This window comes from Eximiradius proteiniborus (genome assembly GCF_058546985.1).
Map to the genome: position 1 here is coordinate 2,371,713 of NZ_CM178592.1, position 57,671 is coordinate 2,429,383.

General features: G+C 35.8%; 46 protein-coding genes and 1 tRNA gene (2 of these 47 cut by a window edge). 28 read left to right on the top strand and 19 right to left on the bottom strand.

The window, feature by feature from the left end:
* On the top strand, nt 1-2,936 hold the 3' portion of the coding sequence (locus ACY2LT_RS09690) for a GNAT family N-acetyltransferase (RefSeq protein WP_491815417.1). It extends 1,690 nt beyond the left edge of the window; 2,936 of the gene's 4,626 nt are visible here — the last part of the coding sequence; its start codon lies off the left edge, out of view; it ends in the stop codon at nt 2,934-2,936.
* A gap of 2 nt (nt 2,937-2,938) precedes the next feature.
* On the opposite strand, the gene ACY2LT_RS09695 is transcribed toward ACY2LT_RS09690, so the two are convergent.
* On the bottom strand, nt 2,939-5,062 hold the full coding sequence (locus ACY2LT_RS09695; protein ID WP_491815419.1) for a cation:proton antiporter: 2,124 nt from the start codon (nt 5,060-5,062) through the stop codon (nt 2,939-2,941).
* Nucleotides 5,063-5,145: 83 nt separating this feature from the next.
* A complete protein-coding gene (locus ACY2LT_RS09700; RefSeq protein WP_491815420.1) occupies nt 5,146-7,443 on the bottom strand; it encodes a hypothetical protein in 2,298 nt (765 codons plus the stop codon).
* A 123-nt stretch (nt 7,444-7,566) separates the two neighbouring features.
* On the opposite strand from ACY2LT_RS09700, the gene ACY2LT_RS09705 reads away from it, so the two are divergent.
* The gene (locus tag ACY2LT_RS09705; protein WP_491815421.1) at nt 7,567-7,788 is read left to right on the top strand and encodes an FmdB family zinc ribbon protein; all 222 of its coding nucleotides are present in this window, start codon (nt 7,567-7,569) and stop codon (nt 7,786-7,788) included.
* On the opposite strand, the gene ACY2LT_RS09710 is transcribed toward ACY2LT_RS09705, so the two are convergent.
* Entirely contained in the window at nt 7,780-9,189 is a 1,410-nt protein-coding gene (locus ACY2LT_RS09710) for a pyridoxal phosphate-dependent decarboxylase family protein (protein WP_491815422.1), read from the bottom strand. The two genes, ACY2LT_RS09705 and ACY2LT_RS09710, sit on opposite strands and share 9 nt — an antisense overlap.
* 99 nt (nt 9,190-9,288) lie before the next feature.
* Here ACY2LT_RS09710 and ACY2LT_RS09715 point away from each other — a divergent pair, with 99 nt between their 5' ends.
* From ACY2LT_RS09715 to ACY2LT_RS09725, 3 genes are read left to right on the top strand one after another with little or no spacing between them, the layout of a single operon-like run.
* A complete protein-coding gene (locus ACY2LT_RS09715; RefSeq protein WP_491815423.1) occupies nt 9,289-10,194 on the top strand; it encodes a fibronectin type III domain-containing protein in 906 nt (301 codons plus the stop codon).
* 18 nt (nt 10,195-10,212) lie between these two features.
* Complete coding sequence (locus ACY2LT_RS09720) at nt 10,213-10,674, top strand: hypothetical protein (RefSeq protein ID WP_491815424.1); 462 nt, start codon at nt 10,213-10,215, stop codon at nt 10,672-10,674.
* A 14-nt stretch (nt 10,675-10,688) separates the two neighbouring features.
* Nucleotides 10,689-11,114, top strand: a complete 426-nt coding sequence (locus ACY2LT_RS09725) for a hypothetical protein (RefSeq protein ID WP_491815425.1) — start codon at nt 10,689-10,691, stop codon at nt 11,112-11,114.
* Between the two features lie 43 nt (nt 11,115-11,157).
* On the opposite strand, the gene ACY2LT_RS09730 is transcribed toward ACY2LT_RS09725, so the two are convergent.
* Together ACY2LT_RS09730 and ispE are read right to left on the bottom strand one after the other, a co-directional pair.
* Nucleotides 11,158-12,624 carry a glycogen synthase gene (locus tag ACY2LT_RS09730; protein ID WP_491815426.1) on the bottom strand — a complete coding sequence of 489 codons (1,467 nt, stop codon included), beginning with the start codon at nt 12,622-12,624 and terminating at the stop codon, nt 11,158-11,160.
* A 6-nt stretch (nt 12,625-12,630) separates the two neighbouring features.
* Complete coding sequence (ispE, locus tag ACY2LT_RS09735; RefSeq protein ID WP_491815427.1) at nt 12,631-13,455, bottom strand: 4-(cytidine 5'-diphospho)-2-C-methyl-D-erythritol kinase; 825 nt, start codon at nt 13,453-13,455, stop codon at nt 12,631-12,633.
* Between the two features lie 39 nt (nt 13,456-13,494).
* Between ispE and ACY2LT_RS09740 the strand changes: the two genes are divergently transcribed.
* The 3 genes from ACY2LT_RS09740 to ACY2LT_RS09750 are packed head-to-tail and all read left to right on the top strand — an operon-like array spanning nt 13,495 to nt 15,830.
* Entirely contained in the window at nt 13,495-14,250 is a 756-nt protein-coding gene (locus tag ACY2LT_RS09740) for a diacylglycerol/polyprenol kinase family protein (protein ID WP_491815428.1), read from the top strand.
* Between the two features lie 10 nt (nt 14,251-14,260).
* On the top strand, nt 14,261-14,800 hold the full coding sequence (locus ACY2LT_RS09745; protein ID WP_491815429.1) for a hypothetical protein: 540 nt from the start codon (nt 14,261-14,263) through the stop codon (nt 14,798-14,800).
* Nucleotide 14,801: 1 nt separating this feature from the next.
* Entirely contained in the window at nt 14,802-15,830 is a 1,029-nt protein-coding gene (locus ACY2LT_RS09750) for a threonine aldolase family protein (protein ID WP_491815430.1), read from the top strand.
* Here ACY2LT_RS09750 and dapF read toward each other — a convergent pair.
* From dapF to mrdA, 4 genes are read right to left on the bottom strand one after another with little or no spacing between them, the layout of a single operon-like run.
* Nucleotides 15,802-16,668 carry a diaminopimelate epimerase gene (gene dapF, locus ACY2LT_RS09755; RefSeq protein ID WP_491815431.1) on the bottom strand — a complete coding sequence of 289 codons (867 nt, stop codon included), beginning with the start codon at nt 16,666-16,668 and terminating at the stop codon, nt 15,802-15,804. The two genes, ACY2LT_RS09750 and dapF, sit on opposite strands and share 29 nt — an antisense overlap.
* Nucleotides 16,665-17,468, bottom strand: coding sequence for an inositol monophosphatase family protein (locus ACY2LT_RS09760; RefSeq protein ID WP_491815432.1), 804 nt, complete (start codon nt 17,466-17,468; stop codon nt 16,665-16,667). The genes dapF and ACY2LT_RS09760 overlap by 4 nt, the downstream gene beginning before the upstream one ends.
* A 1-nt stretch (nt 17,469) precedes the next feature.
* A complete protein-coding gene (locus tag ACY2LT_RS09765; protein ID WP_491815433.1) occupies nt 17,470-19,422 on the bottom strand; it encodes a T9SS type A sorting domain-containing protein in 1,953 nt (650 codons plus the stop codon).
* Between the two features lie 20 nt (nt 19,423-19,442).
* Nucleotides 19,443-21,338 carry a penicillin-binding protein 2 gene (mrdA, locus tag ACY2LT_RS09770; RefSeq protein WP_491815434.1) on the bottom strand — a complete coding sequence of 632 codons (1,896 nt, stop codon included), beginning with the start codon at nt 21,336-21,338 and terminating at the stop codon, nt 19,443-19,445.
* 242 nt (nt 21,339-21,580) lie between these two features.
* Here mrdA and ACY2LT_RS09775 point away from each other — a divergent pair, with 242 nt between their 5' ends.
* From ACY2LT_RS09775 to pckA, 4 genes are all read left to right on the top strand, one after another.
* The gene (locus ACY2LT_RS09775) at nt 21,581-24,466 is read left to right on the top strand and encodes a TonB-dependent receptor (RefSeq protein WP_491815435.1); all 2,886 of its coding nucleotides are present in this window, start codon (nt 21,581-21,583) and stop codon (nt 24,464-24,466) included.
* A gap of 34 nt (nt 24,467-24,500) precedes the next feature.
* The gene (locus ACY2LT_RS09780; RefSeq protein ID WP_491815436.1) at nt 24,501-26,525 is read left to right on the top strand and encodes a beta-helix domain-containing protein; all 2,025 of its coding nucleotides are present in this window, start codon (nt 24,501-24,503) and stop codon (nt 26,523-26,525) included.
* A gap of 291 nt (nt 26,526-26,816) precedes the next feature.
* Entirely contained in the window at nt 26,817-28,034 is a 1,218-nt protein-coding gene (locus ACY2LT_RS09785; protein WP_491815437.1) for a pyridoxal phosphate-dependent aminotransferase, read from the top strand.
* On the top strand, nt 28,031-29,686 hold the full coding sequence (gene pckA, locus ACY2LT_RS09790) for a phosphoenolpyruvate carboxykinase (ATP) (protein ID WP_491815439.1): 1,656 nt from the start codon (nt 28,031-28,033) through the stop codon (nt 29,684-29,686). The genes ACY2LT_RS09785 and pckA overlap by 4 nt, the downstream gene beginning before the upstream one ends.
* 219 nt (nt 29,687-29,905) lie before the next feature.
* Here pckA and ACY2LT_RS09795 read toward each other — a convergent pair.
* Nucleotides 29,906-29,979 (bottom strand) — tRNA-Ile (locus ACY2LT_RS09795).
* Nucleotides 29,980-30,058: 79 nt separating this feature from the next.
* Complete coding sequence (locus ACY2LT_RS09800) at nt 30,059-30,838, bottom strand: hypothetical protein (protein WP_491815440.1); 780 nt, start codon at nt 30,836-30,838, stop codon at nt 30,059-30,061.
* A 143-nt stretch (nt 30,839-30,981) separates the two neighbouring features.
* On the opposite strand from ACY2LT_RS09800, the gene speB reads away from it, so the two are divergent.
* Nucleotides 30,982-31,875 carry an agmatinase gene (gene speB, locus ACY2LT_RS09805; RefSeq protein ID WP_491815441.1) on the top strand — a complete coding sequence of 298 codons (894 nt, stop codon included), beginning with the start codon at nt 30,982-30,984 and terminating at the stop codon, nt 31,873-31,875.
* A 2-nt stretch (nt 31,876-31,877) separates the two neighbouring features.
* A complete protein-coding gene (locus ACY2LT_RS09810; protein WP_491815442.1) occupies nt 31,878-33,839 on the top strand; it encodes a monovalent cation:proton antiporter family protein in 1,962 nt (653 codons plus the stop codon).
* Here ACY2LT_RS09810 and cysS read toward each other — a convergent pair.
* Nucleotides 33,836-35,302, bottom strand: a complete 1,467-nt coding sequence (gene cysS / locus ACY2LT_RS09815) for a cysteine--tRNA ligase (RefSeq protein ID WP_491815443.1) — start codon at nt 35,300-35,302, stop codon at nt 33,836-33,838. The two genes, ACY2LT_RS09810 and cysS, sit on opposite strands and share 4 nt — an antisense overlap.
* 121 nt (nt 35,303-35,423) lie before the next feature.
* On the opposite strand from cysS, the gene ACY2LT_RS09820 reads away from it, so the two are divergent.
* Genes ACY2LT_RS09820 through ACY2LT_RS09830 form a run of 3 tightly spaced genes read left to right on the top strand, consistent with a single transcriptional unit; the run spans nt 35,424 to nt 37,920 of the window.
* Nucleotides 35,424-36,008 (top strand): RNA polymerase sigma factor, encoded by a 585-nt coding sequence (locus ACY2LT_RS09820; protein ID WP_491815444.1) that lies wholly within the window; start codon nt 35,424-35,426, stop codon nt 36,006-36,008.
* Nucleotides 36,005-37,186, top strand: coding sequence for an anti-sigma factor family protein (locus ACY2LT_RS09825; protein ID WP_491815445.1), 1,182 nt, complete (start codon nt 36,005-36,007; stop codon nt 37,184-37,186). Before ACY2LT_RS09820 ends, ACY2LT_RS09825 begins: the two co-directional genes overlap by 4 nt.
* Nucleotides 37,186-37,920: a hypothetical protein gene (locus tag ACY2LT_RS09830; protein ID WP_491815446.1), complete on the top strand. Its 735-nt coding sequence runs from the start codon at nt 37,186-37,188 to the stop codon at nt 37,918-37,920. The genes ACY2LT_RS09825 and ACY2LT_RS09830 overlap by 1 nt, the downstream gene beginning before the upstream one ends.
* Here ACY2LT_RS09830 and ACY2LT_RS09835 read toward each other — a convergent pair.
* Nucleotides 37,900-38,757 carry a CHAD domain-containing protein gene (locus ACY2LT_RS09835; RefSeq protein ID WP_491815447.1) on the bottom strand — a complete coding sequence of 286 codons (858 nt, stop codon included), beginning with the start codon at nt 38,755-38,757 and terminating at the stop codon, nt 37,900-37,902. The two genes, ACY2LT_RS09830 and ACY2LT_RS09835, sit on opposite strands and share 21 nt — an antisense overlap.
* A gap of 91 nt (nt 38,758-38,848) precedes the next feature.
* On the opposite strand from ACY2LT_RS09835, the gene ACY2LT_RS09840 reads away from it, so the two are divergent.
* Nucleotides 38,849-39,754 (top strand): hydroxymethylglutaryl-CoA lyase, encoded by a 906-nt coding sequence (locus ACY2LT_RS09840; RefSeq protein WP_491815448.1) that lies wholly within the window; start codon nt 38,849-38,851, stop codon nt 39,752-39,754.
* A gap of 131 nt (nt 39,755-39,885) precedes the next feature.
* A complete protein-coding gene (locus ACY2LT_RS09845; protein ID WP_491815449.1) occupies nt 39,886-40,401 on the top strand; it encodes a hypothetical protein in 516 nt (171 codons plus the stop codon).
* Between the two features lies 1 nt (nt 40,402).
* On the opposite strand, the gene ACY2LT_RS09850 is transcribed toward ACY2LT_RS09845, so the two are convergent.
* Nucleotides 40,403-41,626, bottom strand: coding sequence for an MFS transporter (locus ACY2LT_RS09850; protein ID WP_491815450.1), 1,224 nt, complete (start codon nt 41,624-41,626; stop codon nt 40,403-40,405).
* Nucleotides 41,626-42,333 (bottom strand): dolichyl-phosphate beta-glucosyltransferase, encoded by a 708-nt coding sequence (locus tag ACY2LT_RS09855; RefSeq protein WP_491815451.1) that lies wholly within the window; start codon nt 42,331-42,333, stop codon nt 41,626-41,628. The genes ACY2LT_RS09850 and ACY2LT_RS09855 overlap by 1 nt, the downstream gene beginning before the upstream one ends.
* 83 nt (nt 42,334-42,416) lie before the next feature.
* Here ACY2LT_RS09855 and ACY2LT_RS09860 point away from each other — a divergent pair, with 83 nt between their 5' ends.
* The 4 genes from ACY2LT_RS09860 to purE are packed head-to-tail and all read left to right on the top strand — an operon-like array spanning nt 42,417 to nt 44,610.
* Nucleotides 42,417-42,710: a hypothetical protein gene (locus ACY2LT_RS09860; protein WP_491815452.1), complete on the top strand. Its 294-nt coding sequence runs from the start codon at nt 42,417-42,419 to the stop codon at nt 42,708-42,710.
* A gap of 2 nt (nt 42,711-42,712) precedes the next feature.
* Entirely contained in the window at nt 42,713-43,603 is an 891-nt protein-coding gene (locus tag ACY2LT_RS09865) for a T9SS type A sorting domain-containing protein (RefSeq protein WP_491815453.1), read from the top strand.
* Complete coding sequence (locus ACY2LT_RS09870) at nt 43,600-44,103, top strand: hypothetical protein (protein WP_491815455.1); 504 nt, start codon at nt 43,600-43,602, stop codon at nt 44,101-44,103. The genes ACY2LT_RS09865 and ACY2LT_RS09870 overlap by 4 nt, the downstream gene beginning before the upstream one ends.
* 15 nt (nt 44,104-44,118) lie before the next feature.
* A complete protein-coding gene (gene purE, locus ACY2LT_RS09875; RefSeq protein WP_491815457.1) occupies nt 44,119-44,610 on the top strand; it encodes a 5-(carboxyamino)imidazole ribonucleotide mutase in 492 nt (163 codons plus the stop codon).
* A gap of 4 nt (nt 44,611-44,614) precedes the next feature.
* Here the strand turns inward: purE and ACY2LT_RS09880 are convergent, their stop codons facing one another.
* The 4 genes from ACY2LT_RS09880 to ACY2LT_RS09895 are packed head-to-tail and all read right to left on the bottom strand — an operon-like array spanning nt 44,615 to nt 49,815.
* Nucleotides 44,615-46,696, bottom strand: a complete 2,082-nt coding sequence (locus ACY2LT_RS09880; protein ID WP_491815459.1) for a penicillin-binding transpeptidase domain-containing protein — start codon at nt 46,694-46,696, stop codon at nt 44,615-44,617.
* Complete coding sequence (locus ACY2LT_RS09885) at nt 46,686-46,982, bottom strand: FtsL-like putative cell division protein (RefSeq protein ID WP_491815460.1); 297 nt, start codon at nt 46,980-46,982, stop codon at nt 46,686-46,688. Before ACY2LT_RS09885 ends, ACY2LT_RS09880 begins: the two co-directional genes overlap by 11 nt.
* Nucleotides 46,966-48,171 carry a GumC family protein gene (locus tag ACY2LT_RS09890; RefSeq protein ID WP_491815461.1) on the bottom strand — a complete coding sequence of 402 codons (1,206 nt, stop codon included), beginning with the start codon at nt 48,169-48,171 and terminating at the stop codon, nt 46,966-46,968. The genes ACY2LT_RS09885 and ACY2LT_RS09890 overlap by 17 nt, the downstream gene beginning before the upstream one ends.
* A complete protein-coding gene (locus ACY2LT_RS09895; protein ID WP_491815462.1) occupies nt 48,172-49,815 on the bottom strand; it encodes a polysaccharide biosynthesis/export family protein in 1,644 nt (547 codons plus the stop codon).
* Nucleotides 49,816-50,031: 216 nt separating this feature from the next.
* Here ACY2LT_RS09895 and ACY2LT_RS09900 point away from each other — a divergent pair, with 216 nt between their 5' ends.
* The 5 genes from ACY2LT_RS09900 to ACY2LT_RS09920 form a co-directional block, all read left to right on the top strand.
* The gene (locus ACY2LT_RS09900; RefSeq protein WP_491815464.1) at nt 50,032-50,262 is read left to right on the top strand and encodes a hypothetical protein; all 231 of its coding nucleotides are present in this window, start codon (nt 50,032-50,034) and stop codon (nt 50,260-50,262) included.
* The gene (locus tag ACY2LT_RS09905; RefSeq protein WP_491815465.1) at nt 50,246-51,175 is read left to right on the top strand and encodes a PstS family phosphate ABC transporter substrate-binding protein; all 930 of its coding nucleotides are present in this window, start codon (nt 50,246-50,248) and stop codon (nt 51,173-51,175) included. The genes ACY2LT_RS09900 and ACY2LT_RS09905 overlap by 17 nt, the downstream gene beginning before the upstream one ends.
* A gap of 1 nt (nt 51,176) precedes the next feature.
* Nucleotides 51,177-52,880, top strand: coding sequence for a tetratricopeptide repeat protein (locus ACY2LT_RS09910; RefSeq protein WP_491815466.1), 1,704 nt, complete (start codon nt 51,177-51,179; stop codon nt 52,878-52,880).
* A 136-nt stretch (nt 52,881-53,016) separates the two neighbouring features.
* Nucleotides 53,017-57,336, top strand: a complete 4,320-nt coding sequence (locus tag ACY2LT_RS09915; protein WP_491815467.1) for a PAS domain S-box protein — start codon at nt 53,017-53,019, stop codon at nt 57,334-57,336.
* Between the two features lie 61 nt (nt 57,337-57,397).
* Nucleotides 57,398-57,671 carry the 5' portion of a response regulator gene (locus ACY2LT_RS09920; RefSeq protein ID WP_491815468.1) on the top strand. Its footprint extends 704 nt past the window's final position, so 274 of the gene's 978 nt are visible here — the first part of the coding sequence; the start codon lies at nt 57,398-57,400; its stop codon lies beyond the right edge, outside the window.

A 57,671-nucleotide genomic window follows, 5' to 3' on the forward strand; every position in this document is an offset into this window, starting at 1 on the left:
TCAATGACGAAAACATTAAAAACAACCCTAGAAATTATTTTCAGAAAATAGTTACCGAAGCTAACCGTAATTTGGCTACTTACGAAAGAGTTGTCAATTTCGAGATTTTGGAAAGAGATTTCTCTGTTGATTTCGGCGAACTTACTCCAAAAGGCTCATTCAACAGAAAATCTATAGAAAAAAACTTTTCTGATATTATCGAAAAACTTTATTCAAAAGATGTAAACGAACTATTTTTCGATAATTTAAAGATCATTATCCCCAAATGGTTCTATCGCGATCTCTCTATTTTAGAGGAAGATATTGTCGTCTATAATAATGGATTAATCAACAAAGAAACTTCTCTCTATCTTACTATCGAACGGATCTCAGACAAAAAAATTCAAATAGGCGACTTGATTTATGAAATCGAAGGCAATACAATTGATTTAGGTTCTCTTGCCTTGCAACCAAAGTATTGGATTGGGAATCCCAATCTCTTTGTTTTTGCACCTGTCAAAGCCAATTTCGACCATCGCAATAAATCAATCAGCACAAAAATTCTTTGCGATTTCAGTAATAGAAATTCTTATTCCGAAGACCTTTTTATCAATATTCGTGGGATTAGAAATAATCAACTACTTGAGATAAATAACCTTATTTGCAGAATTTTCTATTCCGAAGACACAAAAGCATTAGAAGAACTAACAAAATTGTCCAAAATATTTACAAGCTTCGACGAAATCTCTTTAGAAATTGTTCGGTTCCGTATTCAGGCACTTGCCTACCACCCAAACGAAGAAATTCGTTGTCTGGCTTACCGGACAATTTTGCAAAACGATGAAATTGCCGAAACAGAAAAGATCTTCCCCGCTTTTCTTGAATCCGGTCTTACTTTTCTCAACAATAAATCTATTGAAATTATTGCTTCCAGCAAATTTGAACGCCGCCGCCTGAATGCTCTTCGAAAAAGATTGCTCTTCTATCGCGAAAACCTTCCTTGGCCTCAATCCGATACACTTCATAAACAGTTTGAAAGCATCTTTAAATTATTAGTTGATTTTGTCAAATATAATCCTGAATATTATCCGACTGTTCGCTTTGAATTAGCCAACTGGGTTCTTCATAAAGTAGATCCACAACTTTCTTCCATAGCTGCTAAATATTTCTGGATTCTCTCCTGTGAATATGAAAATAGTTTGGAAGAACAAAAATTCTCTAAATTCCCGAGTGACTGGTGCAATAAAATTATTTTCGAAGATAGCCTTTCCGACCAGGAAATTGAGAATATCAAGCGTGTTCTTTTGGATACTACATTTTTGAAACAGTCAATTACTCTTGCCTTCGAAGAAAACGATTTCGATATCTCTGAAATTAGCGACGATGGCGTCTGGGTCTCTAAAATCAGCAGCATTACTCAAAATCAAATTTATCGTATAAGCGTTAATACACAGCAAGGTAAGCATTACGACATACAAACTATCATTAACGACAATATTTCCGACGAGAGAAATCTTGAAACTATTCTTTGGCTTGTTGCTGTCTCTGGTTATCCCGATGGTCCAAGCGTTTTGCCTTCGCTCGGTTGTGCTCGTCCCGAACTTCAAGCTCGCAGTATGGAATTCCTTGGTGATTTAACCGTCTGGGAAAAGTTACGCCAGATTTCTACCCTTAAAATGTACGGTCAGCCCTTTCCTAAGCTCAATATTCTCAAACGTCTCTATACCGAAGGGCTTTCAGCTTTTGTTCGTGCCTGGCGATATAGCGGACATAAGATAATACCCGGAAATGTTAATCCATCAAATGTAGTTGTTCCCGAAATTGATTTTCGTGACGGTGCAACTATTCTTTCGCTTGCCGGATGGAAATATTTCGATAACTATTCTTCTTTAATTAATCCTATGATTGATAATTTCTATCGTAAAGCAATACACCATTATTCTTGGATTAGAGAATTTTTAGATATTAACTGGATTTTTAATGCAATTATGGAGGCGCTGGGCGAAGACGAAGCCGTTACTGTTCTTAACAATTTGCTCGAAGAACTTTCTTATAACGATATTTTATTCTCCGGTAAGTCTTTAAAACAAGAACTTGTTAAATACATAGATTTTATAAACAACAACTATTATATGCCACTTCCGCTTATTTATGCTATTGATAAATATTATGAATGGCAAAATTCTAATCCTAATGCTATACCCGAAGCCAAAGAGCAGTCAATTATCGAACTCTATCATCTCTATCGTCTTGATAGATACCCCGAAATTGCTCGTTATCATCTTTATCGCCATACTTACTTTGCCTACAAAGGTTTTTACGTTCGTAATGCTTTCGACAAACTTCTCTCGCAAATGAATAAAGAGAAAAATGTTCCAGCTACTCAGCTTATCGAACTATCCGAATTGCAAAGCACTCTCGAAGACCCTATCGACAGAGAAATATTCTCAAAAATGGTATTCCCCGGCTATACCAAATCCTTGCAATACGACATTGCAAAGTTTGAAGAAAAACGAGATTTGTCCCTGATTGTGAAAACTACATTCAAAGATAATTTCGGTGATAGCTACATCTTCCGTCAACCCATCGAACCAGCTGAAATCGGTATTCTATATCGTTTGTTCTATAAAGAAAAACTGACTAAGGTGATATCAGAGCAAGACCAGTTCCTTGTGCTTTTCGACAGCAACGATAGAATTATCGGTGGAATTATTTATCAAATAAAAGAAGATAATTCTTGCACTCTCGATGGTATTGTCCTTGCTACTCAGTATCGTGGACGTGGTCTCGGTCGGGCTATGATGGAAGATTTTATCAACCGAATGTATAGCCAGGGTATTGATATTATCAAAACTACCTTCTATGTAGAAGCTTTCTTCTCAAAATATGGATTTAAAGTTGATAAACGTTGGGGACTTCTTGTTAGAATATTGAACAAAGATAAATATTTAAGATAATATTAATTTGTCTTTGTCTTGAAAAATTTTGTTTTCAATTTCTGGATTAATGAAATATTTTCTTCGATGAAAGAAGAATCCAATACATCTACGTGCGGTATTTCTTCAATTTCAATTATAGGATTTGTCTCCGGATAAAGCATAATATAATTGTATCGGGGCATCTCTTCTGTTATTTCATCAATAATGCGGATAAAATCTAATGAAAATGAAATGCTCTTTGAACGTGCTTTCACAAATATTATAATATCGTTTTCAGTAAACTTATCAGCAAAACTTCTGAATTCATCTATAGAACTAACTAATTCAAACATAGCATTGCCAAGAATTCCGCTTGTTTTGCATTGTTGAATAATACTTAGCTTTGTTGATTGCAAACAGATAAAATAGATTTGTGCAGATGAGTACTTGCTAATATTGTTTAGTATTTCAAGCCATTTTTTGAAACCAACTTCATATTGAGCATTTTCACCAACAAACACATAAATTTTATTTGTCAAATTTATTAGTTGATTCAACTTTGCAACCATTATAGTTTGATTAGTTGCCTCAATTACATTATCTGTTTTTCTGCCAAAAAAGAACTCCGATGCTTTCGATTTCCCGGTCCACCCAAGTATTGTTAAATTTATCATCATTTCTTTCATTGCGCGAATAATTCCATTCGTAACGTTTGTATCGAGCCTTGTCGTTGGTGTGATAGATTTTTTACCCGGATATACCAATTTCACATAAGTTTGAATTGCTTTTGTGCTTTGAAGTATTCTTTTTTCCGTTGTATCGTCCTCAATAATTACCGATAGCGGAAAAATTGGTTGCTCGTCCTCGTTTTCGCCACGGCACGCAATTGCTAAATCGAGCAATTTATCTATACTATTCGGATTTGAACACGGAACTAATATTCTCATCGGTTCATTTATTGTTACATCTTTTTTCTCTTGTTCTTCAATGGCAAGTTTTCTTCCTGCGCGCTCTGTTACAAATGATGCAAAAAGACAAGTAACTAATATCAAAAGTATTGTTCCATTCAACACATTTTCATCTAAAATTCCGGCTTTGTAAGCTATCATTATTACCGCGATAGTTGCAGCAGCGTGCGAAGCACTTAGTCCAAAGATAAAATCTGCTTCATTTTTGCTAAATTTGAATAGTAACTGTGTTGAATGTGCCGCTAAATATTTGCTCAGTAGTGCCATAATTGTCAATGTTCCTGCAACGATTAAAGAAAAATAACCCGTTGCAAGCACTTTTATATCAACTATCATTCCTACATTAATTAAAAACAAAGGAATAAACAATCCACTTCCTACAAGATGTATCCTTTGCATTAATGCTGAATTATGTGGTATTAGCTTACTGAATGCCAAGCCTGCCAAAAACGCCCCAACTATTGCCTCTATTCCGGCTACTTCCATCAACATACTCGACATTACAAACATTGCTATCACAAAAATAAACTGCGAGTAATTCTCTTCTTCAATGTTCTTAAAAAACCAAAGAGCTATCTTAGGTATTATAAATAAGATAAAAATAGATACCAATGCTAACAAAACAATAAATTTTACCCAAAACCAAAATGTTAATGACCCGTGATAGTAATTCATTATCACGCCAAAAGCCATAAGTACCGCCGTGTCAGTAATAATTGTACCACCTACAACAGTTGTTGTGCTTCTCGTTTGAGTTAGCCCCAAACGCAATGCGATTGGATATGCTACAAGCGTATGTGTCGAAAACATCAACGCAATAATTAATGATGCTATTTCGCTATATCCAAGCACAAAATGCGAGAGCAAATAACCAAGCACAAGCGGAATAGTAAATGTTGCTATCCCAAATAGCACACTGTATCTTTTGTTTGTTTTGATTTGCTTTAAATCAAGTTCAAGCCCGGCTAAAAACATTATGTATAGTAGCCCAATCGAACCCAACATTATAATGCTGTCGTCTCTGTCTAAAATGTTTAAACTGTGTGGTCCGACAATCATTCCAGCGATGATCAATCCCACAATACTCGGAATTTTTAACTTTTTGAATAATACAGGAAATATCAACACAATCAGCATAAGTATAGCGAACTCTGCTACTGGATTTTTGATAGGAAAAATGTGTTGAAACATTTCCATTAGTAATTGAATTTAGTAAAACAATTTCACTAAATTAAAATAATGAAAAAAAATTAAATAATTCAAATTTTTATTCAGGCAAATTATTCTTTCTTTCTAAACACAATAATTAATACTACTGAGAAAGCAAGTGTTAATAATGTTATCCACATTCCACTTACTAATTTATCGGAATGTGCTATAAGCTCTATTGTGTGTTTGCCTGCTGGTAGTGCTATGCTTCTCAAACAATAATTGGCACGAATTATTTCAGATTCTCTTCCGTCCACTTTAGCTATCCACGATGGGTAATATATTTCACTCAAACAGAGCAAGCTTGGCTTATCACAACTTGTTTCGACTATTATCGAATTTGGGGAATAATGAGTAATTTTTGCAATTCCTGCAAAATTTGTGTCAATCTCGTTAGGTAAATTAATACTCGGTTGCTTTTCTATTATTGCAATTTTAGAGTAATCTATCACTTCGTTTTTCATAAAGTCAGCTACTTTTTCACTTTCGACTACTCTTGCAGAACCAACAAGCCACGCTCTCGGCATACGGTCTGCTCGTTCAGCAAAATATGGCGACATCCTCATTGTGTCAATCGCTATTTCGTATCTTACATTGAATAATTTGTGAATTTCGTTCCGGTTCAGTGGAGGCACATTCCGTTCCAATACTAACGGATTGTATCCTTCAAGCAGTTCAATCCCCGAAATCATCCCTTGATTACGTTTCATTGCCATAAAAGGTGGATTGTAAATCCTTGAATTTACTCTGAAAATATTGTCTGGATAATTTGACTTGAACGCTTTCAGGGTTTGTTCTGGAAGTTGATATTGCTTCGAATAATCTTCCTTTGAACGATTAAAATCAGCTCCAGCTACATATAAATCAATAAATGCAAGCAAAGCCAAAATTATTGCAGCAATCGATATTGATAATCTCTTCTTGCTTGCTAAATATATAATTATGAATGTTGAAACAACAAAAAATAATGCAGTTGCTCCGTAATTCTGAATTATCGAAACTGAACTTTCTTCAAAACTAAAAAATGACTGCAAAATCCCGGTTGCTGTCAGTAGCGCAATAAGCAGAGGAAATGCTGTTGCTAACATAATTTGCTTGAAGTTGAAATCGCGCAGTTTATCAATTGCCAATCCCGCAATTAACGAAAAGCCAAACGCAATCGCAAATGCCATTCTTGCTGGCATTCTGAACTGGGAGAAAAACGGTAATTTATGAAACAAATAATACAAAAATCCATTGCTTCCCATCGCAAATATCAATGCAAACAGCGAAAAAGTAGCTAAAAAAGCTACCATTCTGTTGGTTTTCATCAATCCAATTATTCCGACAAACCCAAGTATTAAAGTTCCAACCCCAAAGTAATAAGCAGTTTCCCAGTAATAATAATATGGTAAAGTGATAACTTTGCCTTCACTTGTATTCTTTTTCAACTGAAATGGAACTTTGGGATTTGCACTTGCATCATAATAACCGAAAAATTTAGGAACAACTGATGTAATAATCTGCGGTAATTCGAGCGAACCTTCCGAAGCTGCCTCAAATGACATTTCTTGCCTACGTGAGTTCTCTGCTAACTCGCTTGATGGCAAATATTGAATTTGAAATATTCCAGCCGCTATCATAAATGGCAATAATGACGCAACTATATATTTTATGATAGAATTCGAAGTAATTGTTTTTTTAATAATATCGGCAATCAAATTCCATATGAAATACACTCCCAGGAAAAGTGAAATAAATAGTGTCATTTGAGGATGGCCGGATAGCATTACCATTCCCAGCAATAGCCCGGAAATTACTGCCGATACAATTGAACTTTGTGAATTTGCTTTATGGTAATACATAAATATTAATGGAAACCAGGCTAAATGCATTACAATCATTGGATGTATCGCGTGGCACACAAGCAAAAATGAAAATGAATAAGTTATTGCCGAGAAAATTGCTCCCCATAAACTTACTTTTAAGTTTTTCATCAATGCAAACATCGAAATCTGGGCAATAAAAAAATGAATTATCAATGATAATTCAAGCATTTTTGCTGGCAAGGTTCCTTCCGCTCCGACAAATAACGTTAATATTCTATTCAATGGATAGAAGAATCCGACCTGCAAATCTGCCAAAAATGGCATTCCTGCAAATGCAAAAGGATTCCAAAGCGGTATTCTTCCCTGTGCAAACTCCCTTGCTGCAAATGTCTGAACAGGATATATATACTCGGCAAAGTCTTCCCACAAATATGCACTTCCAAACAAATGCTCCCAAAAGAAAATCGCTGTCGTTAAAAGAAATACCCCAATTGCTATATACCAGTAGAAACCTGACTTGACTTCAATAGCCTTATTTTTCTCAGTTTGCTTTGTTTTCATCTTAATATCAGTGAATAATTAAACAAAACTGCAATTTAAAAAGAAAAAAATAATTCATAATATAAAAGTTAATCTCTCGTCTATATGAATGTAGAGTAATGTAAAACAAATTTATGTAGTATAATGCCGATTTACACTTACAAATGTGAACAATGTGGTGCAAAATACGAAATTTTCCACAAAGTTCGCGAAGATGAACGTGCTATCGTATGCCCAAACTGCAATTCCACTGCTTACAGAAAAGTAATGTCTACCACAGGTTTTCTTTCGCAAGGCAGTTCATCCGAAATGTCTTCTTCTTGCGATTTTGGTGGTTGTTGTGGTGGTTCTTGCAGCCTAAACTAAATTCCTCGCAGTTTGTTTAATTAGCTCCAAAGCGGCATCTACGTGCCGCTTTTTTGTATTTGTTTGCCCAACTACAAATCGAATTGTATATTTTCCATTTAGTTTTGTGTGTGTTATATATATTTTGCCACTATCGTTCAGTGTTTTCAGCAATTTTTCATTAACCTCATCAATTTTCGTCTTTTCACTGTATCCAATATATCTGAAACACACGGTATTGAAATTAACAGGAGCAAGCAATTCAAAATCACCTTCTGCAATAATACTTTCTGCAAAATATTTTGCAAACGATATATGTTCCCGAATAAAATTCTGCAATCCCTCCAATCCATAATATCTCAAAACAAACCACAGTTTTAATGCACGGAAACGCCTTCCAAGCTGTATTCCCCAGTCCCGGTAATTATTTACTTGTTCATCTACTGATGTTTTTAAATATTCAGGTGTTATAGAAAAAGTTCTGATAAGTGTTTCCTTATCTTTTACAAAATGTGCTGAACAATCAAAGTTTGTCAGCAGCCACTTATGCGGGTTAAATACAATTGAGTCAGCTCTTTCGATGCTTTCGGCAATATACCTCATTTCAGGCAAAATCAACGACGAGCCAGCCAATGCTGCATCCACGTGATGAAATAAATCATATTTTAAGGCTATTTCTGCAATCTCGTTTATTGGGTCTATCGCTGTCGAACCCGTTGTCCCAAATGCCGACACAACTGCACACGGAATATATCCTTTTTCAATGTCCTCAATGATAGATTTTTCAAGTAATTCAGCCTGCATCGAAAAATTTTCATCTGTTGCAATTTTAACTACATTTTTTCTTCCAAATCCTGCAATTTTTGCTGCTTTTTCAATAGATGAATGGGCTTCCTCCGAGCAATATACTCTGTAGTTTTTTCCATCGAACCCGTTTTCATTAATTGAAAAAGAAGATTTTTTCTCTCTTGCTACTATTAATGCAACAAGCGTTGCTGTCGAAGCAGTGTCTTGAATTACTCCACTAAAGCTTTCCGGCAGTCCAATATATTCTCGCAACAAATTCAATGTATATTCCTCCAATTCAGCGGCAGCTGGTGAAGTTTCCCACACCATACACTGTGCAGCAATAGCAGATGTTAGCATTTCGGCAAGAATCGATGGGGGAGACGTGTTCGCCGGGAAATATGCAAAAAAATTAGGGCTTTGCCAGTGCGTAATTCCTGGTAATAGTATTTTTTCAAAATCAGACATTATTTCTTCAATACTCGAAGGTGACTTGTTATCAAGCATTTTTAATTTGTCGAAAATTTCACGAGGCTTAACTTGCGATTTCACCGGAAAACTTTCAATATTTTCATAATATCTGATTATCCATTCTGCTGTTCGCTGTAACATCCCCAAAAGAGTTTCGTTATTCATAATAATTACACTAAATAATTTATAATTTCGTTCAATTTTCCTGATAGAAATGACGTTAATCATTTATTATTAATTTTTTCAATATTTTTCGAGGGTATTATGAAATTTTTAAGATTGTTTAGTTTGCTTGCGTTTTTGTCGCTTAGCACTCTTATCTTTACTGCTTGCGAAGAAGACACCGAAGATCCCATTACTACCGACAAGCCTCTTCCTGCCGCTCCAACCAATCTTCGTGCAACTTCTATAAGTGCAACTGAAGTGTCGCTGAAATGGGACAAATCAGCAAGCCACGATTCAACCTGGTTCTCTGGTTATGAACTCACTGTTACCGGCGGCAACCCTATGACACCAATCAAAATCGGCAAAACTGACAATTACAAAGTTACTGGTTTGCAAGAAGGTGTTGTTTATACTTTCACATTGAAAGCTGTTAATTCCGACAACAAAACAAGTACTGGCTCAACTTCTGTAACCTGGTCGCCCGCTACTCGCTTCGAAACAGACGACATCAGAATGTATGTTTACGAATCTCAAAATGGTTCTGGCTTGACTATTTATGGTGCAAACAACAAACCTGAAAATCTGAAAGCTACTGAAAAAACTAAGTGGCACCTTGGTTTAGACAATCGCACATCTGGTGCCTTGTTCTTCGGCTCTGCAAGCCAAATCAGCATTGGAACCGGAACTCCAACCGATAGAGTTGAAATTGCTGATACTTATTGGGAAACAAATACACTTGATAATGTTTTAGAAAAAGTTGCCCTCAATACTTTGAATTTTGCTGAAAGAAGAATTAATCTTTTGCAGCTTGAATCTTCAAATACAGGTATTGTTTTTGTCGTTCGTATTCTTCGCCAAGGTCAAACAAGTTATAATTATGCTAAAGTTCTGGTTGAACGTGGCAGCGCTGGTTTCTTGCAGGGTTCTGGCAACGACAAATACATCAAGATGAAAATCTCTTATCAAAAAGTTGCTGGTGTTCCTTACGCTAAAACTTCTAACTAATATTGATGGAGTTTGACTATGAAAAAAATATTTGGTTTGTTAAGCCTTTTCGCTTTCCTTTTCGTTGCTGTGAATGCTCAGGAAGCTGTCAAAAAGACTCTTCCCCAAGAGCCTGCCGAAGCAACTAAAAAAACTCTTTCTCAGGAAGCTGCTAAGCCCGTCGCTCAACCTCAAAAGGCAGCAAAAACTCAGCAGTTTAAAGCTGATGTTACTGGACAAGTTATTAGCCTTACAAAATTAGCTATGGGTGCAGATCCCATCGTTACAAAAGCAGAAGCTGATGAAATGATCAAAAAAAATCAGCCCCTTGCTCTTAAATCAGCCGACCAGATTTATTTAGTCTATAATGCTAAAAATGCTTTCGATGGTCGCAGTCTTGCAAAATTCGCTGGGGTGAAAAATCTTGGCGTTGCTGGCGAAGTCCGCTATATCAATGGCTTCGCTGTTATTTTTGCTAAACAAATGCAACCTGTGGAATAAAGAGGAGTAGATAAATGAAAAAAGTATTATTGTTTCTTGCTGTTTTAATGGTCGTTGTTTCTGCTTGCAAAGAACAACCTAAACCTGAACAATTAGAAAAAACTCCTACTATGGAAGAAGCTCTCAAGCAGACTCAAGACCCTAACGACTTTACTCAAACACCCTTGACTGGCGAACTCATCAACCTCGATTTAGCTGCTCAAGGCAACAATACTCCTCTTGCTGATATGCAAGCTGCTACTAAAATGTTTAAAGATGGTGCTTTCCTGCTTTTCAAATCTGCTGAAACTTACTATGTTGTCATCGACAAAAATGACAATACCTATGCTGTAGAAAAAATTATCCCTCTCGTTGGCAAAAAAATTGCTCTCTACGGTATGGCTAAACAAGTTTCAGGTATTAATTTCTTTATTTTAGAAAAAGCCGAAGAAGCTAAATAAGAATTAAACTTAAAAAAAAGGAGGCAATTTTTGCCTCCTTTTTTTATACTTTTTCGAGTGACCAAGTAAACACTTTTAGATATTCCATTGCAGTTTTGCTCGATGAGAAATCCATTTTCATTGCATTCTGCCGGATAATATCCCAGTGCGGCTGATTGTTGTATATAGATAATGCCCGACGAATTGCCCAAGCCATATCATCTGCGTTATATTGGTAAAAATTAAATCCGTTGCCTTCTCCTGTTGCATAATTGTATTCAAACACCGTGTCAGCTAAACCTCCCGTCTGCCTAACAATCGGTATTGTCCCATACTTCATCGAATACATCTGCGTTAGTCCACAAGGCTCAAACCGCGATGGCATTAAGAAAAAGTCCGACGCAGCAATTATCCGATGCGAAAGTAAATCGCTGTATCCTATTTGTATTAATGCATCTTTCGGATATTTCCATTTAAGATATACAAAAAAGTCTTCGTCGTTTTTATTCCCGGAACCCAACAACGCAAACCTGAACGCTCCTTCTGCTAAATACTGCTCGATTTTATAACGCACTAAGTCAATTCCTTTCTGTTCTGTTAGTCGGCTCACCATTCCAATAAGAGGTTTATCCAGATTATCATAATCATTTAGTCCATTTTCATATAAAAAACTCTTCTTTACGTCATTTTTCAGATATAAACTATCTATGTTGTAGTTTTTATAAATGAATCTATCAATATTCGGATCCCAGTCATTATAATAAACTCCGTTCAACACGCCAATTAAATCTGCTCCTCGATAATTTAATACATCGTGAAGTCCTTCACCATAATAAGGATAGCGAATTTCTCGTGCATAAGTCGGGCTTACTGTTGTAATTTTGTCAGCAAACATTATCCCGACTTTCATAAAATTGACACCTCCATAATATTCAAACCACGACCCCGGATAAAACTCCTTCATTCCAAACGTCGAAAATTCCATTGTTGAGTGCGGTTCATAGCGTCCTTGATATGCAAGATTATGAATTGTGAATACTCCTGCAGTTTTCGAAAATCTATGCTCTTTTCTGTATATTGCTTTCAGAAATGGCATAGCAAATGCCGTATGAAAATCGTGTGCGTGAATAATATCCGGTGTAAAATCCAATGCTTTTGCTACCTCAAATGCCGCCCTTGCAAGAAAAATAAATCTTCTGTTGTTGTCAGGATATTCATTAGCTTCGCCGTATATCCCCGGTCTATCAAAATAATGATTATGTTCTATTAAATATACTGGGACATTGCTGTTAGGAAGTGTTCCTTCCCATATATGTGCAAACTCTGTCCAGTAGCCCATTGGAACAATTAATGTAAGATATGTTGGGCGAAATCCCCATTTTTCAACATTAATAAACCCATATTTGGGCATCACAACGATCGGATTTTGTCCAAGCCTTTGCCATTCTCTTGGCAAGGTGGCACACACATCTGCTAATCCACCCGTTTTTGCAAATGGTTCAATTTCTGCCGATACAAGTAATATGTTCATACTTTTCTATATAGTTTTGCAAAAAAATGTTTTATAGTTATGTAATTTTTCTGCTGTTTTTGCCATCTCTTCTAAACTGTGAAACATCCCATAAACAGCAGAACCACTTCCACTCATTAAAGCAAAAAATGAGCCATTTCCATAAAGAATATCCTTTATTTCTTTTATTTCTTTGTGCTTTTGAGTTGCATATTGCTCAAAATCATTTATTATCAGGTGATACTGCCCTGCGTTCAATGCGGAATAAAAATCAATTTCCTGCACTGGCTCTTCTGTCCTTTGCAACGCTTCGTATGCATCTTTTGTAGAAATATTAACGTTCGGAAAAACTACTAATACATTCATATCATTTTTAAACTCAATAAATTCAAGTATTTCTCCACGTCCTTTTGCTATTGCAGGCTTGTTGAAAATAAAAAATGGAACATCAGAACCAATTTCAAGGGCAAGTTTTGCTAAATATACATCACTGAATGGGTTACCATTCATTTCGTTGAGCATCTTCAATACAATTGCTGCATCTGCACTACCACCGCCAAGCCCCGCTTGCATCGGTATCTCTTTATGCAAACTTATCTTATATGATTTACTTATACCAAGTGCCTCATTGAATTTTTTAGCTGCTTTTATCACGAGGTTCTCATCATCAGGAATGTTGAATTGAACGTTGCTTCGAAGTTCGAATTGGTTGCTTTCGCTTATTGTTACTTCGTCGCAAAGACTTATAGGAACAAAAATTGAGTTAATATTATGATAATTGTCTTTTCGTTTATTTAATACTTGAAGCCCGATGTTTATTTTTGCGTTAGCATTTTTTGTTAAAGTTTTCATAATTTTGTATTTTACATCTGATAATAATTAATTTCAATTATGAATACAACGAAACAACTTGAAAATAATTTGGATAATCAGTTACTTATCGAAAAATCCCGGAATGGCAATGGGATTGATTTGAAAATTGATAAAAAAGAAAAAAAACAAATACCTTATCATCAAGAAGTTGTTCGTAAGCTAATTCATTTATGTTCATTGTCTATACCAATTGGTTATATTTTTGTCGAGAGGAAAACAGCAATTGTAATTTTGTTCTTTCTCGCTGTTGTTATGGTTACTATTGATATTTCTACTAAAAAAAATGAGTATTTACGTAAAATTTATAAGCAACTTTTTGGTGGTATTCTAAGAAAACACGAACGAAAAAAGAATAAAATTTTACTTAATGGTGCTTCTTGGGTTCTTATTTCTGCTGTAATTACCATCCTGATTTTCCCAAAGATTATTGCTGTTACAGCATTCACAATTTTAATTGTATCGGATATTGCTGCAGCTCTTATCGGCAGAAAATTTGGTCGCCATAAACTTTTCAATAAATCGTGGGAAGGGACTATCGCCTTCATTACAACCGCTATAGCTGCTGTATTCGTCATCGGCACTTCATTCAATGCTCCTGTGTCTTATTTTATCGCCGGCTCTCTTGGTGCAATAGCGGGTGGATTTGCTGAAGCCTCTTCTAAAAAACTAAAAATGGATGATAATTTTGTCGTTCCTATGAGCATTGGTATTATTATGCTCGCTTTTAGCACTTTTGCAACTCCTTACTTACAAGATTTTCTTCATATTCTATAAATGGTGTTTTATGCCAAAAAAATTATTATATTTTCTTGTTCCTTTAGCGATTATTATTGTTGCTGCTTTCTTTCTTTTCCAAAAATCCTTCAAATATGAAATTATTGATGAAATTTACGACGAAAATGAAGGTGGCAATACAACTTTTCTTTTCGTTGCTGTTAATAAACTCGATAGCTCTAAAATTTTTGAGATTTCGAAAGAATTAATGCAAAAAAGAATTATTGATAAATATAAAGATAGTAAAATTCCAAAAGATGAAATCCATTCGCACATGCCCCCTGATGTTCTGATTGCCTATATTTATAATCCAAACGATACAACTGCTATTCCGGAACAAATGAAAGAAATGATACAAAAAAGATTTTCCAGTAGTCCAATTTTAAGTGAAAATTTAGCTTATATTTCTGAAGGTCATATTTTTACCGGTGTTTATTACCCGAGTATGAAGCGACAAACTCTTGATACTCTATCACCCAAAACTGTTCTTCTTGTTCCCAAGAAAAAAGGTAATGCAAAAGAAATTATGAAGAAATTCAAAGAAAGTTAAGATGATTGACTTGCGAAGTGATACTCTGACTCGCCCCGATGAAGCAATGCGGCAAGCCATTGCCAGTGCCGAAGTCGGGGATGACGTCTATGGCGAAGACACAACTACCAATTTACTTCAGGAGAAAATAGCTGCTTATTTCGGTAAAGAGGCTGCTCTATTTGTCCCTTCTGGCACAATGAGCAATCAACTTTGTCTGAAAGTGCTCACCTCACCAGGCGACGAGATAATTGCTGATGCCGATGCTCACATTTTTTACCACGAAACCGCCGCCCCTGCAATTATTTCAAATGTTCAAATTCAAACAATCAGTTCTCAATTCGGTTTTCCAGATTTAAATCAAATAGAAAATGCTATCCGACCAAATATATATTATTTCCCAAAAACATCTGTAATCTGTCTGGAAAACACTCATAACCGACACGGTGGCACCATTGCTCCAATCGAATATATTCAAAAACTTCACGATTTAGCTGACTCTTATAATATCAAACTTCATCTCGATGGGGCTCGGATTTGGAATGCAATTGTTGAAACTGGGATTGATGGTGCTACATACGCTAAATATTTCGACACAATTTCTGTTTGCCTATCGAAAGGGCTTGGAGCCCCTATTGGCTCGCTCATTTTGTCGAACGCTGAATATATAGAAAAAGCTCGCCATTGGAGAAAAATATTAGGTGGAGGTATGCGGCAGGTTGGTATTCTTGCCGCTGCCGGTATTTACGCTTTTGAAAATAATTTTAAGCGACTTAAAACAGACCACGAAAATGCTCGGTTGTTCGCTTCATTGATTTCGGCAAATGAACAAATCAATGTAGATATGTCCCGTATTCAGACAAATATTGTTCGATTCGAACTTTCCTCTTCTGTAAATCCTCTTGATTTCATTGATAAATGCAAACAAAATGGCTTATTACTAAGCCATTTCGATGGACAAATTATTCGGGCTGTCTTTTATTTAGAAATTACTTCCGAACAAGCACGCACCGCCGCCGATATTATCCAATTCGTGCTTCAATCTCCATAAAGTTATCAGGCAATATTACTTCCTGCGAACCTATTATTTCTGCAGGTCCTGATAATATTATTTTTTCAATTTGCTCTCCGCTGCGAACTACTTCAACCCAAACTGGTATTTTGGAAGTTGGGATTACTTCTGTTATGCTTTTTGCAATATTATTTTTCTGATATGCTAATACAGTTGATATTGCGCCCGTTCCGCAAGCTCCTGTTTCTGCTTCAACCCCGCGTTCATAAGTCCGCAGTAAGATTTTCCCGTTCCATTCAAGATAAAAATTAGCGTTTGTCCCTTTCGGAGCAAAATAACTATGATTTCTGATGAACTTACCTAAATTTGTGATGTCTAATTTATAGAAACTATCTGGTGTATTTGCCTTTATTTCCAATACAAAATGCTCAGTTCCAATATCGACAAAAGTCCCGTTATAATTACGTCCATTAATATCAATACTAACAGGGCGAATTTCTTTTGGTGGCTCGAATTCAATTTCTATTTTGTCGTTGATTCTTCCCGAATATATTTTTCCTGAAAATCTAAATTTAAGTTCTTTGTTCTCGGTAATTTTATGTTTATTTGTATAAAAAATAGCACATCTTCCACCATTTCCGCACATCATTCCGCTCGAACCATCGGGATTAAAGAAATCTACATCAAAATCTACTTTATCATCTTTCGGGCTTTGAATTACTATCAGTCCTTCTGTTCTCACTCCGTTAAATTGATTAGAATGACAAAGAAATTTTGCAAGTTTTGATAGTTCCTTCAACGAAAAGTTATAATTTCTACCATCTATCACAGTAAATAAATTTCCGGAGCCAGACATATAAGTTACGGCTATGTTCATCTTTTCCTCCTTTCAAGTGAACAAGTTGTTATTAACTCGCTTGCTTTTATGTGAAGCAATCCATTAGTTGCCAATATTGTTCTATCACCTAATTTATATGGGCTTCTGTCGAAATTAGACACCTTGCCGCCTGCTTCTTCAACCAATAATATTCCTGCTGCAACATCCCAGGGATTTAAATCAATTTCCCAGAAACCATCAAAACGTCCGCCCGCTACATACGCCAGATCTAATGCTGCCGAACCAAGACGACGGACCGGTATTCCAAGCTGAACTATATCAACAAAGACCTCTATGCAATTACCCGGATTTTCTCCAACATTATATGGAAATCCGGTAACAAGATACGACCGATTTATATCATCACAATTTGTTACAAAAATCCTTTCGCCATTTAGTAACGCCCCTTGCCCTTTTACTGCAACAAACAATTCGTCCAACATTGGTTGATAAACTACTCCTGCTACAATTTCTCCATCGAGCTCTGCTGCAATACTTGCACTAAAAATTGGGACTTTATGAGCATAATTGACCGTTCCATCCAATGGGTCTATTATCCACCTGATCGGGCTTTCTGTTTTATCCGATTTTCCGCTTTCTTCACAAAGAAAATTGCTACCGGGAAATTCCGATGATAGTATTTCAATTATCTTTTTTTCTGATTTAATATCATATTCAGTTACTAAATCATTTACTCCACTTTTCGACCCGATTTTTATGTTCTTACCGTAGCCTTCTTTGAGTATTTTCCCTGCTTCATAAGCGGCTTCAATAGCGATTGACCTTATTTTTTCAATCATATTACTTTTCGATTATTAATTTTTTTAGATAATCATTATTTTTCAATTTAAATAATATGTAATAGTTACCCGAACTAATACTATCAACATAAATTCTAAACGTTTTTTCTTCATTTATGTTGTATTGCCCAACCAACTGACCTACGCTATTAATAATCGTAACTTGAGAAATTTCCTCGTCCGATTCTATGTTAATGTAGTTATTAGCTGGATTTGGATAAATCTTTAATCTCATATTGTCTTTTTCATTGACTGTCGATAAATTCAGTGTAGTAAATGAATAAACCGGCGACCATCTTCCTTGCGAACCAGTGTAGGCGCGCACTCTCCACCAATAGCGTGTGTTTTCTTCCAATTGCTCAGTTGGAGTGTAAGTTGTATCTGTAAGCTCAGTAATATCAAGTACTATACTGTTGAAATTTGAAGTTTTGCTTATTTGAATACGATAGTTTGCCGCATCTGTTTTCTGCCAGACGAATTGGGGAGTGAGTGAAATGTTTGTCGCTTCATTTTCAGGACTGTATAATAATGGGGCAGAGGGTGCTTGTTCGCTGACATTGAACATATACATTTCGCTCCATCCGCTATTTACATATCCAGAATATGCCATCACTCTCCAATAATAAGTATTTTGAAGTTCAAGATTTACACTTAATTTATATGTTGTATCTGTGATATTTCCTATTTCAATAATTGGATTTCCCTGAGCTTTTTCGTTTGTCCAAATCTGGAGCTTATATAAAGCCTGATTTGATTTTGTCCAAACAAATGTAGGCTGACGAGGAGTTTTCAAATTCCCGTTTGTCGGTTGCAATAGTATTGGCTTTTCATAGAAATTTGCAGCACTCGTAAAATTCCACACTTCACTCCAGTCGCTTTGTTCAGTAAGGGAAATAGCTTTTACCCGCCAATAATATTTTGTCGATACTTGCTCTAACTCAACTGACAATAGCGTATCATTCACTTCTTTTGCGAATACAATATTTGAAAAGTTTTCATCGTTGCTTATTTGCACTTCATAGCGAATCGCTTCGAATACTTTTGAAAATCTTAATTCTACACTTCTGCCAAAACCATTACTATTATTCGGTGGGAATAATAGGTTCGGCGACTGAATTTCATTGCTCAAACTAATGAAATGAACTTTACTTGCACCCATTTCAGGGATTGCAAGAATGTTGTTTATTGTGTCGATTAATATATCCGCTGGTCCGTTCAATGGTCCATAAACAAGTGTCGGTGGCTCTGTTAGATTTCTGTCATATTTGTATATACCACCCAAATTATTATTTCCCCAAGCAGATACATAGTAATTTCCTTCTTTGTCTCTTGCTATTCCATCTAAATAACTCAAGCTCGAATTACGGATTACTGAAATCTGAAACGTTTCCAAACTTAACGCATAAATCAAAGCATTTGGTTGATAAGAAACAATCAGTATTCTATTGTTTTCTTTATCGAGTACCATCCCGTTTGCATTGGACATCTGTCCTAAAAAAGATAATTGCTCAAATTCGTCTGGTTTGCTTGCTTTTACTTTAAAAATATTGGCTTGATAAGTATCTGAAATGTATATATAGCCTTTTTCATCAGCAACAATATCGTTTAAAAAAAGGTTAGTCAGTCCAAGTGGTGTCGAACCAACTATTGTTCGGGATGTTAAATTGATGTAATACAACTTGTAGTTGTCTGCAACGAAAAGAGTATCTCCTACTATATACATTCCTTTCGGATCTTGCAGCTGATTGACTGCAATTAAATATTCCAGAGTTCCATTAGAACTGCGTTTGATAATTTGACCATCATAAACACCCTGCACTCCAACATTAGAAATATAATAGCAATCACGTTTCTGATCGTAAACAACACTTTCCGGTTGTGCATATTTTTGCGAAAGTGCACTACCAAAGCTAAATAACAACAAACATAAAGAAAATAAATAAATATTTTTCATATGAACACCTATTATTATTGCTAATGATTAATATCTTCATGCAAGGCTGCTTGGCGAAACTCACTTTCCACTTCAGTATCCTCACCAGGAATACTGTCCTCCTGGGATGGATCTTTTGGAACGTAAATCTTATTCTTATCGAATGTTTCAGGATGGAAAAATGCTTCGAGCAGCTGTTTAGCAATTGGTGCGGCAACCGCTCCTCCAAATCCGGAATTTTCAGCTAATACAGCAAGCACTATTCGGGGATTTTCCTTTGGTGCAAAGCAAACAAACCAGGCATGGTCTTTCCCGTGCGGATTTTGTGCAGTTCCTGTTTTTCCACATACTTCAACCGTAGACATCCTCGCATACGAAGCTGTTCCTCCCGGTGCGTTCACAACGTCAAACATTCCATCCTTAATAATCTTGAATATTTTTTTGTCAATTGGTAGTTTTCTTGATGAAAAAGCTACTGGTTCAATCTTATTTGAAATGTTATTCGAGATAGCTCTCACAAGATGAGGTTGATAATATGTGCCTTCGTTTGCAATTGCTGCCGTGTATGCTGCCATTTGAAGTGGTGTAACAAGTATTTCTCCCTGACCAATGCCAAAATTGACAAGTCTTCCCGCAGATGCTCCACCTTTCCCATATACTTTTTCTAACCACTCCACTGTTGGAAGTCGTCCCGACTTTTCATTCGGCAAATCAATAAATGTCTTTTGTCCAAATCCGAACATTTTACCATATTTTTCTAAGTTTTCCATTCCGATTTTCAGACCTAACTGATAGAAATACACATTGCACGAAGCTTTTATTGCACTGCGAACATTTACTGCTCCATGTGCTCCATGGCATTTATACGACCTGTTGCCAAAAGTAAAGCTGCCGGGACAATATATCGTTGTATTTTCATTGACTATTCCTTCGTTCAGTGCTGCAATGGCTACAAGCATTTTCCAGGTCGAACCTGGTGGATATTGTGATTGTATCGCTCTATGCAATAGAGGACTCCAGGGATCTTCTGATAACTGTTTGTATAAATCGGCAGGAACACGCCCACTGAAAGCTCTTGGGTCGTAATCAGGTTTGCTTGCAAGAGCTAATATTTCTCCATTCTGAGGATCAAGTGCAACTACTGCTCCTCGCTTGCCTTCTAATAATTTCTCTGCAAGCTCTTGTAATTTTATATCTAATGTTGTGTATAAGTCAAATCCGTTGTTTGGGGGAATATCTTGTTTTCCATTATCGAAACTTGCTACTCTCTGTCCGAACTTGTTTACAGCAACAAATTGTATTCCTTGCCGTCCTCTCAAAAATGGATCGTATGTTTGTTCAATGCCGGATTGCCCGATAATATCTCCCGGACGCAAGTATCTGTGCTTTTCCAATTGTCCGCGTGTAACTTCTCGTGTATATCCAAGTAGGTGAGCCATATTCCCTTCGAATTCATATAGACGCTTTGGTTCAATTATCACTTCAACACCCGGTAACTCATCGCTGTTTTCTTCAATTTTGCTTACTACTTCGAAAGGTGCATCTTTCATTATTTTTACTGGCTCAAAAGGTGAGTAGTTTTTATTCTTTTCAAGTGTGCTGATAATTTCTTCTTCGCTAATTCCTATTAGTTTCGACAAATAGGGAATAAGATCTCTATCGAATTCGTATGGGGTGATAGTAATTGAAAATGAAGGTTCATTATGCACAATCAATAATCCATTCCTGTCGAACATATTTCCTCTGAACGGGGCAATCCTAATCTGCTTGATTGCTTGCGTTTGACTAACGTCTAAATATTTGCTACCTTGAAGCAATTGCAGTTGAGCCAACCTGAAAATAAACATTCCGGCAGCAAAAATTATTGCTAATTTAAATACTTTCCTGATTGAACCACTGCCAAAACTTTCTGAGATATTTATCGAACTCTTCATCATTAACTATATTATTAATACTACTACAAAAATACTAAAATTTTACTACAAAATATTCTTTTTGGATTATTAACATAAAATTAACTGTTTTTCTGAAACAGATTATATTTCAAGCATTTCCATATTCGCCACAAGTTCACTCATTATTAACTTTCCGTTTATTATGACTTCATTTTAAAAAGGCAATTTTGCCTATCTGAAAAAAGGTATTTATAAAAAAATCACAACCGGAGGAGTTTTAAATTATGTATTATTTTATTAAAAAAATATTGTTGTTTTCACTTTTGATGATTGTGTGCCTTTCGTCTTCTCTTTTGGCTCAGTCTAAGGCTTCTATTTCTGGTAAAGTTATTGATGAAGAAAGCGGAGATGTGCTCCGTCGTGCCTCGGTTCTAATCCTTGGGAAAAAAATTGGAGCCTACACAGATACTAAAGGTGAATACAGAATTTTGAACTTGCCAGCAGGTGTTTATTCTATTCAAGTAAGCTACATTGGATACAATACAAAAACTATCGAAAATATTGAACTTAAAGAAAATCAAAATTATATTCTCAATATTGTTCTTTCCTCTGCTATCAAGAAAACCGACGAAGTTGTCATTGAAGCTCGTCGCGAGTTGAACAATGAAGCCGCTATTCTCGCTCAACGTAAAAACTCATCTCAAGTTAGCGATGGAATTAGTATTGAAGAAATCAAAAGAACACCTGATGGTGATGCCGGTCAATCTTTAAGACGTGTTTCCGGCGTTACTCTCGTTGGTGATAAATTTGTCTATGTCCGTGGTGTAAGCGAACGTTATAATAATACTACTCTTAATGGAACTGCTTTGGCAACTACCGAACCCGATAAAAAAGCATTTTCGTTCGATATGTTCCCTGCAGATTTCCTCCAAAATGCTAATGTTGCTAAATCCTTCACTCCTGATTTACCCGGAAACTTTGCAGGTGGTTTGGTTCAGCTTAACACTGTCGATTTTCCATCTTCACGTAGCTTTAAAGTTAGCTTCGGCACTTCAATGACCGATAACCTTACTTTCAATAGAAAATTTATTACTTACAACGGTGGTAAAAGAGATTGGCTTGGTTTTGACGATGGAACACGGGAACTACCCAAAAATTTCCCTAAATCACCGCAGGATATGAGAAATCTCTTTACCCGTCTTCGCTCTGACGACGAAAATGTTCTCAAACAAGCTCAAAACGAATGGGTTGAAATCAGCCGTTCATTAAATCACAAATCTTGGAAACGCGATACCATCAAAGCGCCTCTCAATGGCTCAATCAATATGTCTTACTCTGATATTTATCGTATTGGCAATTCTGAAATTGGTATTATCGCTAATGCACTATATGGCAATTCATACTCTTATGATGAAATTTTCCGTGCTACTTTAGAAAGTAGTGGTAATGTATATAATTTCAACCGTGGCACAGTCTCCACTTTTTCAACAAATTTAGGCGGTATGTTCAACTTCGCTTTAAAATTAGACGACAACAATACATTTTCGATAAAAAACACTTATAATAATTCTTCTGATGATGAAACTACAATTATGCTTGGTAGAAAAGATCAGGTTATCACTCGTCAATATGGTTTCCAGTTTGTTCAAAAGACTTTATTTGCTACTCAATTAACAGGTGAACATAATTTATCGTTTTTGAATAATTCATTTTTAGACTGGAAATTTGGATATTCCAACTCCAAACGAGACGAGCCCGATTTCAAACGTGTTCGCTATTCCAAAGCTAACGAAGATAATCCTTGGCATATTGATATATACGACTTAAGTGGAAATGGCTATCAAGCTGGTAGGTTCTTCTCGAATCTTAATGAAGATGCTTTCTCCGGTGCTTTGAACTTTTCATTGCCTGTTAGCACACTAAAATTAAAAACTGGATTGCTCTTCGAAAACAAAAAACGTGATTTCAATGTCCGCTCGCTCGTGATTAACAAAGGTACTTTGATGATGAAGTACTATTATGATGATGATTTTAATTACATCGTTCCAAATTGGGGCGACGAGGACTTCTACAATAACGATTTTCTGCTCGAACCTGAAGAGATTTTCTCAAATCCTGATAATTTCCAGCCGTCTCGTCTTGGTATTGGCGAAGAAACTAAACCAACCGATTCATACAAAGCAAATGAAAACCTCCTTGCTGGCTATCTTATGGTAGATATCCCATTCGAAATTGCTGGCAATAAATTAAGAGTAATCACTGGTGCTCGCATTGAAAGTAGCAATCAGAAACTTATGAGTCTATACCCAATTGCTTCCAACAACACCGACTCAACTTTTGTTGATGAAAGTTACGTAGATATTCTTCCTTCTTTCAATTTAATATATCAGCTCACTAATACAATGAATTTGCGGCTCTCGGCAAGTCAAACCCTTACTCGTCCATCTTTGCGTGAATACGCTCCGTTTATTTTCTACGACTTCTATTTCCAGGGCGACGTAGCTGGCAATCCGAATTTGAAACGCTCGCTTATCAGAAATTTCGATCTGCGTTGGGAAATGTTCCCAAATCCCGGAGAAGTCATTTCAGTTTCGCTTTTCTATAAATCTTTCAAAAATGCTATCGAAGAATCTGTTATCGGTACTTCAAGCAACTATAAACGAACTTTTGCTAATGCTAACGGGCTCGCTACTAATTATGGTGCAGAACTCGAAGTTCGTAAAAATCTTGGATTCGTTTCGGACTGGACTCGCTATTTCTCGCTTAATTTCAATTTCGCTCTTATTAATTCTGATATTACAGTCAGACAAAATAATGCTGAAGATCGCCGAACTATGTGGGGGCAATCACCGTATTCTTTGAATATAGGCTTGTTCTATTTCCATCCTGAATTGGGAACCTCTGTCAATACAAGCTATAATATTGCTGGTAAAAGAATTATTCAGGTTGCTGATATTACTCGTTATCCTGTTAGCGACCCACACGTTTACGAAATGCCGAGAAATGTTATCGATTTATCTATTTCACAAACAATTTTCAACACTCTTGATATAAAATTTGTTGCTAAGGATATTCTTAACGAGAACATAACTTGGAAACAAATGGGACACAATGTTCTTTCAACTAACAAAGGTCGTTCTTTCTCATTTGGAATAGGATATAAGCTCTAATATATATTTTTGTTCACTTAATAAGGATTATCTGATGAAAAATGCTTTATTTCTTGCAGTTGCTTTTCTTTTTGCCTATGCGTTGAATGCTGCTGAACCTTCTTTGACTATCAAAGATCCAAAAGCAAATTCAACTTACCGCGTAGGTCAAACAATTACTGTATCCTGGGATACTTTAACCAAGTCAGGTGAACGTACCTGGGGAAAAACTTTCGAATTTAAATGGTCCGAAAGTCCAAATGGTCCTTGGAATTTATTAGCTCTTGCAAAGAATGCTAAATCTTATAAAGATGTTGCAAGTAGTAATGCAAACGCTGCTTCGGGCAGAACTGTTATTACTTTACCAAGAAAACCTCAGGTATGGATTAAAATGAACGAAGTAGATAATGAAAACCTCTATGGAATTCAAGGTCCTATCAATGTATATACTCCTCCTCCAGCAACTGCAGACTCACTTATTGGTGGAAGCTTAACTAATACAATTACTTTAAGTGCTTCAAAAATTTATCAATTGAAAAAAGTTCTTTATGTTGAAGATGGTGCTACTTTAAGAATAGAGCCAGGAACAATTATTCTTGGCGACCCTAATGATGTTTCAGCAATAGTTGTTAAACGCGGTGGTAAAATCTACGCCAAAGGAACACCTTCAAAACCTATCGTGATGACCTCCGGATTTGCTCCCGGTAATCGCGACCGTGGTGATTGGGGTGGGCTTATCATTGCTGGTAAAGCTTCTACTAATCTCGGCGAAGCAGCCATCGAAGGTGGTTTAGATGTAAAATATGGTCCAATTGGCGGAGTTGCCGACGATAACGATTCAAGTGGTGTTGTTCAATATGTTCGCATTGAATTTGCTGGTATTGCAGAATCTCCTGATAACGAACTAAATTCGCTTACACTGGGTGGTGTCGGTCGCCGCACTGTTATTAGCCACGTTATGGTTTCATATGCTGGCGACGATGCTTTCGAATGGTTCGGTGGAACTGTTAATGCTAAATATTTGATTTCCTATAATACTATTGACGATGATATGGATACTGATAATGGCTTCCGTGGTAAAGTGCAACACTCTCTTATTGTTCGTTTCCCAGATATTGCAGACCAATCAAACTCCGAAGCTTTTGAAAGTGATAACGATTCCAAATCGTCGTATAATACTCCTTACACTAACCCGATTTTCTCAAATATTACTGTTGTCGGTCCTCTGGCTGATACAAGTTGGACAGTCGGAACAGGTGCTAATAAATACCATTCCAAACATCTCACAGCTGTTCAAATTCGCCGCAATAGCCGTATGAACCTTGTTAATTCGGTTATTATGGGCTATAATGCTGGTGTCGAACTTACTAATAACAATACCGTTCTTGCTGCTTCGAATGATTCAATTATGGTTCGTTTTAATGATTTCTATGGAATTAAAAACAATAAATTCTTCTATTTTGGTAGTGGCACTAATCCGCAAGGAAATGTTGATGCTAATTGGCTTGCTAAAACAGAATACGGAAATAGATTTATAAATCAAGCCGGTCCGGTTGCCGCTTATGCAAAAGTGCCCGGTGCTTTCCCTGGAACAACTGCTGTATTTAACCCACTTCCAGAAACCAATGCAGACTATCTTAATAATGCTAATTGGGCTGCTTCGAATGCCGCTACTACTCTAAATGACCCATACTTCGATAAAGTTTCATATCGTGGTGCTTTCAATACTGAACGCTGGGACTTACCTTGGGCAGAATACTCTCCTGTAAATAAAGTTTATACAAGTATTAATGATGATTATTCTACAACTTTAGTCCCACAATTCAAAGCCGAAGCTGCTCCTCTTCCTGCAAATGATTATACAGTTGTTACTTACGTTTTGCCTGAAAGTGGCAATACCACAGTCCGCATTGTTGATGCTACAGGTTCAGTAAAATCAATTTTCTTTGAAAATCAATTCCAAAATGCTGGCACTCATCAGTTTATGCTCAATTCCTCTCAACTTTCTACTGGTGTTTACTACCTTCAAATTGTAACTGCTAAAGGCATTTACACAATAAATATCCCGGTTGTGAAATAACATTTCACACCTTTTTTCAGAAGCCCGGTTGAAAAATCGGGCTTTTTTTATTATCAGCAATCTATTTTGCTGAATTTCATTTTTTTTTTTCATTGAAAATTATAATATTTGCTTTTTTATAAATGTGATTTATATAACGAATTGAATTTTATGAATATATTTCGCTTCAAATATTCGCTTCCTCTAAAGTTTATCTCTTCTGATACTGCTTAATTAGCGTTTTTTAACTGTTTGACAATATTCCCTAATTCATAATAACTTTATTTATATAATTTATTGGAGTATTTTTTTATGAGTATTAGTTTAATAGGAAAATCAATTTCAGAATCAGCCACCCTTCGACTTAACGAAATCGCTGCTGTTCTTCGGGCAAAAGGTGAGCCCGTAATTCATCTTGGTGGTGGTGAGCCCAAAACCAAAGCACCGCTCGATGCGATTCTTCAAGCTGTTTCTTTGCTAAATAGTGCAGAAGTTCGTTACACCCCTGCCGATGGAATTCCCGAACTCAAACAAGCTGTTATTAGATATACTCAGGATTTCTACGATAGAAAGGTTGAACCCGAAAACGTCATTATCTCCGGCGGTGCTAAGCAAGCCATTATGGTTGCTCTCCAGGCAATACTTAACCCTCAGGAAGAATGTATCTTCCCGGCTCCTTACTGGGTTTCTTATCCTGAAATGTGCAAACTAATTGGTGCAGTGCCTGTCCCGGTATATCCGGAAGATGGAAGTTTTTATCCAAGAATGCAGGATATTGAACGGGTTGTTACTTCCTACACTAAATGTGTTATCATAAATAGCCCGAACAATCCAACCGGAGCAATGTATTCAGAAGATTTTATCCGCGATATCGTTGAATTCTGCGAAAAACGCAATCTCTATTTGATTATGGATGATATTTATCATCGCTTGATTTTCGACGGACGTAAACCAATTAATTGCTATGAATATGCTAAAGATTTGGGTGAAAACTCCAAATTAATCCTTATCAATGGTATTAGCAAGCAATATTCTATGACCGGTTTCCGTATCGGATGGGCTGTCGCTAATAAAAACCTAATTCGTGTTATGACTAACATACAGGGACACCAAACTTCCGGTCCAAGCGTTGTGCTTCAAAAAGCTGCAGTTGGTGCTTTGAATGGAACTCAATCAGGTGTTGAAAACCTTCGCCGAACACTTGAAAATAATCGCAATGTGATGATGGAACGATTAAATGCTTTTGAGGGTGTTCGTGCTTATAAGCCCGATGGCACTTTCTATTGCTTTGCTGATTTTAGCCATTACGAAAAAGATTCCCGCAAGCTTAGCGAATTCCTTCTCGAAAAAGTTCGCGTCCTGACTGTTCCCGGTATTGAATTCGGTATGGATGGTTTCTTGCGACTCTCCACTTGCGGAACTATTAAAGATATTACAGAAGGTATTGAACGCATTAAATGGGCTTTAGACCCGAACTCACCTAACGAACTTTATATTGGTGAACGTAAATTAGTGAGGGATTGGCTATGAAATATTTAGAATTTCCAACTCCAGCCTCCAAACACGCACGTGAATATGCAAGCGATTTCAAACTTGCTAACCACGGACTTCAGCATTTAGATAGAGTTTATTGGAATTTGCCAACTCCTGCTCTCATCGAAGAAGCTGTCTTTCGTGGCGAGGGTCATCTTACTTCTGGCGGTGCTCTTGTGGTAAACACTGGTAAATGGACTGCTCGCGCTGCCAACGATAAATTTATCGTTGATGAAGAACTTACTCGTGATAAAATTTGGTGGGGTGTATATAATCGTCCGGTTACCCAAGAAAATTTCAATTCTTTGCTCACTCGCTTGTTGGCATATTGGCAGGGCGAAGAGCTCTTTGTTCAGGATTGCTACGTCGGAGCCGACCCAAATTATCGTATGCCAATTAGAATAGTTACTGAATATGCTTGGCAAAGCCTTTTTGCTCGCAATATGTTTATTCCGATCGAAAATCGCGATGCTTTAAAGAACCACGTTCCTGAATTCACACTGTTTGCTGCTCCATCATTCAAAGCCGACCCCAAAATTGATGGCACACGAACCGAAACCGCTATGGTAATTAATTTTGCAAAACGTATGGCTATTGTCGCTGGCAGTATGTATGGCGGCGAAATTAAGAAAACTATCTTTACAGTTATGAATTTCCTTAAACCACTCGAAAATGTTATGGCTATGCACTGCTCAGCAAATGTTGGAAATGATGGTGGTGTAGCTCTGTTCTTCGGGCTTTCAGGTACTGGTAAGACAACTCTTTCTGCCGACCCTCGCCGTAAGCTTATTGGCGACGACGAACACGGGTGGAGCGACGAAGGCGTTTTCAATTTCGAAGGGGGTTGCTATGCAAAAGTTATTCGCCTTTCTGCCGAACACGAGCCGGAAATCTATTCATGTACTCGCCGCTTTGGAACTATTCTGGAAAATGTTATCTACGACCCGGCTTCTCGCAAAATTGATTTGGACGATGATATGCTTACTGAAAATACTCGTGCATCGTATCCGCTCGACTTTATTCCTAACTCTCTGCCTGAAAAGATGTCACGTACTCATCCAAAAGACGTGATATTCCTTACTTGCGATGCAACTGGTGTGCTCCCTCCAATTGCTCGTCTCGATATGAACCAGGCTATGTATCATTTCATCAGTGGCTACACTTCCAAAATTGCTGGAACAGAAATCGGGCTTGGTATCGAACCAGAAATTACTTTCAGTGCCTGCTTCGGCGCACCTTTTATGGTTCATCATCCATTCTATTATGCTAATTTGTTGCGTAGCAAAATGGAAAAACACGGCACTCGTTGCTGGCTTGTTAATACCGGTTGGGTTGGCGGAAAATTTGGTGTTGGCAAACGTATTAGTATTCGCCATACCCGTAATATGCTTAATGCTGCTTTAGACGGTTTGCTCGATAATGTTGAATACAGAACTGATAAAGTTTTCGGTTTCCGCGTTCCACTTACCTGTCCGGGCGTTCCCGATGATGTGCTCGAACCATCTAACGCTTGGGGCAATAAAGACGAATACTGGAGCAAATACGATGCTCTTGCTGCTCGCTATATCGAAAACTTCAAATTGTTCGAAAGCGGTTGCCCCGATGAAGTCAAAAAAGCTGGTCCTCAACGCATCGTTCGAAACTATTAATCCACTCTTATATATTTCTATGGCTGTCCATTGATATTGGACAGCCATTTTTATTTAATCTGAGTTAATAGTAATTCTAAATATTTCTAATTCTTTTATAGAAATGTAATGTGTTTCAACTGATAATAGAATTTATTTCAGAAGTGGGAAAATCAACAACATCTTTATTTACTTCATACTTAAACAAAAAAACTGCCGTTTCGAGGCAGTTTCTTTTTGTGGGCCTGGAGGGACTTGAACCCCCAACCGACGGATTATGAGTCCGGCGCTCTAACCAATTGAGCTACAGGCCCCCTTATTTTTACCTATGAAATCTCGTTATATAGATATTTCATAGACTACAAAAATAATAAAAAATCAATAAAATACAAATTAATAATTAAACAATCCTAAGTATATGCCTATCTGCAATCCTAATCCATTACTATTCATATTATTTGGCGTATTTTTCAGTTCTGCATCTTTATTAAATGTCCATTTTTTATCTACCAATGGATTATCAAAAGTCAGGTTATAATGAACATTTGCACGTATCATTGCGAAATTGGTAACCGCATATTCAATACTCAATTGTGGCTGAACCATCATAAATTTGTTTTCAATTCTGTTCATTTTAGCTGAGCCAACTATAATGTTATCAACGTCTTTCCAGTCAATTGTAGTGGGCGTCTCTGTCGTTTCAAGAATATAATTTCCCCACCCAAAATTAACACCCGGAAGCACAGCCAGACTTTTTATTGGCACTATTCCATAATCAATCGAAAAACCGTTAATTGCCACTTTTAGTTCAGCAGTTCTTTTCAAATTTGTAGAAGAATTTTCTTTTTCCGAAATTTTGCTCCCACTTACTCCATAAAAGCCAAGTCGGGTGTTTGGGATAACAACTAACCCTGTAAATCCATGCACCCCGCCTAACGTGAATATTCCGCTAAACTCATCTAAACCAAGCTTATCAGCAACATATTTGTTGAGTTCATCATAATTTAGCGTCAAAAAAGTAAGCTGATAACCAGCTCCGACCGAAAAATAAGGATTGCTTTCGCTTTTCAATGGCTCAGTTTCGAATGAATAATTATCCAACTCGTCATCTTGCGCTAATATGCTTGAAGTAGCTAATAATACAAATAATAATAAAAATAATACTTTTTTCATTTTTCCCTCAGATTAATTTATTTGTCATATCTTTAACGAATTAAATAAAATCTTTAACGAATTAACTACTGAATTAATTTATTAAATAAATGATAAAGACTTCATTTTCGTTAATATAATTTTGTATAAATTGGCAAATAGATATGAAAACTAAGAATATTTCTGAAAATTTCCTTGCAATTGAAGAAGATTTCTCATCTTATGACAACTCTCAAATTGTTGTTCTCCCAGTGCCTTACGAACATACTACAAGCTACGGACAAGGCACCTCTCTCGGACCCGAAGCCATTATTGCTGCTTCTCACTATGTCGAATTTTATGATGAGGAATTTAACAGTCAGCTTTGCTTTGATAAAGGTATTGCAACGCTTTACCCAATTGAATTTAATGGAAAATACGACAAAGAAGCATTGGATTTGATTGAACAAACCGTTGATCAACTCCTTGCTGATGGCAAATTTGTGGTTACTCTTGGTGGCGAACACACAATTTCTACTGCTCCTATAAAATCGCACTTCAAAAAATATCCAGATATGTCGATTTTGCATTTCGATGCTCATTCAGATTTACGCGAAAATTATGAAGATAATCCATACTCTCACGCTTCTTTTATGCATCGGGTTGTGGAATTTTTTGGCACTAATAATATTACTCAGGTTGGTATTCGTGCCCAATGTATCGAAGAAGCCGATTTTATCAAACAAAATAATATTAATACTTTCTACTCTTGGCAAATTCGTAGAAAAATCTGGGGTGATAATTGGCAGAAAGCTGTTGCCGACACCCTTTCAGAAAACGTTTATGTTACATTCGATGTCGATTGTTTCGACCCTTCTCTTATGCCATCAACAGGCACTCCCGAACCCAACGGACTTTTCTATGCTGAAGTATTAGATATTTTCTACGAAATGCAAAAGCAAAACAAGAAAATCATCGGCTTTGATGTTGTTGAACTGGCTCCGATCGATGGATTGCACCACCCCGACCTTACCACTGCCAGCTTGGTTTATAAATTAATGCACTATTTGAAATTTTAGCTATGGAACACCATCTTTTAAAAGACTTATTAATTATTATTAGCACTTCGATTTTCGTTGTTTTTTTGTTCCATAAGCTCAAATTACCTTCAATCGTTGGTTTTCTGCTCACAGGTATGCTTATCGGTCCTTTTGGATTGAAGCTTATCTCTGATTTGTCTCAGGTGCAACTTATTGCAGAAGTAGGTGTTATATTAATTCTGTTTTCTGTTGGTATAGAATTTTCCTTAACTAAGCTTTTTGCTATCAAACGGAATGTGTTCGTTGGTGGTGGATTGCAAGTTGGTATTGCAATTGCATTGTCTGTTTTTCTCTCTTCTTTTTTGAATTTTAACCTTAATCAGGCAATTTTTATTGGTTTTTTAATTGCTCTTAGCTCCACTGCTTTGGTGATGAAAATTATTTCTCACCGTTTAGGCACCGATAGCCCGTCGGGAAGGCTTTCTTTGTCTATTTCAATTTTCCAGGATTTGGCAATTTTGCCAATGTTTTTGTTCATTCCGCTTCTTGTAGGTGGAGAAATAAAAATTGAGGAAGAAATTATTATCCTTTTGGGAAAAACTTTGTTTATTGTCGGTTTTATCTTCGTTTCTGTCAAATATATAATGCCAAATTTGATTTTTCATATTGCTAAAACTCGTATCAAAGAACTGTTTATCCTTGTCATCTTGTCTATTTGCATTATTACAGTATGGATTTCTTCTTTAATCGGAATTTCTCTCGCACTTGGTGGATTTATTGCCGGTCTTGTCATTTCTGAAACTGAATATAGCGAAGAAGCATTATCAAACATTGAACCCTTCAAAGAAGTTTATGCAAGCTTTTTCTTCGTTTCTGTCGGAATGCTTCTTGATATAAACTTTCTTCTTCATAATTATGGCATTGTTCTTTTAGCACTGTTTTTGTTAATTACAATTAAGTTCATTTCTGCATTTGTCCCATCTTACTTGCTTACCAAAAGCATTCGGGCATCTGTTCTAACCGGCTTGACAGTCGCTCAGATTGGGGAATTTGCATTCGTTTTGGCAATTACTGGTATTTCATTCGGTCTTATCGATGATTTCACTCACCAGCTTTTTCTTGCTACAACTGTTCTTTCTATTACAATTAATCCTATTATGATTGAACTCGGAATGCTTCTGATTAATAATTTTTCAGAGAAATATAAAAAAGATAAATCCATCGATAATGAAACCCACAATATTTTCAATCTTACTAATCACCTTATAATAATTGGGTTCGGACTAAACGGAAGAAACTTAGCCGCCGCTGCTAAGTTTGCTAATATCCCTTATTCTGTTATTGAAATGAATCCCGTAACCGTCAGAGAAGAATCCAAAAAAGGAGAAAGAATCATCTTTGGTGACGCAACTCGCGAACTTATTCTTTCCAAAGCTGGTATAGCTACTGCCAAAATCGTCGTCTCAACTATCCCTGACCCCATTGCTGAACGTGCAATCGCTAAGTCTGTCAAAAGAATGAACCCAAATGTTTATCTGATTATTAGAACTCGCTACGACAGAGAAATGGAGCCTCTTTATTCTCTGGGTGTTGATGAAGTTATTCCGGAAGAATTTGAAACTTCCATTGAAATTTTTTCCCGCGTTTTGCATATCTTTAATGTCCCTTCCGAAGATATTGAAAAATTCGCTAATTATATTCGTGGAAATAGATATGAACTGTTTAGAAATATCAAAAAATCCATCAAACATAAGGTGTTTCTTTCTAAGTTAAGCAACCATCGAACTTATGCAACAAAAGTAAACAAAAATTCTTTCCTTGACGGCAAATCTTTGCTCGAATCTGATTTACGCGGCAAATACTCAACAGCTATTATCGCTGTTCAGCGTTCCTCGGAAGTTATAATAAATCCCCCGCCTGATTTCCGCCTTCAATCGGGGGATATTATTCTGTTATTCGGTAGCGTTGAGAATATCGAAATAGTAAGAAAGGTGATTAGTTAGCCTTTTGATATTTCGTAACCTTCTTTTGTGTCTTTTATCGAATATCCCATTTCTAATATTTTGTTCCTGATTTCATCGGCTCGCTTAAAATCCTTCGCTTTTTTCGCCATTAATCTATCTTCAGCTAATTTTAGCACTTCTTGTGGAATTTCTTCTTTAATTTCTTTTCGTTCAGATATTTCCCAAGCTTCATAAATTTCATTTAATTGCGACATAACAGTTAATAATTTTCTTGCATCTTCCACACTGATTTTATCAACCTCGTTTTCATTAATGAACGAAAACAACGCTGCTAATGCTTTCGGAGAATGCAAATCATTTGCAAGCTCTGTAAATATTCTATTCTGCAATTCAAGGGCTAAGCCTTCAACTTTTTCATCCGCAATCCCAGCAGTTTTCTCCCATAATTCGTAAATATATTCCTGTACCTTCAATCTTGCTTTCCTGCCTGCACTTATTCCATCAAAAGTAAAATTATATTTTGATGAATAATGTGCCGATAGCATTGCAAAACGAATATCTATTGGGTCTAACCCTTTGCCTATTAAGTCTCTGAGAGTAAAGAAATTCCCAAGCGATTTGCTCATCTTTTCGCCTTCTACTTCTAAAAATTCATTATGGCACCAAAACGCTGTCGGTTCAATGCTATATCCAGCCTTGCTTTGTGCAATTTCATCCTCGTGATGCGGGAATTTTAAATCAACTCCACCTGTATGTATGTCAAATGGCAACCCTAATAACTCATACTCCATAGACGAACATTCGATATGCCAGCCGGGACGTCCCGGATAGTTTGTCCCATCTATGTAAAAATCCCAGTACGGTTCGCCTTCTTTGTGTGCTTTCCACAAAACAAAATCGCTTGCTTGCTCTCTTTCGTATTGATCAGTATCAATTCTATATCCGCTTTTGAAATTATCAAAATCAATTTTATATAGTTTCCCATAAACATCAACTTTTCGCCAGGCAGAAACATCAAAATATACAGAGCCTTCTGAAATATAAGCAAAGCCATTTTTAATTATTTTCAATATCAATTCTTGCATAGCATCAATATATTCCGTCGCTCTTGGCATAGAATAAAAGTGCTCTTTTTTTATGCCTAACCTCGAAATATCCTCAATAAATGCATTCAAATAATAATCCGTGAATTTTCTTAAATTTTCTTTAGGATCTTCTGTTTGTTCGCCCATTTCGTTCTTCCACTCTCGAGAACCAACCTGACTATCGCGTATCGTTTTATCATCTATGTCTGTTATATTCATCACCCATCGCATCTTATATCCACCCACAACTCTTAATACCCTTTGCAGAAAATCTGCAAATAAAAATGCTCTCATATTGCCTATATGTGCGTAATTATAAACTGTTGGACCGCAAGAATACATCCTTACTTCATTGTCTTTGATTGGTGCAAATTTTTCTACTTTTTTTGTTAATGAATTATATAACCTGATTTCCATTATTAATTATTCGAAAAATATTTAACATTCAATAAAATTAGCAATTTTTTATGAATTATTAGTTTGAAATTTTGTGAAATTTTTTTGTTACTTTTATGCTGTTCGATTGTTTTTCTATTAAATGAATAGTGATTTAAAAAATATTAAAGATGAGCAACTTTTTTTGCTGATGGCAAAAGAAGACAAACTCTCGTTTCTTGCTTTCGAAGAATTATACAATAGATATTCATCGAAAATCTATACTTATATAAGAAAAATTTTAAATAACTCACCAGCTTCGGACGACATTTTTCAAGAAACATTTATTCGTTTCTATGAATTTTCAAAAAAATCCAAAAATATGACCAACGTAATTGGCTTCTTGATAAAAACTGCAAGAAATCTGTGCCTTAACGAAAAAAAATCAAAAAATTCAACACATCTGGATATTTCTAATTTTAACTTCGCTTATTACGACAAATCTTATGAAAATAAAGAAATTAACGAGCTTGTTGATATCGGATTAGATGCTCTTCCCGAAAAATACCGGGAAGTTTTGGTATTGCGCGAGTTTATGGACTTTTCTTATCAGGAAATTGCCGATATTCTCGGTGTTTCTATGCCGGTTGTTCGAATACGTATCTTTCGTGCTAAAAACAAACTGAGAGAATTTTTGGCACCTTTTTTAAACGAAAATGAAAAAAACAAAATTGGTAAAATAAAATGAATGACTTTCTAAATATTAATTATTCTGAAAAAATTGTCGCCTTCCTCGATGGTGAACTTGACGCCTCCGAACGCGAAAGCCTGTTTCTTACAATGGCGTCAAGTCCTCAATTGCAGGAAGAGATGCGACAGCAAATCATTATCTCTCAAACTTTGAAAAAGTCTCTCTTATCGCCACCAGAGACTTTGAAACAAAATATTTTTGCTGCTATCGGGGCTACTTCTGCCGTAGCACCTGATGTTCCTAAAACATTTTATTCGAAGTTGCTTAATAAAAGATTAACTTTGATTTTGTCTTCGCTTTTGCTTCTACTTATTCCTTTCGTTTATTATCAATTCTTTGATAATAAACAGTCGCAAGATAATACCACTCTTGCGTCAACTCCTGCGAAATTTGATTTACCAAAAGAAATTCCTCAAACGGGCTCTTTTAGTGTGGATGATAAAGTGCTACCCAAACATCTTACTAAATTCAATAGTTCACAAGTAACATCAGTTCCTCTGAGAAACTTCAATCCTGTTCCATCTCAATTGAGAGAACTATCAAAAGTTGATGAAGAAGGTGCAAATCTACCCGCTGATAATAATGTATTTTTTATTGACATAAGTAATTTTGTCGAGCCCAATTCTAACTTGTTGTTCAACAACAATAAGCGTTTTTCACAGATTCTCGAAAATGCATTTACAAAAACCGAATTTTTAGATAAGCTTTCGATGCAAATCCGTTTTTTCGAAGCTAAAAACTTTGTGAATACTAACGTTAAGCCTATTAGCGAACCAATTCTAAATAATTTTGGTTTTGCAATTATCTATGATCTTGACACCAAAAATTCTGTTGCGATAGAACTCGGACAAGAAGACTTTGTGCAGAAATTCAAAGGCTATTTAGATGAATTCCCTTCGTTGATAAAACAAAACTACACTGCTTTTTGGGCAGGGGCATCCTATCAATACACTTTCGAAGATTACAAATCTGTTAGCCCTTTTGTTCGTGGGATGATTGGCGGAACTCGTATCGGACCTGTTTCTAAAATTATTATTGGAGGTAAGTATTACTTATCCAACAAAATCTATGCTTTTGTTGGTTTAGAAAATACTGGGCTGTTCTATGAGTTCCAGAATAAATGGTATTCATCTCTGAAAAGTGGATTATCCGGAGGACTATCAATTAAATTCTGATGTCAATTCTGCTGTTTATATTGCTTGCTTTTGCTATTTATGCTTGCGATAGCCCAATTGATATTCAAGCGAATCGTGAGATTTTGGACTTACGCAAAAACGGCGATTCAATTTTTGCAATTATTCCGGATAATGTTGATTTAGATGATCTCTTGTTTGGGAAAAGTGCATCCATTTCATTAAAAGTTGAAAATTTTTCTAATAAATATCTGTTGCTTAAAGAAATAATAATCAAAGGTAATAAAAACAACTATCAGTTCAATAATCCAGTTACTCTTAATCTATCTCCGCTATCAAATGATAGCATTGTTTTTACAATCAATCCATCTAAGTTTGGATATTTTACGGATACTTTGTTCTTTCGGGAATATTTCCGCCCATTTTTGCTTACTCATTACCGAGTCCCACATATTTTTTCCTCTGATTTAGATTTTGGGAATGTTCAGGTGGGGTCAATGAAACTAAGCACTCTTAATCTCTACAATTTTTCTTCGAATGAAGTATTTATTGATAATTTCTCAATTATTGGTGATTCTTCTGTTTTTAAAATTGAAAATCTAAGCCCCAAAAGCTTTCCTATTTCTATCCCGGCAAATGGCACTCCTCGGCAACTTATTGTGAGTTTCCGTCCTACTGCATTAAAGAAATACGAGGCGAATTTTATCTTTAGCTTTGAAGTAAATAACGGTGCTGTCGTAGATAATATTTCCAAATTAGTTGGGAACGGCATTTGACTTTATTTCCCAAAATTTATAGACATCGTCTTTCTTTTCAATAAATTTTAAAACTGCCTCTGTTTTAATCCCAGCTGCATCCGATAGCAACTTGCTGGCTTGGTTGTATTTCTCACTCTTTTTTAAATATACTAATATGCAGTTATTTAGTATTTCGCTATCCTGTATATCTCCAAGCAATGTTTGATATTTCCCCAATTCTTTACTCGAAATACTATTCTCAGTAACAATTTGTTGCAAGAATTCATATAAATAGCGGAATTTCTTGAACTTAATTCGAAATTTATGAATTGTCTCAATTTTCGCTATATCAATATTTTTAAATTTATTCATTGCTTGCTTATACTTTTCGTCAATTGCACCAATTAAATCTTCAGCCGAAATTATCACATTTTTTAGAGCATTTCGCAACTCCAATTCAAAAAAGAAGAATAATCCTTCTATTTCCGTTAAATTTTCCTGAGTAAATAACGGCTGCAACTTCTTGATTATTCTTTTCTCATTCTTATTTAAATAATTAATGAACAACAACCAATATTCATTGCTTATTGCCTTTGCTTTGTGATTCTCTATCAATATTTGAATGTCTCTGAGTTTGGAAAGTTTCTTGAAATAGAATTTCAATATTTTTACTAAATTCAAGCCATAGGTTGAATTAACTTTACTCAAAATAAATTCTACCAATGTAATTATTCTTCTTGAACATACCCGCAAATCATGAATTGTATCATTCTTAAATTTTTTCAAAGCACTATTGTATAGACTAATATAAGTATCAGTCAATAATTCATATCTTTTTTGAACTTCATCAATAAATATTGTATCTTCAATTTTCATAATTGTTCAAACTTTTATTAATTTCTATTATCAATTTAGTAATAATTTGTTTATTTAATATTTTGTGTTTGTTAATTATAAAAGGATTTGTATGAAAAATATTTTTATTCACGAAGTTGGGATGCGTGATGGTTTGCAAATGGAGAAATCCGTCGTCCCAAAAGAAAAAAAACTCGAATGGATCGATCAGTTAGTAAATGCAAATGTTGATATTATCCAGATTGGCTCTTTTGTTAATCCACAAAGAATGCCCCAAATGGCAGACACAGACGAGCTTTTTCTTGAAATCAATCAAAAATATGCAAACACAAAGCACCCAATCTTTTCCGGGCTCGTCCTTAACGAAAAAGGATTAGAGCGGGCAATCAATTCCGGCGTTGAACTTATTTGTATGGGAGTTTCTGCAAGCGAAACCCACAGCCAGAAAAATACTGGTATGACTACTTCAGAAGCTCTTCAAAGAATTTTGTCTATGGCACAACAGGCTAAATCCGCCGGTTTTGCTGTTCAGGTGTCTGTTCAGAGTGCTTTTGGATGTGGCTTCGAAGGTCGGGTGCCCAAAGAACGCGTTTTATCAATCATTGACAAATATTTAGAAAATGGTTTATTCAAAATTTCACTCGCCGATACTGCCGGACACGCTTATCCACAGCAGGTTGAAGACTTGTTCGGTGAAATAAAGAAGCGTTCCGATAAAACTGAACTTACTTGCCATTTTCATAATACATACGGTCTCGGTATGGCTAATATCTATGTTGCAATGCAAATGGGTGTCGAATATTTTGAAACTGCATTCGGAGGATTAGGAGGCTGCCCGTTTACCAAAATTGCTTCAGGTAATGTCTCTACAGAAGATTTCCTTCATTACTTGCATAGATTAAACTTGCGAAAAGATATTATTATTTCTCAAATTGTTGATTTAGCAAAACAAGTCTCCGAATTCTTTGGCAAAACACTTCCCGGTTGCGTTTATCAGGCAGGAACCTTAAACTACTAATCAACTAATTTTGTATCCCAAAACCGATGTGTTTACCGTTTCGCAGGTAAACACATTTTTTTATTTTATCGATTTTACAATAATTTATGTTTATGAGCGATAAACAAAATATAATTATTAAGGATTTTATAATGAAACTTTTTTACATTTTGCTATTTGCAATTTCGTTTTTAGCGTTTTCCTGCAATGACGATAAAAACGAACCAACTAATCCCGATGATAATCTTACTGGCGACAAAGACAGGCTTTATGTAAAGTTTGTCAATAATCAAGAGTCGATGTATACTATTACTTCTTTGCAATATAAAAATGCTGGTTTAGTTTCATCTGGATTGAACCCAACCGGAGAATGGAGCGATAACTTGCTTAAAACAAACCAAACTCTTAAACCCGGCGAACATACTTTTTTCTTAATTAATATTCCTCGTCAATATTGGGCTGTTTGCAGAATTGGAGTTTATGATTCTGTATCTAAGCAAACTATATTTATTAACGACCAGCCGGGATTTAGTGATTATTGGATAAAACCTACAATGACTCATTGGGGTGGCGACAGCAGAACTGTAAAGGTAACCCTTGTATTTAGAAACGATGAGAATATGATTGTGCCTACCTCTTGGAGTGATTGGACTGGCATTGAAGAATAATTTATCTGACTTTTGCCCAAATTGATAGTGATATTAAGATAACTCCTGAAGCAACAAATGTCCACACCATATCAAGGTGCGAAACAATAATACTGCAACTCAGATAACTTAGCAAAGCACCTAATAAATTTGCTGATGAGGCAATCCCCATTATCCCACCTTTGTTGCTTTCATCAGCGCGATAACTTAGTGCGGAATACAAACTTGGTGCAATTGCAGCAAAAAATACACCCACCGTTGCTCTGATTGGAAATAACCAGAGATAATGATTAGAAATCACGTGAAGCAATGATGCCAATCCAGCTACAAACACAGCAGGCGAAAATATCTTGCTATAAGCAGTTGTATCATTCTTTCTTCCCCAGTACGGAGCAAAAATAATACTGAATATTCCAACAGTTGCTACTAATAGTCCTGTGATTGTTGATAGAATACTTTGTGGTGCTCCAAGTCTTGCTACATAATATGGGAAAATTGGATTTGATAGTAATATCGCCAACTGCGATAATATAATCAACAAGATTATTTTCGACATTTCTCCGTTGTGGATCACCATTTTTAAGTTATCTAAAACTTTGCTTTGAGTGCTTGTTACTTCCACTCTTTGTTCTTTTACGCATCCAATAATTAATATTCCGCTGATAACGCATAATATAGCTACAATTATAAAAACGCTTCTGACTCCGCTTGCATCGGATAGTATTCCTCCGAAAAATGGTCCTATTATTATTCCAGCCGAGGATGCACTTTGCAATATGCCAATTGCATATCCATTGCGATTTTTGGGAGTGTTCTTGCTTACAAACGCAAGTGCTGCAGCAATAAAGCCGCTCGATGCTCCTTGAAAAATCCTTAATGCAAATAATTGATAAACGTTTATCGAAAATCCCATCAGAAATACTGCTAACGCTAAACCGAAAATTGCCCGAATTACCATTTTTTTCTGCCCGTATCTATCCCCAAGCATTCCCCACACAGGAACAGCGAATATCGACAAAAAATATGGTCCTGCAAATACCATACTGCTCCAAAATTTTGCCTGCACGGGGTCTTTTATCCCCAATTCCAGTACAAATAACGGAAGAAATGGCACAAGCCCATTCATCCCTACCATTGCAATAAACTGTGCAATTGCAAGAATGATTAAATTACGCTTCCATAAATTATCGTTGATTGGTCTGAATAAAATTTGACGAATTTTTTTGAATTTATTCAATAAATCCATTATTTCAAATCCGAATGAATTCTTCTGATTTTGAGAATTTCTGCAAACATTTTTATACTATCCCTTATCGGGCTAACAGTTGTTCTTTCGTCATTATACCATTCTACTCCCACTTCTTTTATCTTATAATTCAATTTTTTCGCTAAAAATAATATTTCGACATCAAACGAAAAACCGTTGATTTGTGCTCGATTAAAAATATCCACTGCTGCTTGTTCACGAAAACATTTGAAACCACATTGTGTATCCTTTATTCCTTTTACTACAAGCATCTGAACAATTTTATTGAATGTTTTGCCCATAAATTCTCTGTAAAACGGCTGGTGCTTCTTGATTAATCTATAATCAACTGCTCTTGACCCTATGCAAACATCATATCCATCTTTAAGATATTTTTTTAACTTATCTATTTCATATATAGGTGTAGATAAATCTGCATCAGTAAATAATCTATACTCTCCATTTGCAGCAAGCATTCCTCGCCGGACTGCCGCCCCTTTCCCATAATTTTTCCCATCACTTATTACCTTCACATCTTCAAAACTTTTGGCAACTTCGATTGTTTTGTCTTGCGAACCATCGTCCGAAACAATAATTTCATAAGTTAAATTTGTGTTTCTTAAATACTGTGTGATTAGACTTAGTGTATTTCCTAATCTTGCCTCTTCATTATATGCAGGTATTATTACCGATAATTCTGGTTTCATAATCAATATTTTTATTCTTGCTTAATTTACAAAAATAAGTTATTTTTTCTTTGTGTTTAAATTTTTTATACTTATTCTTCGCTTTGAAAATAATTAAAATATCCGATGCCGAAAGTTGTGCCGATGGTAATATCGGCTACGATATCTATTTTGACAATAATACTGACCAGAAATTTATCGGTTATCTTGCCAAATTAGGTAAAATGAAAATAGATAACACATTTGATATTCCTTATTTTAAAATTATTGTCAAAGGTAATTTCACCCTGAAGGGTTCGATTGGTCAGAATTTCCTCCGAATGATAGTTCCTGAAAGCATTTTCAAACAAATTATTAATGATTTCGAAAAATATATTTCGAACTATCAAAATATATAGTTATGATATTTGTTATTTTTCTGGCATTTGGCTTTGTAACTAATTTGTCATTTGCCCAAAGCAATCCTCAACCTTTCAAATTGAGTGGCTCATCTTACTATTTCAATGAATGGCGAGAAGATGTACCTGCTCGAACTTATCCTGTTTCTATGATTTTTCATACTCTCAAAAAATCCGACCCTAAAATCGACGACGAAATGACCGGCGACTGGATTTCTCCTTACAACTTGAAATCCAAGGCAAGAATTAACGGACTTGGGCAATACGGTTTCTCTTTTTTATCCACATCTTCCTCGCAAGAAGATGATGGCTATCCTGGGGCTGCTGTTCTTGCTCTTGACACCCGTAATTGTTCAGAAGTTTATCTTCGTTGGACTGCTCGCACTTATAACGTAGGGGAGAGGAACTATTTTATCCAATTGCAGTATCGAACTGATGATAAATCCAAATTCGTTAATGTATCCAATTCAATATATTCCTCTTCTCAAACAAAAGGTGATTTTAAGATTTTCGGACCCATCAAGTTGCCAGATAATTGTGCGAACAAAAACTACATCCAACTTCGATGGAAATACTGCTATGCCAATGATGCCTCATCGGGCACTCGCCCTCAGCTTGCAGTCGATGATATTTATGTTGCCGACAACCTGAACAGTTCGATAAATGATCAAATAGAAAACATTGAATTTCAATTGGTCGATAAATCACTATTCTTAACTTCAAACGATGTTTCTTCTATTGAAATTTATAATTCATTAGGTCAAATTGTTTACTCTTCAAAATTATTTCAAAATAATACAGTAATCAATCTGAATTTTTTGCTAAATGGACTATATTTCATAGTTTTGAAAAATAATGAACAAATTATTTTAAAAAAATTACTTTTGAATTGAATAAAATATTTTACATACTACTTTTCTTGTTTCTTGCAGTTTCCTGCACAAATCCTTTTGCTCCGGCTTTACTTAAAGATGCAAAAGGCGACTTCCAACTCGGCGACCAACGAACAATAGAAGGTGTATTCAAAAATTTCAGCTATGCTTATAAATACAAAGATACTGTTCTTTATGGAAAGCTTTTGCATCCCGACTTTACTTTCAACTATCGCAATTATGATAAAAATATAGACCCGACCTGGACCCGTAGCGAAGATATGATTGCTACTGCTCGGCTGTTTTCAGCAGTTCAGGACCTAAACCTTGTCTGGAATGAAATTCTTTACACGCGGGGCGATTCTCTTTTTTTAGATGTTTCTCGGAGTTTCTCTCTTACAATCACCTTTGCACCAAATGATATTTTAAATGTATTTGGAAAAGCTATCTTTTATTTGAAACGGGAAAACGCAAGCGATGAATGGAAAATCATTTTATGGCGTGATGAATCAAATTTTTAATAATAGAGGTGATATATGCTACAACTTAAACCAATAATTGGTATAGTTATGGGAAGCGATTCCGACCTCCCGACTATGCAGGCTGCCGCCGATGTTTGCGAAGAATTCGGAGTTCCTTACGAAATCAAAATTGTTTCGGCTCACCGCACCCCTGATGATATGGCTGAATACGGTCGCAGTGCCCACAACCGTGGAATTAAAGTGATAATTGCCGGTGCCGGTGGTGCTGCTCATTTACCTGGTATGATTGCATCGCACACTCCACTTCCTGTAATTGGTGTGCCTGTCCAATCAAAAGCTTTGAATGGACTTGATTCTTTATTGTCAATTGTTCAAATGCCTGCTGGTGTTCCTGTAGCTACAGTTGCCATCGGAAATGCTAAAAATGCTGGCTTGCTTGCTGTTAAAATGCTTGCTATTGCAGATCCGAAGCTTTTAGAAAAAATGATTGAGTACAAAAATAAAATGGCAGAAGAATCTCGTGCCAAAAACGATATTTTTGCTTGATAAATCAAGGGCTTGCGAATAATGTGCAGGTAAGTTCATTATTTGTGCGTTCCCAAACTTGTCGTACAACTTTACCTGAACCTCGCACCTGCACCTTTATTCCTGCCGAATGCAATATTGTAATTGCTCGTCTCAATGGCAATCCAACTACTGATGGCATTTTCTCGTTGTTTGCTTTTTCCTGCTCAGTCTCTATCTTTATTACAGTCGAACGCAAAATCCTTCTCCCGGGTTCTGGAAAAACTTGCTTGACCATTCCTTCTTTTGCTGTCGTTGAGTAACGCAATCCTAATTCTTGTAATATTTTTTCTGCTTCCGAAAATTCAAGTCCGTTAATATTCGGAACAAACACAGTGTCATTCGCATTATTTTCAATGTTTTTGACTTTTATCGAGTGGTTCTTAATAGAAAGCCATCTCATTGCAATATTTTTGAAAATTGGTGCAGCAGTTGAACCGCCATATATGCTTGTTTTCGGCTTGTCTAAAAAGACAAGAATACAAATTTCTGGATTATTAGCAGGGAAATATCCTGCAAACGATGCGTTGTAATCCGATTTCGAATAAGTCCCATCAACAAGCTGCTGGGAAGTCCCGGTTTTCCCCGCAATTTCCACTCCTTCGATTTTTGCTGCAACTCCCGTTCCTTTCTCTACTACTTCTTTTAATACATTTGTCAGAGTATGTGATGTATTTTCAGATACTACACGTCTGATTTTTTCAGGGTTGTTTTTCTTAATTAAATTTCCTTTCTCATCATATATTGCATTTATTACGTAGGGTTTCATCATTATCCCACCGTTTGCAATTGTCGCAAAAGCGTTTGCCATTTGAAGTGGAGTCGCCAATATCCCGTATCCAAATCCAATAAATCTTTTGGTTGAAACATTCATTTGTTCCGCTCTTTGTATTTTCCCGGATACTTCGCCCGGCAAATCTATCCTTGTTGGTATACCAAAGCCAAAATCTCTTATATATTTGTAAAATTTAAAATCAGGTATCTTTGCTGCAACACTCGACAAAATAATGTTGCTCGAGTGCACCAAACCTTCTCTAAATGTAGCTATGCCAAGTGGATGCACATCCTTTATCACAAAGTTCGAAAAATGCAATTCTCCTTGAAATCCGTTGTATTTATCCTCAAGCTTTGTTATGTTTTCTTCAAGTGCTGCCGCCGCTGTAACTACTTTGAATGTTGATCCGGGTTCGTAAACATCAGTGATTGAACGATTTCGCATATTTGAATTAATGTATGTAGATGGATCATTCGGGTTGAAATTTGGGTAGGTCGCCATTGCCAACACCTCACCTGTCGATGGTTTTATTGCGACAACTGTCCCGGATTCAGCAAGCGAGTTCTTTATTCCTTGCATCAATTCAAATTCAACTATCCTTTGCAAATCAATATCCAAAGTAAGTTGCACTGAATATCCGTTTGTCGGTCGTATTATTGGTAAATCTGCTGATGGTCTCAACCTGCCCAACCCATCTCTAAACATAATCATATATCCGCTTCTTCCTGTAAGAATGCTGTCATAGCTTAATTCTATTCCTGTTAGCCCGCGGTTATCTATATCAGTGCAGCCAATTATTTGTGATGCCAGAGTACCATAGTGATACTGCCGTCTTGGTTCTTCTATTAAAATTAGTCCTCTATCTTTGATATATAGCAATTCCTTTACTTTTTCTGGGGTAACGCCTCTTACAAGCCATAAAAACGAACCTTTTGCAGATGCTATCTTTTTATTTAAACTCTCTGCCGATATTCCCAAATTCTTTTCAATAATTTTCAGAATTTCTGCTTTTTTCTGCAATAAATTTGGGTCTACAGCTATTGAGTAACTCTTTACAGACGAGGCAAGCAAATTGCCATTCCTATCGTATATATTGCCTCGCTGCGAACTTAAATCTAATTTAGTTTCGTGCTGCCGCCGTGCTTTTTCTTTGTAATATGAAGCTTTTAATACTTGAAGCTGGAATAGCCGACCAATTACAATCAACAACCCTAAATTAATTACAATCATTAATAACCAGAACTTCCAGAACTTCTTTCTTCTTGTATATGTATTCTCTTCGCTATTCTTCATTTTTCAATTTAATTTTTTGAGGCACTTTCGTTGGTTTTATCATTCCTAATTTTTCTTCTGCAATCGTTGTAATTCTCGAAACGCTTTCAAGTTCAATTATTTTTGTTATTAATACTTGATTGGACGTCCGAATCTCATCATACTGCTTCTCAAGATTCTGTATCTCCGATAGCAAACTATTCACTTTAAATACATTATCAATATATGTAATGGTTATTATCGCTGATAATACAACAAGTCCAAATGTTTTCCATCTGTTAGATTTTATTTTATTGATCAGGCTCATTTCCCTTCTCTACTTTTTTGGAAAAATCCCTGAACTCTTTTAATGTAAAATACATTAGAGCTAACATAAAAGAAAGCACAAAGGACAGCAACACCATTAATTTTTTGTTTGGAGAACTTTGATAATCCGGTATATAGGCTTTATCGAGCACTTCAACAGTTGGAACATCACGATTTTCTTGTATAGCTTCCTGATGACGCTGCGTTTCAAGATACATAATAATCTGCTCGACAATTTTTTTATCTCTATATAAATTTGCGTATTCTCTTGCAAGACTTGGTATTTTATCAAAAGGGATCGAAAAACCATCAGAGCCTGTCAGTCCACCACTTTGCACTGCATTATATTGCTTACGTAGCTGATTTACTATATTTTGTTGCTGTATTAAATATGGATTGTCTTTGCTTAGTTCATTTTTTGCTACGTTAAGCTCCATCTCAGCTTTTGCCAATTGCAAACCTACTTCAATTGCTTGTTTCACAAGTGCCTGTGTTTGGTCATCAATTTTAAGAACCCTGTTGGTTCTTTGAAAATTCTCAAGTATATTGTCTATTGAATCAGACTTTCCTCTATATTTTGCTAATTCTTTCTCTATGTACATTCTTGATTTTTTTGCTGCCGATGTGTTCTTCGAGCGAACAATAATATCTAATCCTTTTACTGCTTCATCTGCAAGATTCTTTGCTAATTGTTTCGTTTCTTGCTTTTCCCGCGATGATGGGAAAAAACACGTCTTTGCAGATGTTTGGAATGCAATAAGCCCCGTTTTTTCTACATCAACTTTGAAATTTTCCTGCAAATACTCAATTAATTCATTGTGTGTCATTCCATTGTATTGTGGATATTTCTTTAGATGAAGTTCTTTTATCAGATGCTCAGTTATTGCTCTGCTTCTTAATATATCAGCTAATACTAATGATTGATTGTTCGAACTTCCCGGAATAGAGAGTCCCGAAGGCAATCCACCGGCAAAATTTTGTAGAATTCCTGATAAGCCGGTGTTTTCGCCTTGTTTTGGTGGCATAACCGTTGTGTATGTCCTGTATGTGTGTGGCATTATTAGCGAAAAAATAAATGTAACCACACATGCGATAGCCACAATTATCCAAATTCTTTTCGAGTGTTTTCTGTATATCTCGAGAAATTTGCTTATTCCAATACTTTCTGTTTTTGTTTCTGTCTCTTTCATTTACTTCTTATTTATGTTTGAAAATGCAAGCACAACCCCGGCAATCGTCAGAATTTGCGTTGCTATTGTCAGCCCTTTAGTAAACGCCTCCATAAACGTTAATTCTCTCTCAGGTGGCACGAGTATTACATCGCCGGGTTCAATAACATAATCACGTTTCTTTGCACGAAATAAACCACCACTGTGTTTATTAATCATTGTTTCGCTTTCGTCTGCTCTGTATCCAAATCCACCTGCCAACTCAATGTAATCCAAATAGTCAGCTCCAGGACGAAATGCTATCAATCCAGGCTTAGCTACTCGTCCTTGCACATTAACAAATTTCTTAATCGATGGAACTACAATTGAATCTCTATGCGTTAAATAAAAATTATCAGGAGAAGCCGGATTTTCCATTATTTTACGAAAATCTAAAGATATTACTCCTTTCCTTTCTGTTTTCCTTGATTGAAAGTATCTAAATTCGCTTTCCGACATTTCTGATGGCAACACTCTGCTTAATCTTTCCATTTCTAAATCAGGTTTTTCCAATTCATACTGACTTATGTATTCTACAAACTCAACTGCTGCTTCATCTGTAAAACCACCGGCTCTCTTTATCAAATCAGTTACTCTGTCTTTTTTCTCTTCTATTGCATAGTAACCCGGAAAATTTACCTCTCCCTTGATTACAACATAATGCAATTTCCTCCATTTAGGTATGCTCCTTACAAAAATTCTGTCTCCCGAATTCAAAGGAAAATCATTTTTTATTTTTTCAGTGCTTAATTTTTGATTTTTTAAATATGATAAATCTAGAAAACTCACTTGAAAGCCTGTTCTTTGAGCAGAATAATATTCTACAGAGTCAAGAAAAGCAGATTCTGTAAATCCAAGCCCAAACTTCAATAATGTTGATAAGCTATCCCCCTCACGATATTCAAATAATCCACTATTGACAACATCACCATACAATCCAATTATTGTTTTTTCATTTATTTCCGGCACAATTATCTTATCTCCTCCAAGCACATAAGGATTAGCTTCTTCATCGCCAAGAAAATAAAATTTCATTAAATCTACATTTTTTTGCTCACCATTGCTTCTCAGTAATATGATATTTCTCCAGGAAGATTCCCGACGCAATCCACCTGCTTTGTCTATCACCTCAGACACCCTATCTGCTGGTGTCGCTGGATAAATACCGTTCCGCACAACCAGTCCGCTTACGCTCACTTTAAACTGTCGTATCTTCTGCAAAGAAATATGTATTTCCGCTGGATTTAGCCGTTTTCTGATTAATTCCTCAATTAAAGAAATTGCTTGTGTTAATGTTTTCCCTTTCAAATCAACTTTGCCTATACCGGGAATTAGCAGAGCTCCTTCTGGAGATATACTTATCTCAAAATGCTTGGGTTTTGCAGAAATAATTGAAATTGCTAATTCATCGCCTTGTCCTAAAATGTACTTATCCGGCTCAATCTCTTTTTCTAATAATCCGGTTGCCGATTTAAGAGAAGAAAAAGCCATCTCCTTTGCAAGTGAATCACTGAATTCGTCTTTTGGCAAACGATATATGCTATAATCAATTTGTGCTGTTGAAATACAGTTAGCGAAGACAAAAATCAAATAGTATATAATACTTGTGCAAATCGTTTTTTTCATATTGCACTGCATATTAGTTAATTAATTTTACAAATTTATAAAAAAAGGAATAATAAATAAATATATTTAATTCTTACGCTTTCTGTAGAATATCTGATTATGAAAAATGATTTAATTTTTGTTCATTTATTCATACATAATAATTTTTTCGCTTTACTTAATTTATTATTAATAAAAATTTGATAAATTTGTAAGTTATAAAAATGCGGGTATTCTATGTTTTCAAAATTTGTAAATTACAGCGTGCGCATTTTAATGATAATATTGGGTATTGCCTTTATTATTTATGGTATTTGGTATAAAAACGAACTACACGATAGCACCTTAATTATCGTAATGGGGATTGTAGTAACTCTTTTTGGTGTATATCGTCTAATAATGTATAGAACACAACTTGAAAGATACAATTTTAATATTAATGAGGACGACAATGAGAATGAGAACTAAAAATATTTTGTTTGCAGCAATTTTGTTGCTTCTCTTTCTTGTCTCCTGTAACGAAAAATCTGACAACAAGGCTACTCAACGTGAATCAATGACAAGTGGCAAAATTACCGCCTACTGCGATAATACATTAACTAAACTATTCGATACTCTCTTTGCTTCTTATCGTAAGGCTTATCCTGACGTCAATCTTACTGTTAATTCTGTTTCAGCTCGCGAGGCAATGGCGAAGCTTCTCGCAGGCGAAGCTCGGGTTATCATCATTGCGAGAGATTATCTTCGGGACGAGGATTCTCTTATGAGCGTTTACAAAGTAGCTAAACACAATTACGAAGAAATTGCAGACGATGCTTTATGTTTCTTTACTCAAATCAACTCTTCTATGGATACTCTCAATTCTGAACAAATATTCAATGTTCTTACTGATAAAAGCAAAACTCTGAAATCTTACTTCCCATCTCTAAAAGATGAACCAATTTTCGCAACCTTAGAACAAAACTCATCCGTTTTTGCAAACATAAATAAATTAGTCGTTCGTAATAAACCTATACAAAGACGTTTGCAATTGTTTTCTACTGTTGATTCCTTGCTTAACTTTGTCAAAACAAACTCCAATGCTATCGGAATTGCTTATTTATCACATATTCACAGAAATTTAGATTTCAAGCCAATACCTGTTGGATATACTGATACCACTGGAAAATACATTACTCCGAAACCTGTTCATCAGGCTTATATTGTGCAAGGTTTATATCCATATATCGTAACTTATAAAGCACTTTTCTTGAATAATTTCAAAGATTTGCCTTTCTGGTTTGCTATGCATCTTTCCCGCGAGGCTTCATCGACAAAATACCTGAAAGATGCTGGTGTTGTTCCGAAATTCGCAAGATTTAATTTAATAAAAGAGGATTAATATGAAATTCAAATTATTTTTTGTGCTGCTTTTGTTCAGCTTCTCTTTCTCTTATGCTCAGCAAGCCAAGCAAAATTTCTTGTCGGCTTTGAATGAGAAAAATTATGAATTAGCAGAAAGTTTTATCCCGGCTGCTCTTGCAGAAAACCCTAAAGATTTAGATCTTCACTTGCTTTGCAACGATGTTTATCTCGAACTCGGTCGAAACGATAAAGCATTGGAAGTAATTCGCCAGGCTGAAAAAATTTCAAGCAAGCCTCCCGTTCTTAGAAAATTAGCTAACACTCTTTCTATAAATTCTTATCACTCAGAAGCAGTTAAAATTTTAAGAAAACTCACAATCGACGAAAAAAAAGAAATAAGTAACTGGTTACTTCTTGTTGATGTTTATCTTAGAGCAGATTCATTAAGCCAGGCTGAACTTGCCGTTGCTCGTGTTCTTGATATGGACAAAAATAATGTCGAAGCAAACATTAAACGTGGAGATATTTACTATCAGCAAAGAGTGTATGAGCTATCAAAAGATAGTTACGAAGCCGCTCTTTCCATCAACCCTGATTTAAACGAAGCAAGAATGAAACTTGCCCAATCTTATTATTGGCTTGGTATCCGCGAAAATGAAGCTAATCCTGATTTAGCAAATCTCTATTTTACCCGTTCATTGCAGGAATGGAACACTCTTACTCAGAAAGATCCCAAAAATGCTCGTGCTTGGTTCGAACAAGGCAAACTTTTCTTCTTCTCTAAAAATTATGTTCAGGCTGCACAATCTCTTAATAACTATATTCAGTTGCGTCCAAGCGGTTCACTTGGTCGTTGGTATCTGGCTCAATCATTGTATGAACTCGGTCGCTGCGATTCTGCTCGTTCCCACCTTCGCATAGTTGCAAATGAAATTGATACCGCCGCTGCTCGTGCCAAATTGCTTCTTGCAAGATGCTACCTTTCAGAAGGCGATTATGCACAGTCTGAAAAAACTTTCGAAGAATTGAGTGCTTCCGTATCTCTTCAAATGGAAGATGTTCGTCGTTGGGGACAGGCTGCTTTGTTTGCCGGCGACACCAACATTGCAGTTGAAAAATGGAAACAAGCAATTGAAATGAACCCAACTGAGAACTGCCAGTTAATGTATGTCCTTGGCACCTCACTTAATAAAATGAAACGATATAAGGAATCTATCGAAATTTTAAATAAAAGATTAGCAACAAACGCTTGCAACGATGATAATAACTATCTTATTCATTATTTCATTGGATTAAGCTACTTCTTCGATGGCAACTCTCAGCAGGCGATTGCACCTCTCCAAAAAGCAATCGAGCTCAACCCTGCTTTCTTGTGGTCAATGATTTATTTGGGCGATGTTTATGCCAACCTGAATGATAACGTAAAAGCAGAAGAAATGTTCTCCCGTGCTATTTCCACCGGTACCTCTGACGTTGAAAAATATAAGTCGGAGCTCAATCAGGCTTTTGCTAAACTTGCTCAAATGAAACTCGAACAGAAAAAATATAAAGACCTCGAAAAAATTGGTAAAGAATGGCTTACTGCTATGCCTGAAAATGAATTTGCTGCCTTGTTTACTGCAGTTGCGTTCCACGGACAAGGTCAAAATGAAGCAGCCTGCAGAAATTATAAACTTGTTCTGAAAATTAATCCTAATAATAAAACTGCTCGCGACAATATTAAAGCTCTTGGTTGCGAATAATCTTCCAATGCTTATCGCAAGGCTGTCTCTCATAGGCAGCCTTTTTCATTATTATAAAATTTCAGTATTTTCACGTATTGAATTTTTAGTTTTTTTGTATATATTTATATGAGTTTATTATTAGTTTTTAATTATTATGGATGCTTTTTCTACTATAGAAAATATTTTAAAGAAAATGCGCAGCGTATCCTGCCCTGATTGTCAGAAAGTCGCCAAAGAAATTGAACCAGACTTTGAAGAAATTAAAAATTATCTTATTGATATTTCCATTAGAAATAATGAGTTAAATCTAATCAGACACGAACTAGATGTTTCCCGCGACTGGTATAAATTCCTTTACGATAGTTCTCCTGTGCTTTTTTTTAATATTGATTCCGAAGGAAAAATTATCTCTGCTAATAAAAGCACTTCCACAGTTCTTGGATTACCTACACACCAGATTATTGGAAAGCATATTACTTCTTTTATTCTCTCAGATTATATTGACAACTTCTTTAATTCTTGCAACGAGGCTATCGATTTTAATGAGTCTATCCCGTGCTATATTAGAATTCAATCTGCTAATGGTTCTGTCATTAGTTTGTCTGGTGTTGTCAAAGCAATTATCAGAGATAAACAAACTGAATTTTATGCGGCATTTATTGATAATACAGAAGTTGAGCAAAATCAAAAAATCATCGAAGAGCAGCAAAAGCTCTATTCTTTTTTCTTCGAACAAGCAGCCGATGCCTTTTATTTTCTCAATGGAGATACTTATACCGATTGCAATCAGCAAGCATTGAAAATTTTTGGTCTGCAAAGCAAAAGCGATATTATCGGTAAGCATCCTTATGATTTCTCTCCTCCTTTCCAACCCGATGGCACAAGTTCAGTTGAGAAAGCTAAACTAATGATAGATATAGCTTACTCTAAAGGTGTAAATAATTTTGAATGGGTGCATCTTAATTCTAATAGCCAGTTGATTTATACAGAAGTATATCTAAAACCAATTCAGAAAGATGGATACGACCTGGTTTTTGTTACTTTAAGAGATATTACTTACAAGAAAATTGCCGAAGAACAGCAAAAATTAATCGAAGCAAACCTTTCAACCGCTATAAATTATTCACACATCGGGATTGCTCTTTTTGATATTCATAAAACAATAACAAAATATAATCAAGTCTTCATTGATGCCGTTAAATTTATTTCAGGCAACGATGTTACTGCAAAATGTGATCTGAATTCTCTTTTTATTAATGTCCCTGCTATTCTTGATAAATTTGAAAGTGCTTATAAAGGAATTTCATCAACCTTTGTATATGATGTATTAATAAAAAATACATCTATCTATTACGAAATTTCTCTTTATCCGATAAAAGTCGGCGAAGAAATTGCAGGTGCTTGTATTTTTATTAATGATATTACTCAATTCAAAGAAGCTGAAAAAATTCTTTCCAAAACAAATCTCGAATTAGAACAAACAGTTTTAGAACGAACTCTCGAAATTCAAAAGCAGTCGGAATTACTCTCCAAACTAATTGACAATGTGCCAGATTTTATTGTAGTTAAAGATATTTCAGGAAAATACATTAATTGCAACGAAGCTTACTGCAAGTTTCTAAATCTCCCAAAAAATGCGATAATCGGTAAAACTGACTACGATCTTTTTTCTAAAGATGAAGCTGATGCCTTTACCGATTTTGATAAAGCCGTTTTTGAAACAAAAACAACAGTTCGCTCGGAACAGTTACTACGCTTTTCCGATAACACTCTTCATACTTTGGACAATATCAAAACACCGTTTTTCGACCCGGAAGGAAATCCAATTGGATTAATCGGTATTGCCCGCGATATTACTGAATTCAAAAAACTTGAAGACGACATTAAACGCATAAACCACGAACTTGAATCTATTATCGAAAAACGAACAATAAAACTCCAGATGGAGATTCAAGAACGTATCCGTATTGAAGAAGAGCTCAAACGCAGTCGTGAAATTTATCGGAACTTGTTTAATAATGTACCAGTCGGAATATACCGTTCCACTCTTGATGGCAAAATTATTCTCGCCAATCCAACTCTTGTTAAAATGCTCGGTTTTGATTCAATTAATGAACTAAAAGATCGAAATTTAAATTTCGAAGGATTTCTCAGCTCATCTGAAAGACAATCTTTTCTGAACTTTATTCTTTCGAGCGATGAAGTGCAGGTTTTTGAAAGTACCTGGATAAAAAAAGATGGTTCAATTCTTAATGTTCTGGAAAAATCAAGAGTGGTTAGGGATGCAAACGGTAATGTTCTTTATATCGAAGGTACAGCCGAAGATATTTCTCAACGCAAATTGTCGGAAAAATTACAGCAAGCTGTCTATAGCATTTCCGAAGCAGCATATAATCTTGATAATCTCCAGGATCTTTATAAATTTATTCATCATTCTATTTCTCAACTCATCTTTGCCAGTAATTTCTATATTGCGATTTATGATCCTGAACGTAACGAAATACACTTCCCTTATTTTGTTGACGAAATTGATTCACCAAAGCCATCTTTCAGCGGACCTTATCCATTTGGAAATGGTTTAGTCGAATATGTAATTAATACCGGGCATTTTCAGCTTCTCGACGAAGAAAAACTGATGGAATTATCTTCAAATCGAACTATTGAAATACAGGGAGTAATTCCTAAATATTGGCTGGGTGTGCCTTTGAAAACAATTGGGAATCAAACTATTGGTGTAATCGCAGTTAAAAGCTACAATCAGGATGTCCGGTTCGACGAACTTACAAAAGATATTCTCGTGTTTGTCTCAACTCAAATTGCAATGGTTATTTATCGGAAAAAAATTGAAGAAGCTCTTAATCTTGAACGCCGCCTTCTTGCTGAACGTGTAATGGAACGCACCGAAGAACTTAGCGCCCTCAACGCAGAGCTCGAACGTGCAATCCGAACAAAAGACGAATTCCTTGCTAATATGAGCCACGAACTGCGAACTCCTCTTAATGCTATTCTCGGGCTCTCGGAAATTCTCCTTAAGCATCAGGAAATATATTCCAATGATCGTTTCCAACGTGCTCTGACTACCATTCACGATAGTGGTCATCATCTTCTAAATCTAATAAATGATATTTTAGACATTTCCAAAATAGAAGCAGGAAAATTTGAAATCTATTTGGAAGATTGTTCTGTTGAGCAAATTGCACATTCTTCTATGAACTTTATCCGGCAAATGGCTAATAAAAAAGATATTTCTCTACATCTTGATATTCAACAGGACACACCAAAAGAAATTTATGCAGATCAAATCCGCACAAAACAAGTTTTAATTAATCTTCTCAACAACGCTGTCAAATTTACTCCCAAAGGTGGTTCTGCTGGCTTATCTATTTCAGCAGAACTCGACAATAACCTCATTCATTTCGCAGTGTGGGATACTGGTATCGGTATTCGCCAAGAAGATATGAATAAACTTTTTAAACCATTTTCTCAAATTAGCAGCAATCTTTCACGTGAATACGAAGGCACTGGATTAGGGCTTACCTTAGTCGCTAAATTAACCGAAATGATGGGTGGCAGTGTTGCCGTTGAAAGTCAGTTCGGAGTTGGTAGCAAATTTACTGTTACTCTCCCGATAAAGAACAAAAACGCTTTCGATGCTTATTACGATGAGTTGCTAAACAAACAATTTTCTTATATAAAGAATGCTCTTCTTATTAATAGCTCCAAAGAAGATGCAGAACTTCTCAGGCAAGACCTCGAACGCTTTGGCATTGCGTCCGATTTTTATGATTTTGAGCAAAAAATTGAAGATACTCTCTATCAAAAAAAATATGATATTGTAATCCTTGATGTTCTTCTTTGGGACAAATCAGGTTGGGATTATTTAAAGCACATAAAATTGCACGAAGAACACAAATATATTCCCGTTGTAATCGTTTCGATATTAAAAGAAAAAACTCGCGCTATTGCTAATGGTGCAGATGGATATGTGCAAAAGCCATATAAACTTATTACCTTATATGAAACATTGAATAAGGTAGATCTGAAACTTGAAAAACAAAAGGCGAAATTACTTGTAGATTCGGAGATAAATGATATGACAAATGAAAAGATACTTATCCTCTTGGCTGAGGATAATGAAGCAAACCTTGAAACAATGGAAGCATTTTTAGAATATGCTGGTTATTCAGTGCTGGTTGCTCGAAATGGTAAAGAAGCTATCGAATCGGCTATTGAATACAAACCTGATATTATTTTGATGGATATTCAGATGCCCAAAATGGATGGTATCGAAGCTATTCGTATTTTGAAAAATGATCATAATACTTCCCATATTCCTATTATTGCTCTTACTGCACTTGCAATGCCGGGCGACCGCGACAGATGTTTTGCTGCCGGTGCTAACGATTATATCAGTAAACCTGTTAATTTCGATACGCTTGTTTCCAGTATTAATGATTTAGTTGATAAAAAATAATGTGATATTATTAATTTTGTAATTAGTGAAAAAAATATTTATACTTTTTTGAGAAAATAATATGCAAGAAAATACTAATACCAGTAATCAAAAGATTAAAGTTTTAATAGTTGATGATCAAGCTTTGGTGCTTGATATTTTAGCAAAAGGCTTAGCAAAAGATCCTATGATTGATGTTGTCGGCACTGCTACTGACGGCTACATTGCTCTTAATCAGGTTAATAGATTAAAGCCCGACGTTATCATCCTTGATATGGAAATGCCTCGTATGAACGGCATTCAGTTCCTGCATAACCTGATGCCCGTCAATCCTATCCCAACTATTGTGCTCAGTG

Coding starts and splice junctions, on each gene's coding strand:
- ACY2LT_RS09745 (WP_491815429.1), top strand. CDS start 14,261: ATGCCAAAAAAATTATTATATTTTCTTGTTCCTTTAGCGATTATTATT.
- ACY2LT_RS09880 (WP_491815459.1), bottom strand. CDS start 46,696: ATGAAGAATAGCGAAGAGAATACATATACAAGAAGAAAGAAGTTCTGG.
- ACY2LT_RS09825 (WP_491815445.1), top strand. CDS start 36,005: ATGAATGACTTTCTAAATATTAATTATTCTGAAAAAATTGTCGCCTTC.
- ACY2LT_RS09865 (WP_491815453.1), top strand. CDS start 42,713: ATGATATTTGTTATTTTTCTGGCATTTGGCTTTGTAACTAATTTGTCA.
- ACY2LT_RS09740 (WP_491815428.1), top strand. CDS start 13,495: ATGAATACAACGAAACAACTTGAAAATAATTTGGATAATCAGTTACTT.
- ACY2LT_RS09700 (WP_491815420.1), bottom strand. CDS start 7,443: ATGAAAACAAAGCAAACTGAGAAAAATAAGGCTATTGAAGTCAAGTCA.
- ACY2LT_RS09785 (WP_491815437.1), top strand. CDS start 26,817: ATGAGTATTAGTTTAATAGGAAAATCAATTTCAGAATCAGCCACCCTT.
- ispE (WP_491815427.1), bottom strand. CDS start 13,455: ATGAAAACTTTAACAAAAAATGCTAACGCAAAAATAAACATCGGGCTT.
- ACY2LT_RS09910 (WP_491815466.1), top strand. CDS start 51,177: ATGAAATTCAAATTATTTTTTGTGCTGCTTTTGTTCAGCTTCTCTTTC.
- ACY2LT_RS09800 (WP_491815440.1), bottom strand. CDS start 30,838: ATGAAAAAAGTATTATTTTTATTATTATTTGTATTATTAGCTACTTCA.
- ACY2LT_RS09760 (WP_491815432.1), bottom strand. CDS start 17,468: ATGATTGAAAAAATAAGGTCAATCGCTATTGAAGCCGCTTATGAAGCA.
- ACY2LT_RS09855 (WP_491815451.1), bottom strand. CDS start 42,333: ATGAAACCAGAATTATCGGTAATAATACCTGCATATAATGAAGAGGCA.
- ACY2LT_RS09905 (WP_491815465.1), top strand. CDS start 50,246: ATGAGAATGAGAACTAAAAATATTTTGTTTGCAGCAATTTTGTTGCTT.
- dapF (WP_491815431.1), bottom strand. CDS start 16,668: ATGAACATAGCCGTAACTTATATGTCTGGCTCCGGAAATTTATTTACT.
- ACY2LT_RS09695 (WP_491815419.1), bottom strand. CDS start 5,062: ATGGAAATGTTTCAACACATTTTTCCTATCAAAAATCCAGTAGCAGAG.
- ACY2LT_RS09775 (WP_491815435.1), top strand. CDS start 21,581: ATGTATTATTTTATTAAAAAAATATTGTTGTTTTCACTTTTGATGATT.
- ACY2LT_RS09705 (WP_491815421.1), top strand. CDS start 7,567: ATGCCGATTTACACTTACAAATGTGAACAATGTGGTGCAAAATACGAA.
- ACY2LT_RS09750 (WP_491815430.1), top strand. CDS start 14,802: ATGATTGACTTGCGAAGTGATACTCTGACTCGCCCCGATGAAGCAATG.
- purE (WP_491815457.1), top strand. CDS start 44,119: ATGCTACAACTTAAACCAATAATTGGTATAGTTATGGGAAGCGATTCC.
- ACY2LT_RS09915 (WP_491815467.1), top strand. CDS start 53,017: ATGGATGCTTTTTCTACTATAGAAAATATTTTAAAGAAAATGCGCAGC.
- ACY2LT_RS09890 (WP_491815461.1), bottom strand. CDS start 48,171: ATGAAAGAGACAGAAACAAAAACAGAAAGTATTGGAATAAGCAAATTT.
- ACY2LT_RS09900 (WP_491815464.1), top strand. CDS start 50,032: ATGTTTTCAAAATTTGTAAATTACAGCGTGCGCATTTTAATGATAATA.
- ACY2LT_RS09730 (WP_491815426.1), bottom strand. CDS start 12,624: ATGAACATATTACTTGTATCGGCAGAAATTGAACCATTTGCAAAAACG.
- ACY2LT_RS09765 (WP_491815433.1), bottom strand. CDS start 19,422: ATGAAAAATATTTATTTATTTTCTTTATGTTTGTTGTTATTTAGCTTT.
- ACY2LT_RS09885 (WP_491815460.1), bottom strand. CDS start 46,982: ATGAGCCTGATCAATAAAATAAAATCTAACAGATGGAAAACATTTGGA.
- ACY2LT_RS09725 (WP_491815425.1), top strand. CDS start 10,689: ATGAAAAAAGTATTATTGTTTCTTGCTGTTTTAATGGTCGTTGTTTCT.
- ACY2LT_RS09810 (WP_491815442.1), top strand. CDS start 31,878: ATGGAACACCATCTTTTAAAAGACTTATTAATTATTATTAGCACTTCG.
- ACY2LT_RS09780 (WP_491815436.1), top strand. CDS start 24,501: ATGAAAAATGCTTTATTTCTTGCAGTTGCTTTTCTTTTTGCCTATGCG.
- ACY2LT_RS09830 (WP_491815446.1), top strand. CDS start 37,186: ATGTCAATTCTGCTGTTTATATTGCTTGCTTTTGCTATTTATGCTTGC.
- cysS (WP_491815443.1), bottom strand. CDS start 35,302: ATGGAAATCAGGTTATATAATTCATTAACAAAAAAAGTAGAAAAATTT.
- speB (WP_491815441.1), top strand. CDS start 30,982: ATGAAAACTAAGAATATTTCTGAAAATTTCCTTGCAATTGAAGAAGAT.
- ACY2LT_RS09715 (WP_491815423.1), top strand. CDS start 9,289: ATGAAATTTTTAAGATTGTTTAGTTTGCTTGCGTTTTTGTCGCTTAGC.
- pckA (WP_491815439.1), top strand. CDS start 28,031: ATGAAATATTTAGAATTTCCAACTCCAGCCTCCAAACACGCACGTGAA.
- ACY2LT_RS09850 (WP_491815450.1), bottom strand. CDS start 41,626: ATGGATTTATTGAATAAATTCAAAAAAATTCGTCAAATTTTATTCAGA.
- ACY2LT_RS09840 (WP_491815448.1), top strand. CDS start 38,849: ATGAAAAATATTTTTATTCACGAAGTTGGGATGCGTGATGGTTTGCAA.
- ACY2LT_RS09710 (WP_491815422.1), bottom strand. CDS start 9,189: ATGAATAACGAAACTCTTTTGGGGATGTTACAGCGAACAGCAGAATGG.
- mrdA (WP_491815434.1), bottom strand. CDS start 21,338: ATGATGAAGAGTTCGATAAATATCTCAGAAAGTTTTGGCAGTGGTTCA.
- ACY2LT_RS09820 (WP_491815444.1), top strand. CDS start 35,424: ATGAATAGTGATTTAAAAAATATTAAAGATGAGCAACTTTTTTTGCTG.
- ACY2LT_RS09895 (WP_491815462.1), bottom strand. CDS start 49,815: ATGAAAAAAACGATTTGCACAAGTATTATATACTATTTGATTTTTGTC.
- ACY2LT_RS09720 (WP_491815424.1), top strand. CDS start 10,213: ATGAAAAAAATATTTGGTTTGTTAAGCCTTTTCGCTTTCCTTTTCGTT.
- ACY2LT_RS09845 (WP_491815449.1), top strand. CDS start 39,886: ATGAAACTTTTTTACATTTTGCTATTTGCAATTTCGTTTTTAGCGTTT.
- ACY2LT_RS09835 (WP_491815447.1), bottom strand. CDS start 38,757: ATGAAAATTGAAGATACAATATTTATTGATGAAGTTCAAAAAAGATAT.